General features: G+C 71.2%; 51 protein-coding genes (1 of these 51 only partly in view). 28 read left to right on the plus strand and 23 right to left on the minus strand.

Annotated elements, in window-relative coordinates:
- Positions 1-133: 133 nt before the first annotated feature.
- Positions 134-400 (plus strand): hypothetical protein, encoded by a 267-nt coding sequence (locus tag MFF06_RS20215; protein ID WP_238207408.1) that lies wholly within the window; start codon positions 134-136, stop codon positions 398-400.
- The gene (locus MFF06_RS20220; RefSeq protein WP_238207410.1) at positions 397-1,050 is read left to right on the plus strand and encodes a Fic/DOC family protein; all 654 of its coding nucleotides are present in this window, start codon (positions 397-399) and stop codon (positions 1,048-1,050) included. The genes MFF06_RS20215 and MFF06_RS20220 overlap by 4 nt, the downstream gene beginning before the upstream one ends.
- Positions 1,051-1,054: 4 nt before the next feature.
- Here the strand turns inward: MFF06_RS20220 and MFF06_RS20225 are convergent, their stop codons facing one another.
- A complete protein-coding gene (locus MFF06_RS20225) occupies positions 1,055-2,128 on the minus strand; it encodes a tartrate dehydrogenase (protein WP_238207412.1) in 1,074 nt (357 codons plus the stop codon).
- Positions 2,129-2,231: 103 nt separating this feature from the next.
- On the minus strand, positions 2,232-3,191 hold the full coding sequence (locus MFF06_RS20230) for a LysR family transcriptional regulator (RefSeq protein ID WP_238207573.1): 960 nt from the start codon (positions 3,189-3,191) through the stop codon (positions 2,232-2,234).
- Between the two features lie 119 nt (positions 3,192-3,310).
- Here MFF06_RS20230 and MFF06_RS20235 point away from each other — a divergent pair, with 119 nt between their 5' ends.
- From MFF06_RS20235 to MFF06_RS20250, 4 genes are read left to right on the plus strand one after another with little or no spacing between them, the layout of a single operon-like run.
- Positions 3,311-4,285 carry an ABC transporter substrate-binding protein gene (locus MFF06_RS20235; RefSeq protein ID WP_238207414.1) on the plus strand — a complete coding sequence of 325 codons (975 nt, stop codon included), beginning with the start codon at positions 3,311-3,313 and terminating at the stop codon, positions 4,283-4,285.
- Positions 4,282-5,130, plus strand: coding sequence for an ABC transporter permease (locus MFF06_RS20240; protein ID WP_238207416.1), 849 nt, complete (start codon positions 4,282-4,284; stop codon positions 5,128-5,130). Before MFF06_RS20235 ends, MFF06_RS20240 begins: the two co-directional genes overlap by 4 nt.
- Positions 5,123-5,902 (plus strand): ABC transporter ATP-binding protein, encoded by a 780-nt coding sequence (locus tag MFF06_RS20245; RefSeq protein WP_238207418.1) that lies wholly within the window; start codon positions 5,123-5,125, stop codon positions 5,900-5,902. Before MFF06_RS20240 ends, MFF06_RS20245 begins: the two co-directional genes overlap by 8 nt.
- Before the next feature lie 10 nt (positions 5,903-5,912).
- On the plus strand, positions 5,913-6,830 hold the full coding sequence (locus MFF06_RS20250; RefSeq protein WP_238207420.1) for a polysaccharide deacetylase family protein: 918 nt from the start codon (positions 5,913-5,915) through the stop codon (positions 6,828-6,830).
- Positions 6,831-7,062: 232 nt separating this feature from the next.
- Here MFF06_RS20250 and MFF06_RS20255 read toward each other — a convergent pair whose 3' ends face one another.
- The 4 genes from MFF06_RS20255 to alr form a co-directional block, all read right to left on the minus strand.
- The gene (locus tag MFF06_RS20255; RefSeq protein WP_238207422.1) at positions 7,063-8,922 is read right to left on the minus strand and encodes a chloride channel protein; all 1,860 of its coding nucleotides are present in this window, start codon (positions 8,920-8,922) and stop codon (positions 7,063-7,065) included.
- A complete protein-coding gene (locus MFF06_RS20260; protein ID WP_238207424.1) occupies positions 8,919-9,839 on the minus strand; it encodes a HEPN domain-containing protein in 921 nt (306 codons plus the stop codon). The genes MFF06_RS20255 and MFF06_RS20260 overlap by 4 nt, the downstream gene beginning before the upstream one ends.
- 323 nt (positions 9,840-10,162) lie before the next feature.
- Positions 10,163-11,593: a DNA repair protein RadA gene (gene radA / locus MFF06_RS20265; protein ID WP_238207426.1), complete on the minus strand. Its 1,431-nt coding sequence runs from the start codon at positions 11,591-11,593 to the stop codon at positions 10,163-10,165.
- A gap of 196 nt (positions 11,594-11,789) precedes the next feature.
- Positions 11,790-12,914, minus strand: a complete 1,125-nt coding sequence (gene alr / locus MFF06_RS20270) for an alanine racemase (RefSeq protein ID WP_238207428.1) — start codon at positions 12,912-12,914, stop codon at positions 11,790-11,792.
- A gap of 177 nt (positions 12,915-13,091) precedes the next feature.
- Here alr and MFF06_RS20275 point away from each other — a divergent pair, with 177 nt between their 5' ends.
- The 6 genes from MFF06_RS20275 (at position 13,092) to MFF06_RS20300 (ending at position 18,710) form a co-directional block, all read left to right on the plus strand.
- Positions 13,092-13,910 (plus strand): hypothetical protein, encoded by an 819-nt coding sequence (locus MFF06_RS20275; protein ID WP_238207429.1) that lies wholly within the window; start codon positions 13,092-13,094, stop codon positions 13,908-13,910.
- Between the two features lie 159 nt (positions 13,911-14,069).
- The gene (locus tag MFF06_RS20280) at positions 14,070-14,666 is read left to right on the plus strand and encodes a CvpA family protein (protein WP_238207431.1); all 597 of its coding nucleotides are present in this window, start codon (positions 14,070-14,072) and stop codon (positions 14,664-14,666) included.
- A 120-nt stretch (positions 14,667-14,786) separates the two neighbouring features.
- Complete coding sequence (gene purF / locus MFF06_RS20285; RefSeq protein WP_238207433.1) at positions 14,787-16,280, plus strand: amidophosphoribosyltransferase; 1,494 nt, start codon at positions 14,787-14,789, stop codon at positions 16,278-16,280.
- Between the two features lie 7 nt (positions 16,281-16,287).
- On the plus strand, positions 16,288-17,046 hold the full coding sequence (locus tag MFF06_RS20290; RefSeq protein ID WP_238207435.1) for an SDR family NAD(P)-dependent oxidoreductase: 759 nt from the start codon (positions 16,288-16,290) through the stop codon (positions 17,044-17,046).
- Between the two features lie 7 nt (positions 17,047-17,053).
- Entirely contained in the window at positions 17,054-17,464 is a 411-nt protein-coding gene (locus MFF06_RS20295; RefSeq protein ID WP_238207437.1) for a dihydrofolate reductase family protein, read from the plus strand.
- 130 nt (positions 17,465-17,594) lie between these two features.
- Complete coding sequence (locus MFF06_RS20300; protein ID WP_238207439.1) at positions 17,595-18,710, plus strand: carboxylate-amine ligase; 1,116 nt, start codon at positions 17,595-17,597, stop codon at positions 18,708-18,710.
- A 17-nt stretch (positions 18,711-18,727) separates the two neighbouring features.
- Here MFF06_RS20300 and MFF06_RS20305 read toward each other — a convergent pair whose 3' ends face one another.
- From MFF06_RS20305 to MFF06_RS20345, 9 genes are all read right to left on the minus strand, one after another.
- Positions 18,728-19,132, minus strand: coding sequence for a PilZ domain-containing protein (locus tag MFF06_RS20305; RefSeq protein ID WP_238207441.1), 405 nt, complete (start codon positions 19,130-19,132; stop codon positions 18,728-18,730).
- Positions 19,129-20,196 carry an HD-GYP domain-containing protein gene (locus tag MFF06_RS20310; protein ID WP_238207443.1) on the minus strand — a complete coding sequence of 356 codons (1,068 nt, stop codon included), beginning with the start codon at positions 20,194-20,196 and terminating at the stop codon, positions 19,129-19,131. The genes MFF06_RS20305 and MFF06_RS20310 overlap by 4 nt, the downstream gene beginning before the upstream one ends.
- Positions 20,189-21,487, minus strand: a complete 1,299-nt coding sequence (locus MFF06_RS20315) for a DUF2336 domain-containing protein (RefSeq protein WP_238207445.1) — start codon at positions 21,485-21,487, stop codon at positions 20,189-20,191. Before MFF06_RS20315 ends, MFF06_RS20310 begins: the two co-directional genes overlap by 8 nt.
- A gap of 10 nt (positions 21,488-21,497) precedes the next feature.
- Positions 21,498-22,358, minus strand: coding sequence for a response regulator (locus MFF06_RS20320; protein WP_238207447.1), 861 nt, complete (start codon positions 22,356-22,358; stop codon positions 21,498-21,500).
- A gap of 930 nt (positions 22,359-23,288) precedes the next feature.
- Positions 23,289-24,545, minus strand: coding sequence for a hypothetical protein (locus tag MFF06_RS20325; protein WP_238207449.1), 1,257 nt, complete (start codon positions 24,543-24,545; stop codon positions 23,289-23,291).
- Positions 24,546-25,062: 517 nt separating this feature from the next.
- A complete protein-coding gene (locus tag MFF06_RS20330; RefSeq protein WP_238207451.1) occupies positions 25,063-25,395 on the minus strand; it encodes a PsiF family protein in 333 nt (110 codons plus the stop codon).
- Positions 25,396-25,541: 146 nt separating this feature from the next.
- Positions 25,542-26,891 (minus strand): ribosome biogenesis GTPase Der, encoded by a 1,350-nt coding sequence (gene der / locus MFF06_RS20335; protein WP_238207453.1) that lies wholly within the window; start codon positions 26,889-26,891, stop codon positions 25,542-25,544.
- Positions 26,892-26,934: 43 nt separating this feature from the next.
- A complete protein-coding gene (locus MFF06_RS20340; protein ID WP_238207455.1) occupies positions 26,935-27,645 on the minus strand; it encodes a tetratricopeptide repeat protein in 711 nt (236 codons plus the stop codon).
- Positions 27,646-27,763: 118 nt separating this feature from the next.
- Entirely contained in the window at positions 27,764-28,369 is a 606-nt protein-coding gene (locus tag MFF06_RS20345) for an NnrU family protein (protein ID WP_238207456.1), read from the minus strand.
- 152 nt (positions 28,370-28,521) lie between these two features.
- On the opposite strand from MFF06_RS20345, the gene MFF06_RS20350 reads away from it, so the two are divergent.
- From MFF06_RS20350 to ssb, 3 genes are all read left to right on the plus strand, one after another.
- Entirely contained in the window at positions 28,522-29,154 is a 633-nt protein-coding gene (locus MFF06_RS20350) for an MSMEG_1061 family FMN-dependent PPOX-type flavoprotein (RefSeq protein WP_238207459.1), read from the plus strand.
- 27 nt (positions 29,155-29,181) lie between these two features.
- A complete protein-coding gene (locus MFF06_RS20355) occupies positions 29,182-29,412 on the plus strand; it encodes a hypothetical protein (RefSeq protein ID WP_238207461.1) in 231 nt (76 codons plus the stop codon).
- A 295-nt stretch (positions 29,413-29,707) separates the two neighbouring features.
- Complete coding sequence (gene ssb / locus MFF06_RS20360) at positions 29,708-30,265, plus strand: single-stranded DNA-binding protein (protein WP_238207463.1); 558 nt, start codon at positions 29,708-29,710, stop codon at positions 30,263-30,265.
- 51 nt (positions 30,266-30,316) lie between these two features.
- On the opposite strand, the gene moaA is transcribed toward ssb, so the two are convergent.
- Positions 30,317-31,348, minus strand: coding sequence for a GTP 3',8-cyclase MoaA (gene moaA / locus MFF06_RS20365; protein WP_238207465.1), 1,032 nt, complete (start codon positions 31,346-31,348; stop codon positions 30,317-30,319).
- Between the two features lie 82 nt (positions 31,349-31,430).
- Here moaA and MFF06_RS20370 point away from each other — a divergent pair, with 82 nt between their 5' ends.
- Positions 31,431-31,856 carry a gamma-butyrobetaine hydroxylase family protein gene (locus MFF06_RS20370; RefSeq protein ID WP_238207467.1) on the plus strand — a complete coding sequence of 142 codons (426 nt, stop codon included), beginning with the start codon at positions 31,431-31,433 and terminating at the stop codon, positions 31,854-31,856.
- Positions 31,857-31,988: 132 nt separating this feature from the next.
- Here the strand turns inward: MFF06_RS20370 and addB are convergent, their stop codons facing one another.
- Positions 31,989-35,138 (minus strand): double-strand break repair protein AddB, encoded by a 3,150-nt coding sequence (gene addB / locus MFF06_RS20375; protein ID WP_238207469.1) that lies wholly within the window; start codon positions 35,136-35,138, stop codon positions 31,989-31,991.
- A 222-nt stretch (positions 35,139-35,360) separates the two neighbouring features.
- Here addB and hemF point away from each other — a divergent pair, with 222 nt between their 5' ends.
- Positions 35,361-36,227, plus strand: a complete 867-nt coding sequence (gene hemF / locus MFF06_RS20380; protein ID WP_238207582.1) for an oxygen-dependent coproporphyrinogen oxidase — start codon at positions 35,361-35,363, stop codon at positions 36,225-36,227.
- A 43-nt stretch (positions 36,228-36,270) separates the two neighbouring features.
- Positions 36,271-37,389, plus strand: coding sequence for an ATP-dependent DNA helicase (locus MFF06_RS20385; protein WP_238207471.1), 1,119 nt, complete (start codon positions 36,271-36,273; stop codon positions 37,387-37,389).
- Positions 37,390-37,519: 130 nt separating this feature from the next.
- On the opposite strand, the gene MFF06_RS20390 is transcribed toward MFF06_RS20385, so the two are convergent.
- On the minus strand, positions 37,520-38,524 hold the full coding sequence (locus MFF06_RS20390) for a CobW family GTP-binding protein (protein WP_238207473.1): 1,005 nt from the start codon (positions 38,522-38,524) through the stop codon (positions 37,520-37,522).
- Between the two features lie 309 nt (positions 38,525-38,833).
- On the opposite strand from MFF06_RS20390, the gene MFF06_RS20395 reads away from it, so the two are divergent.
- The 3 genes from MFF06_RS20395 to MFF06_RS20405 all read left to right on the plus strand — a co-directional run bounded on the left by MFF06_RS20395 (position 38,834) and on the right by MFF06_RS20405 (position 45,042).
- On the plus strand, positions 38,834-40,159 hold the full coding sequence (locus MFF06_RS20395) for an efflux RND transporter periplasmic adaptor subunit (protein WP_238207474.1): 1,326 nt from the start codon (positions 38,834-38,836) through the stop codon (positions 40,157-40,159).
- Positions 40,160-40,169: 10 nt separating this feature from the next.
- Positions 40,170-43,319, plus strand: coding sequence for an efflux RND transporter permease subunit (locus MFF06_RS20400; protein WP_238207476.1), 3,150 nt, complete (start codon positions 40,170-40,172; stop codon positions 43,317-43,319).
- 160 nt (positions 43,320-43,479) lie between these two features.
- Positions 43,480-45,042, plus strand: coding sequence for an efflux transporter outer membrane subunit (locus MFF06_RS20405; RefSeq protein WP_238207478.1), 1,563 nt, complete (start codon positions 43,480-43,482; stop codon positions 45,040-45,042).
- 9 nt (positions 45,043-45,051) lie between these two features.
- On the opposite strand, the gene MFF06_RS20410 is transcribed toward MFF06_RS20405, so the two are convergent.
- From MFF06_RS20410 to MFF06_RS20425, 4 genes are all read right to left on the minus strand, one after another.
- Positions 45,052-45,843 carry a flagellar hook basal-body protein gene (locus tag MFF06_RS20410; RefSeq protein WP_238207480.1) on the minus strand — a complete coding sequence of 264 codons (792 nt, stop codon included), beginning with the start codon at positions 45,841-45,843 and terminating at the stop codon, positions 45,052-45,054.
- Positions 45,844-45,914: 71 nt separating this feature from the next.
- A complete protein-coding gene (locus MFF06_RS20415) occupies positions 45,915-46,415 on the minus strand; it encodes a secondary thiamine-phosphate synthase enzyme YjbQ (protein ID WP_238207482.1) in 501 nt (166 codons plus the stop codon).
- Entirely contained in the window at positions 46,412-48,238 is a 1,827-nt protein-coding gene (locus MFF06_RS20420; RefSeq protein WP_238207483.1) for a cisplatin damage response ATP-dependent DNA ligase, read from the minus strand. The genes MFF06_RS20415 and MFF06_RS20420 overlap by 4 nt, the downstream gene beginning before the upstream one ends.
- Complete coding sequence (locus MFF06_RS20425; protein ID WP_238207485.1) at positions 48,235-49,275, minus strand: ligase-associated DNA damage response exonuclease; 1,041 nt, start codon at positions 49,273-49,275, stop codon at positions 48,235-48,237. Before MFF06_RS20425 ends, MFF06_RS20420 begins: the two co-directional genes overlap by 4 nt.
- A 133-nt stretch (positions 49,276-49,408) precedes the next feature.
- On the opposite strand from MFF06_RS20425, the gene MFF06_RS20430 reads away from it, so the two are divergent.
- The 4 genes from MFF06_RS20430 (at position 49,409) to MFF06_RS20445 (ending at position 52,633) form a co-directional block, all read left to right on the plus strand.
- Positions 49,409-50,323 carry a class I SAM-dependent DNA methyltransferase gene (locus tag MFF06_RS20430; RefSeq protein WP_238207499.1) on the plus strand — a complete coding sequence of 305 codons (915 nt, stop codon included), beginning with the start codon at positions 49,409-49,411 and terminating at the stop codon, positions 50,321-50,323.
- 70 nt (positions 50,324-50,393) lie between these two features.
- Entirely contained in the window at positions 50,394-51,170 is a 777-nt protein-coding gene (locus MFF06_RS20435; protein WP_238207501.1) for a YoaK family protein, read from the plus strand.
- A 212-nt stretch (positions 51,171-51,382) separates the two neighbouring features.
- Positions 51,383-52,054, plus strand: a complete 672-nt coding sequence (locus MFF06_RS20440) for a nucleotide-binding protein (protein ID WP_238207503.1) — start codon at positions 51,383-51,385, stop codon at positions 52,052-52,054.
- 264 nt (positions 52,055-52,318) lie between these two features.
- A complete protein-coding gene (locus MFF06_RS20445; protein WP_238207504.1) occupies positions 52,319-52,633 on the plus strand; it encodes a hypothetical protein in 315 nt (104 codons plus the stop codon).
- Between the two features lie 196 nt (positions 52,634-52,829).
- Here the strand turns inward: MFF06_RS20445 and MFF06_RS20450 are convergent, their stop codons facing one another.
- The gene (locus tag MFF06_RS20450; protein ID WP_238207506.1) at positions 52,830-54,221 is read right to left on the minus strand and encodes a M20/M25/M40 family metallo-hydrolase; all 1,392 of its coding nucleotides are present in this window, start codon (positions 54,219-54,221) and stop codon (positions 52,830-52,832) included.
- A gap of 377 nt (positions 54,222-54,598) precedes the next feature.
- Here MFF06_RS20450 and MFF06_RS20455 point away from each other — a divergent pair, with 377 nt between their 5' ends.
- The 3 genes in view from MFF06_RS20455 to MFF06_RS20465 are tightly spaced (at most 7 nt apart) and all read left to right on the plus strand, a layout consistent with a single transcriptional unit that may run on beyond the window.
- Positions 54,599-55,126 carry a (2Fe-2S)-binding protein gene (locus MFF06_RS20455; protein ID WP_238207509.1) on the plus strand — a complete coding sequence of 176 codons (528 nt, stop codon included), beginning with the start codon at positions 54,599-54,601 and terminating at the stop codon, positions 55,124-55,126.
- Complete coding sequence (locus tag MFF06_RS20460) at positions 55,123-56,130, plus strand: FAD binding domain-containing protein (protein ID WP_238207510.1); 1,008 nt, start codon at positions 55,123-55,125, stop codon at positions 56,128-56,130. Before MFF06_RS20455 ends, MFF06_RS20460 begins: the two co-directional genes overlap by 4 nt.
- Positions 56,131-56,137: 7 nt before the next feature.
- Positions 56,138-56,247, plus strand: partial view of a xanthine dehydrogenase family protein molybdopterin-binding subunit gene (locus MFF06_RS20465; protein ID WP_238207511.1) — the 5' end (the start) only. 2,143 nt of this gene lie beyond the right edge of the window; only the first 110 of its 2,253 coding nucleotides appear in the window; the start codon lies at positions 56,138-56,140; its stop codon lies beyond the right edge, outside the window.

The raw sequence follows: 56,247 nt of genomic DNA on the forward strand, positions 1-56,247 counted from the left end.
GTCGTCACAGACGCGATGCCCTCGGAGAAGACCGAGGCCACCGACAACGTCGTCAGCGTCCGCCGCCGGCCGCGCTGAGGGCTATAGGCAGGGCCGGGCGGGATGGGGTACCCTCCCGCCCGAGGAGATCGCCATGAGCGCATCGGCCGCCATCCTGGCCCCTGTCCCCACGGCCAAGGAGATCATCCACGATCTCGCCCGCCGTCACGGCATCCGCTACGAGCGGGCCGACAGCGACGATTGGGCCGAAGCCGTCTCGCGCGTCGCCGGTGACGACGTGGACCTCGACGAGACCGAGTGGCTGCTCGTGGCGCTCGGCCGTGCCGAAATCATGCCCGACATCGACAACACGTTGCTGCATGCTCGCTACCTCGCTGAGCGGGACGGCCGCGCGGCGTGACCTTCGACGTCTTCGGTGATTTCGAGACGCGGGGTTACCTCCGCAACGTCGCCGGTCTGAAGGACCTCGCCCAGGTCAAATTGCTGGAGCACCGGGCGTTCATGATGCGGGTCGACAAGGCCCTCGCCGCCCTGTCCCGCCGCAAGCCGCTGACCTACCCCGACATCCTGCGCACCCACGCGATCCTGTTCGGCTCGGTCTATCCCTGGGCCGGTCGCGACCGGCTGGAAACCGCCCCCCACACGAACATCAGCCGGGGCGGCTTCGATCGCATGTTCGCCTTCCCGCAAGACGTGCGGCGAGCCCTCGAATACGCCCTTCGGCAGGGCAACGATCCTGCCTTCATGCGGGCGAAGCCCGGCGAAGTGTTGGGTTCGCTGGCCCATGCCCATCCGTTCCTCGACGGGAACGGGCGCACCCTCATGACCGTGCACACGGTGCTCGCGAACCGCGCCGGGCTCGCCATCGCGTGGCAGGAGACCGACAAGACCGCCTTCCTGTCGGCCCTGACCCGGGAGATCCACCTGCCGGGCGACGGCATCCTCGATGCCTACCTCGCGCCCTTCATCCGGCCTCCGATGCCACCACGGGAGCAGGCCGAGGGGCTGAGGGTGCTGAGGACCCTCGGCTCCGCCCCCGCCCTGGGCTGACCGGTCAGCCCAGGGCCTCCTCCACCGCCTTGCCGCAGGTCTCGGTGCCGGCATTGCCGCCGAGGTCGCGCGTCCGAAGCGTCCGCTCGGCGAGCACGCGCTCGATGCCGGCGACGATCTCCTTCGCCGCCGCGGATTCCCCGAGATGCTCCAGCATCATCGCGCCGGACCAGATCTGGCCGATGGGGTTGGCGACGCCCTGGCCCGCGATGTCGGGGGCCGAGCCGTGGACCGGCTCGAAGACCGACGGATGCACCCGCTCCGGGTTGATGTTGCCGGACGGCGCGATGCCGATGGTGCCCGTGCAGGCGGGGCCGAGATCCGAGAGGATGTCGCCGAACAGGTTCGAGGCCACGACCACGTCGAACCGGTCCGGGTTCAGCACGAAATGGGCGGTGAGGATGTCGATGTGGTACTGGTCCCAGCGCACGTCGGGATAGGTCTTGGCCATCTCCCGCACCCGCTCGTCCCAGTACGGCATGGTGATGGAGATGCCGTTGGACTTGGTGGCCGAGGTCAGGTGCTTGCGCGGCAGGGTCTCAGCGAGGTCGAAGGCGAATTTCAGGATCCGGTCGACGCCGTGGCGCGTCATGATTGTCTCCTGCAGGGCGAATTCCCGGTCCGTGCCCGCGAACATCCGGCCGCCCGCGTTGGAATACTCCCCCTCGGTGTTCTCGCGGACGACCCAGAAGTCGATGTCGCCGGGCTTCCGGTCGGCCAGCGGGCACTTCACGCCGGGCATCAGGCGCACCGGGCGCAGGTTGACGTACTGGTCGAACTCCCGCCGGAACAGGATCAGCGAACCCCAGAGCGAGATGTGGTCCGGCACCCGGTCGGGCATTCCGACCGCGCCGAAGAAGATGGCGTCGTGCCCCGAGATCTGGGCCTTCCAGTCCTCGGGCATCATCCGCCCGTGCTTCTCGTAGTAGTCGCAGGAGGAGAAATCGAACCAGTCGAGCTGCAGGGCGAAGCCATGGCGCTTGGCGGCCTTCTCCAGCACGCGCACGCCCTCCGGCACCACCTCCTTGCCGATGCCGTCGCCGGGAATCACCGCGATGCGGTAGCTGCGCTCTGCCATGGGTTTCCTCCGTGTGCCCCGTTGCGCCCCAAGGTGCGGGAACCCGCCGCCGGGTCAAGGGACGGGATTCCCGAAGGCGCGAGCCCGCAGCCGGGTGCGGGGCTCAAGCCCCGCGTTGCCCGGGGGCCCCGTTCTCGCTCCCGGGCCGCTCCGCCCGTGAAAGGGATCGGGGCGGCTGCCGGTTGAGGCGGGCCGAGAGTTGGTCGGCGAACTTCGCGGCGGCCACCGGGAGCAGGCGCCCGCGCAACTGCGCGAGGTAGAGCGTCATCGGCGTCAGGTCGCGGCCATCGATCGGGCGGCTGCGCAGGCGGGGATCGTCCGGAATGCCGCTCTGGATCTGGAGGGTGACCAGATCCTCGCGCAGCACGAGGTTGCGCAGGAACTCCAGCGAGCCGGATTCCACCGCCGGGCGCAGCCCGACGCCGCGGCGGGCCAACGCCTGCTCGATGTGGTGGCGGATCGCCAGGGAGCGGTCCGGCAAAGCGAGGGCATGGCCGAGGCAGTCGCGCAGGCGCACCGGTCCCTCCTCCGCCGCCAGCGGATGCCCGGCCCGCATCAGCGCGCAGAGCGGCTGGTCGCCGGTATAGAGCGGGTGCAGATCCGCCGAGGGCGGCGGCTCCAGCACCAGGGCGAGGTCCGCCTCGAAGGCGATCAGGGCCGCCACCGCCTGGGCATGGTCGCGGACCTGCACCGTGAAGCCCACCTGGGGAAACTGCGCCCGATAGGCCTCCACCTCCTCCGGCACCGTCTGCGTGACGAAGGCTTGGCTGCATGCCAGCGCCACGTGGCCGCGCCGTACGCCGGACAGGTCGGCGATCTGCGAGCGCACGCGATCGAGGTCGGCCGCCTGATCGCGGATGTGCCGGGCCAGCAGCTCGCCCGCCGCGTTGAGGCGCATCCCCTGCGGCAACCGCTCGAAGATCGGCGTGCCGAGCTCGTACTCGATGTCCTGGATCTGCCGGGTGAGGGCCGAGGGCGTGAGGTTGAGCCGCTCGGCCGCCCGCCGGATCGAGCCCGCCCGAGCCACCTCGGCGACGTAGGTCAGGGTGCGCTGGTGCCTCACACCCGTCATGCTGTCCCCCCGTTTCGAAAAAGGCAACGGGTGGATCGAAAATGAGCACTCGCCCGCAACAAGACCCCCGGATAGCCTCGGACGTGTCGGGACCCTGAAGGAGCCCTCGGATGATCCGCCGTCGCACCCTCCTCTCCGGCCTCGGGGCCGGTCTCCTCGCCCCCCTCGCCCCCCTGACCAGCCGCGCAGCCTCGGCCCAGGGCGCGCCGTCCGCCGAACCGGTGACGATCCGGATGGGCTCGCTGAAGCTGATCCATTCGATCGCGCCGCACTTCTACGAGCGCTTCACCCCCGCGGGCGTGACGGTGGAGGTCATCCCCTTCGAGAGCCCCACCGAGTGCAAGAACGCCGTCGTCACCAAATCGGTGGATTTCGGCACGTTCGGCATCGCTGCGGCGACCCTCGGGGCGGCGGCGGGCGAGCCCCTGGCGGTCATCGCCTCCACCTGCAACCGCGGCATGGCGGTGATCGCCAAGAAGGATTCCGACATCCGCGCGATCAAGGACCTCAAGGGCCGCCGGGTGGCGATCTGGCCGGGCAGCACCCAGGAGGTCTTCGTTCTGGAGCGGATGCGGATGGAGGGGCTGTCCATCAAGGACATCACCCCGGTGCGCGTCTCCTTCTCGGAGATGCACATCGCCCTCGCCCGCGGCGATGTGGACGCCTATGTCGGCGCCGAGCCCGGCCCCGGCGTGAGTCTCGCCTCCGGCGTCGGGCAGCTCGTGGAATATCCCTACGGCACCGAGATGGGGGCCTTGAACATGGTGTTCGGCGCCCACCGCGACACGGTCGCGGAGCGGCCGGCTCTGGTGCGGACCATGCTGGAGATCCACCGCAAGGCCACGGATTTCGCGGCCAAGGACCGCGAGGCGATGATCGCCATGGCCGTGGCCAAGCTCGGCCAGAAGCGCGAGGCGTTGGAGATCTCCGCCCCGAACGTCGAGCTGACCTGGAAGCTCGGCCCCGACGAGGTGCGGCAGGCCGGGGCTTATGCCCAGCACATGCTGGCGCTCAAGCAGATCCGCCGCCTGCCCGAGCCCGGCTTCATCGACACCCGCTTCGTCGACGCGATGAGGGACGCGTGAGCACCGGGGCCGAAACCGGGATCCTCCCGGCGACGCCCGTGACGCCCCGGGGCGCCCGTCCCTCCCTGGCGCGGCTGCGCGGGCCGGCCCTCGCCCTCGTGGTCCCGCTCGCCCTCGTCGTCGTCTGGCATCTCACCACGGCGGGCCGGCCCTACAGCCTGATTCCGCCCCCCGCCGAGGTCTGGGCGGAGATGCGCGACCTCGCGGTGGGCGGCGTGAACGACGACGCCTTCAGCGGCACCCTGTGGACGCATCTCGCGGCCTCGCTCACCCGGGTCTACGGCGGCTTCGTCCTGGCGGCGGCGGCGGCCCTGCCGCTCGGCCTGCTGATCGGCCGCGTGCCCCTGGCGCGGGCGCTCCTCGATCCCCTGTTGCAGGTGCTGCGGCCGGTGCCCGTGACCGCGTGGCTGCCGCTGGCGATGATCCTCTTCGGCCTCGGCCCGCGCTCGGCCTTCTTCCTCGTCTTCCTGGGGGCGTTCTACCCGATCCTCGTCAACACCGTGTTCGGCGTGCGCTCCGTCGAGCCGCGGCTGTTCGAGGCGGCGTCCATGCTCGGTTGCACCGGCGCGGCGCAGTTCACCCGGGTGGTGTTGCCGGCGGCGCTGCCTTCGATCTTCACCGGCCTGCGCCTCGGGCTCGGCTTCGCGTGGGTGGTGATCGTGGTCGGCGAGATGACCGGCGTCCAGACGGGGCTCGGCGCGATCATCATGGAGGCCCGCCAGCTCTCCCGCACCGAGATCGTGATCTGCGGCATGGCGGTGATCGGCGCCGCCGGCTTCGTCTCCGACTGGCTGGTGATGAGCCTCGGCCGCCGTCTGCTCGCCTGGAGCCCGTCCCATGGCTGATCCCACCATTCCGATCCTCGACATGCGCGGCGTATCGAAGACCTACCTGTCCAAGGGCCGCGCCACCGAGGCCCTGCGCGGCGCGAATCTCACGGTCCGCCGCGGCGAGTTCGTCTGCCTGCTCGGCGCTTCGGGCTGCGGGAAGTCCACGCTCCTGCGGATCGCCGCCGGCTTCGAGGCGCCGACCGGGGGCGAGGCGCTGATGTGGGACAAGCCGATCCCGGGGCCCGGCCCGAGCCGCGGGATGGTCTTCCAGGATTACGGCCTGTTCCCCTGGCTCACCGTCCGCGACAACATCGGCTTCGGGCCGCAATCGCGCGGACGGCCGGCGGCCGAGGTGCGCGAGACGGTGGAGCGCTACATCGCCCTAGTGGGCCTCCAGGCCTTCGCCGACGCCCACCCGCACCAGCTCTCGGGGGGCATGAAGCAGCGGGTCGCCATCGCCCGGGTGCTCGCCAACGAGGCGGAGGTCGTGCTGATGGACGAGCCCTTCGGCGCCCTCGACGCGATGACCCGCGAGCGCCTTCAGGACGAGTTGCTCGACCTGTGGGCGCGCACGGGCCTCACCGTCCTGTTCGTGACTCATGCCATCGAGGAGGCGATCTTCCTCGCCGACCGCGTGGTGATGATGTCGCCGGGCCCCGGTCGGATCGAGGCGGTGCACGGCATCGACCTCCCGCGCCGCAGGGACGTATCGAGCCCGGCCTTCAACGACCTGCGCCGGATGCTGGCCGCGCAGCTCCACAGCCACCACGCCCCGAAGGCCGCCTGAGGCCATCCCGATGACGGAAGCCGCCTCCGCCGATCCCCGCCGCCCCGAGAACCGGCTCGCCTACCGCGCCGCCATCGACCGTCCCCGCCTCACCCTGCCGGGGGGCCGGCACGTCGCGGTGTGGCCGGTGGTGAACGTCGAGCACTGGCTCATCGACCATCCCATGCCGCGCCAGATCCTCGTGCCGCCGACGGGCGCGAGCCTGCTGCCGGACCTGCCGAACTGGGCGTGGCACGAATACGGGATGCGGGTCGGGTTCTGGCGCTTCCTCGACGCCTTCGCCCGCCGCGGCCTGCGCCCGACCCTGTCGATCAACGGCTCGGTCTGCACCGCCTATCCGCGGGTGGCGGCGGCGGCGCGGGATGCCGGCTGGGAGTTCATGGCCCACGGCTTCCATCAGGTGCCCACGCACCGGGTGGCCGACGAGGCGGCGATGATCGCCCGCACCGTCGGCACCATCGCGGACTTCGTGGGCGCGCCTCCGCGCGGCTGGCTGGGGCCGGGCCTGACCGAGACCCTCGACACGCCCGACCACCTGCGCGCCAACGGGCTCGCCTATGTCGGCGACTTCGTGGTGGACGACAGGCCCTGCCGGATCGCCACGCGCGAGGGGCCCCTCGTGGCGCTGCCCTATTCGGTCGAACTGAACGACATCCCCCTCCTCGCCATCCAGCACCATCGGGCCGACGAGTTCGTGGAGCGGGCGCTCGCCTCCCTCGACCGGCTGAGCGCGGAGGCCGCGGGGGACGGTCCCCTCGGCGGGGCGAAGGTGATGGGCTTCGCCATCCACCCCTACATCACCGGCGTGCCCCACCGCATCGGCCTCCTGGAGCGTCTCCTCGATGCCCTCCTGGCCCGCTCCGACGTGGCGATCATGCAGGGGGGCGAGATCCTCGACTGGTACCTCGGCACCGGCGACGACGCCTGACCGGGCGGCGACGGACGCGGCACCGGCCTGTCCGGAAGGGCCGTTCTCAGGGCCCGGCCGGAAGGGAAGCGGTTCTCCCCCTTGCGCCCTCGTCCTGAGGTGCCCGGCTTGCCGGGCCTCGACGGAAGGCTCCACGGATCGCGGAGTCTTTTGGAGCCTTCCTTCGAGGCGGCTTCGCCACACCCCAGGATGAGGGGGTGGAATGAAAGTCAGCGACCTTCCGGCCGGGCCCTCAGGTCGATTCGCCCACCATCGCCCGGCGCTGGCGGTCGAGTTCCTCGCTGTAGCGCTTGAGGGTGTGGCTCTCGGTGAGCAGGCCGATCACCGCGCGGGCGCCGTCGAGGACGGCCAGCGCCTCGCTCTCCGTCCGGTCGAAGACGGCCACCGCGTCCTTGGCATTCATCTCCGGGGTCAGGAAGGCGTCGGCGCAGCGTAGGAGGTCGGCGAGGACCGGCTGCTCGCCTGTGGTCGCCTCCCGGGCCGTGGCGTGGGCCTCCGGCACCGAGACGATGCCGGCGTAGCGCCCCTGCCCGTCCACCACCACCACGCGGGAGGGCGAGCCGAGGGGGTGGGCGCGCAGGAAGGTCGGCAGCGGCGTGTCCAGGAGCACCGTCCCCACCTCCCGCCGCATCAGGCGGCCGACGGTGAGGGAGCGGATCCAGCCGACGTCGTGCGCGCTGCGGATGCTCTCGCCGCGCAGGTGGAAGCGCCAGGTGGCGAAGGAATAGCCGAAGGTCTTTCGCACCGTCAGCGAGGAGGCGATCACCGCCGCGAGCACGAGGCCGGTGATCGGCAGGCTCCCCGTCGCCTCGAGTGCGAGGAACGTCATGGTCAGGGGGCCGCCGATCACGGCCACCGCGAGCGCGCTCATGCCGATCACCGCATAGGCGAGCGGCGTCAGGCCGAAGCCCGCCATGGCCGGCACCACCAGGGGCGCGGCGACGGCGAAGAACGTCCCCGCCACGGCGCCGAGGAACAGGGAGGCGAAGAACAGACCGCCCCGGAACCCCGCGCCGATGGAGATCGCCGAGGCCGTCGCCTTGGCCGCGAACAGTCCCGCCAGGGCGAGGGCGTCCGCGCCCTGGGCGGCGTCGGCGAAGTGCAGGTGCAGGGCGCCGTGGCCGCCGGAGAGCACCTGCGGCGTCCCGGCCAGCGCCAGCGCCCCGACGCAGAGCCCGCCGAGCGCCGGACCGGCGATGCGGGGCAGCCCGGAGGCCTGCACCGCCTGCTCCACCAGGGTGACGCCCCGCATCACCGCGATGCCGAGGCCCGCGCAGAACAGCCCGAGCAGCAGGCTCGGCAGGATCTCCAGGCTGGTGATGTGCGAGGTCGTCGCCGCCGAGACGCTGTCGACGGCGACGAGGGGCTGCGCGCCGAGGATCGCCTGCGAGACGGCGCTGCCGCACAGGGCCGCCGCGACGACCGGCGTGAGCGTCGCGATGGAATAGGTGCCGATGATCAGTTCGAAGGCGTAGAACGCCCCCGTCAGCGGCGCCCCGAAGGCCGCCGCGATGGCCGCCGCCGCGCCGCAGCCGACGAGGGTGCGCAGGTCCGTCCGGCGGACCTCGAAGGCGATGCCGAGCCGCGAGGCGAGCCCGGAGGAGATCTGCGTGTAGCCCGCCTCCAGGCCGACGGAGGCGCCGCAGCCGTTCGAGAGGATGTTCTGGACGCCGAGATAGAGGCTGTCGCGCAGCGACATCCGGCCGCCGTGCAGGGCGTTCGCCTCGATCGGATCGATGGCCGGGCGCTTGCGCGGGCCGCGCAGGTACTGGACGAGGAGGATCAGCAAGCCGAGGGCCAGCCCGCCGAGGCAGGGGCCGGCGAGCAGCAGGATCGGCGTCACGCCGTCGGCGGCGCTCAGGCGGGTGCCGGGGGGCAACCGGTAGAGCGCCTCGCGCAGCCCCTGCGTCAGCCAGGTCATGCCGGAGACGGCGAGGCCCGAGACACCGCCCACGACCATGGCGAGGAGGACGAGGCCGCCCTCGCTCCGCCGCACGAAGGCCCGCAGGCGGCCGGGGGCCTGGACGAACGGGACCCGCCCGCGCCGCCGGCTTGTCTCCGACTCGGTGGGCCGTCCGGGAGCCGCGCTCATTCCGGCCCGTCTGGCCGTCGGCCGAGATGATCGAGGCCTATCTCGCTGACGAGTCGGCTCATGATCTCGATCCGCTCCACCAGCCACGCCAACTCCTCCCGGCTAATGGCGTAATGGGGTGAGTATCGGGCCTTCACGTAGGCATCGTGAAGCAAATTGAAGCAGCGTCGGGCGAACCGGGTGTTGCGCGGCCACGCTTCGACGAGGCGCGGGGCGACGCCCTCGGCGATGGGTCGCAGCCGCCGCAGAGCGTGGAGCTTCGGGCTGTAGAGCGTCAGCGTCAGCAAGGTGCAGTGGAACAGTTCTTCTGTCACCTGATGCAGATCGAAGGCGGCTTGATTGGTGAAGTTCTCGGCGAGGGCGAACTTTGCAATTTTGAATCGCCGTCCGGCTGCCTCGAACCACTTATCGAAATTGTTCCAGGCCTCGATTCTCCGATCTTCCTCGGTGAGCGGTCCGGGCTTGGCGAACGGATGCCCCTCGGCCTCGAAGAGCACGATGCCCTCGCGCACGATGTCCACGAAGAACGGGCGGCCCCGGGCGAGTTGATCGTTCACGTCATGCAGGCTGTGGACGATCAAGCTGACCGTGGCCGTGGAGAATCCCTTGGCCATCTCGTGCTGGATGAAGCGGTCCCTGGCCTTGTCCCAGACGTCGAAATCCCCGGCGAGGCGCTCGTCGTTGACGACGAGCAGCAGGTCGTAATCCGAGAAATAGCCCGATCGCCGGTCCTCGACCCAGCCGCCCCGAGCGTGCGACCCGAACAGGATCACCTTGAGGATGCGCCCGCGCTTGCGCGCCGCGGTGAGCTTGCCCTTCTGCGCCTGGTCGCATTCCTCGAAGAGAATCTGCGCGGCCCGCGCGAGATCGCGGCGCTTGTGGGCGGGCAGGTGGGCGAGGCGATCTTCGAACAACATGACGACGTCCGCGTCCGGTACCCGGACGGAGGCCGGATAAGAGACACAAAAACCGTTACGGCACGAGGGGCTCCGCGTCCCCGTTCCGCCATCGCAGCGCCTGCGCTGCGACGCTAGAGCCGGGGCCGATCGGGCGGACCATCCCTGTCGATGAATTCCTGGTCGTCATTGAGAGCGCAGCGAAGCAATCCAGGGAGCCGCCCCGTCCTGAGAGGTCCCGCTGCCCTGGATCGCTTCGCTGCGCTCGCAATGACGGTGGAGCGGGGGCGATCCAGACATCCCAGCAAGTAACAGCGAGGATGAGGGAACGGCGAGGCACCCCCTCAATACTCGTCCTCCATCTCTCGCGCCTGCGCCCGCCCGCGCCCCCCTCGACGGGCCGAGCCTGCGCCGATGCCGGCCACGAGGTCGGCGATGTGGCGCAGCGTCTCGACGGAGAGCACCTTCTCGCCCTCGCCCCGCCCCTGCGGGATGAGGGCCTTGGCGAAGCCGAGCTTCTGGGCCTCCTTCAGCCGGGCGCCCGCCTGCGCCACCGGGCGGATGGCGCCGGACAGGCCGATCTCGCCGAAATAGACCGTCTCGGCGGGCAGCACCGCGCCCGAGAGCGACGAGACCAGGGCGGCGGCCACCGCGAGGTCCGCCGCCGGCTCCACCACCCTCAGGCCGCCCGCGACGTTGAGGTAGACGTCGTGGGCCCCGAGCCGGATGCCCGCATGGGCCTCCAGCACCGCGAGCACCATGGAGAGGCGGTTCGGGTCCCAGCCCACCACCGCCCGCCGGGGCATCCCGAGGGAGGAGGGGGCCACCAGGGCCTGGATCTCCACCAGCAGCGGCCGCGTGCCCTCCATGCCCGCGAAGACGGCGGTGCCCGCCGCCTGCTGGTCCCGGCCCGCCAGGAACAGGGCGGAGGGGTTGGGCACCTCCGCCAGCCCCGCATCGGTCATCTCGAACACGCCGATCTCGTCGGTGGGGCCGAAGCGGTTCTTCACGGCGCGCAGGATGCGGAAATGGTGTCCCTGGTCGCCCTCGAAGGAGGCCACCGCATCGACCATGTGCTCCACCACGCGCGGACCCGCGATCTGCCCGTCCTTGGTGACGTGGCCGACCAGGATCACCGCCGTGCCGGTGGTCTTGGCGAAGCGGATCAGCGCCTGGGCGGAGGAGCGCACCTGCGTGACCGTGCCGGGGGCCGATTCGACGGTCTCGGTCCACATGGTCTGGATCGAATCGATCACCGCCAGCGCCGGGGGCTTGCCCTGGCTCAGGGTCTCGACGATGTCCTCGACGTTGGTCTGGGCGGCGAGTTGCACGGTGGCCTGGGCGAGGCCGAGGCGTTCCGCCCGCAGGCGCACCTGCCCCACCGCCTCCTCGCCGGAGATGTAGGCGACGCCCGCACCCTGCTGGGCCATCGCGGCGGCGGCCTGCATCAGCAGGGTCGACTTGCCGATGCCGGGATCGCCGCCGAGCAGGATCACCGAGCCGCGCACGAAGCCGCCGCCCGTCACCCGGTCGAGCTCGCCGATGCCGCTCGCCGTGCGGGGCGCCTCCTTGGCCTCGCCGGTCAGCCCCTCCAGCGGGAAGATCCGGCCGCGGGCGCGCGAGGGCCGGGTGGCGGCGGGGCCGGACTGGCCGGGGCCGCCCGCCGTCTCCTCCTGGATCGTGTTCCAGCCGTCGCAGGCCTCGCAGCGCCCGCGCCACCGGTTGTAGACCGCCCCGCAGGACTGGCAGACGAAGGTCTGGTGGATCTTGGCCATTCTCGTGGGACTTTTTCCGCTCGGCCGCCGTCATTCCCTCCAGCCCTCACCCGGCATCCTGACCGTCATTGCGAGCGCAGCGAAGCAATCTAGGAGCGGCGGGCCGCTTGCCGAGGTCGCGAATCCCTGGATTGCTTCGCTGCGCTCGCAATGACGGAGGACTGAGAGGTTTCCGGCTCGCCTCACCGGAAGGGGGTCAGGAGAGTGTGTGTTCGACCTCCCCACCATAATCCCGAACATAACGGGAACCAAGGCCCGTCAGGATCTCGTATCCGATGGTCCCGGCCGAGCGCCCCACCGTGTCGAGGTCGAGGGCGTCGCCGATCAGCACCGCCGACGCACCCCGGCGGGCGGCGGGGGCGTCCGTCACGTCGAGGATGATCAGGTCCATGGAGACGAGGCCGAGGATCGGGCAGGGCACGCCGCCCACGAGGGCGTGGCCGCGCCCGCTGAGCGCCCTCGGCAGGCCGTCGGCATAGCCGAGCGAGAGGGTGGCGAGGCGGCGGGGGCCGGGCGCGGTCCAGAGGCCGTTGTAGCCGGCGGTCATCCCGGCCTCGACCTGCCGGATTTGGACGATGGCCGCCTCCAGCCGCACCACCGGCCGCATCGGGTTCGCCCGGCCGGGCGTCGGGTTGCCGCCGAACAGGGCGTAGCCCGGCCGCAGGAGGTCGTGCCGGGCGCCGTCGAGGAAGATCCCCGAGGAGTTGGCGAGCGAGCCCCGCAGCCCCGGCAGGGCGGCTCGCACCCGGGAAAAGTCGGCGATCTGCCGGGCGTTGACCGGATCGCCGGGCCTCTCGGCGCTGACGAAGTGGCTCATCACGAGGTCGAGGCCCGCCTCCGCGATCCGGGCATCGCCCCCCAGCGCCAGCGCCTCGGGGATGGACAGGCCGAGCCGGTTCATGCCCGTATCGACATGGAGCGCCGCCGGGCGGCGGCCCCGCGAGAGGGCGGCCCATTCGGTGAGTTCGTCCAGGCTGCCGAGGACCGGGCGCAGGTCCGCGGCGGCGAAGGCGGGCCCCGCGCCGGGGAGCAACCCGTTGAGCACGTAGATCGCCGCCTCCGGCAGCACGGCGCGGGCGGCCAGGCCCTCGGACAGGTGCGCCACGAAGAAGGTCCGGCAGCCCGCGGCCCACAGGGCCGGCCCGGCGCCGCCGATGCCGGTGCCGTAGGCGTCGGCCTTGACCACCGCGCCGCATTCCGCGCCCGGAGCCTCCGCCGCGAGGCGCCGCCAGTTCGCGGCGAGCGCCGCGAGATCGACGGTGAGCCGCGCCCCGTGGACGCCCTTCGCGCCGTCCGGTTCCGGAGGTGCCTCACCCGTCACGCCGTCACTCCCGCCCACTCGCCTCACGTCCCCGGTCCGCGCCCCGGTCCCGAACGGATGCACGAGCCGGACCCTCCGCGCCAGTCCGCCCGGCCGGGACCGGCGACGGGGAACCCCGCCGCTCCGCCGCCATTTCCTGCAGTCCACGATCCTCGGCGGAAGCGGGAGATGCGAGCCATGCTGCAAGCCATGCCGCGCGGAGTGCGGACCCTCTGCCTCGCGGCGGTCGCCACGGCGGCGGCGGGCCCGGCCCTCGCCCAGACCGCCGGAGGCACGCCCTCGATCGCGGCGATCAACATTAGTCCCACCGCCCCCGGCTTCGTGGCGCCGGCACTGGTGGTGCCGCAGAGGGCCATCTCCAATCCCGGCGGGCTGAGTTCCAACGGCACCCTCGGCGCGGGATCGTTTCCCACCGTCTCGCCCCTGACCGGCGGCATCGTGAATGCCGGGGGCCTGAGCTTCGGCTCGGGCGTGACCGTGGGGCGAATCGCCACCGGCACCGGGCTGTCCATCGGGGCGAGGGGCAGCGCCGCGTCCTCCGGCCTGTCTTCGGCGGGGCTCGGCAGCGGCGGCACCGCCACGCTCGGCTCCTTCGGCACCTCGGGCGTCCTCGGCACGTCGAGCGGGTTCGGCGGGGCGGCGGGGCTCTCCTCGTCGTCGGCGCGTCTCGGATCCTCGGGACTCGGCGGCGTCGGGCTGGTCGGCTTCGGCAGCGCCGATTTCGCCGTGACGACGCCGGGGCTCGGCAGCGTGACGGCCACGGGCGGGGCGGTGCGGGGCACGAACACCGCGCCCGCCACCGGCGGGGGTGGCGGCGGCAGCGGGGCGGGCATCGCCGGATCCTCGGCCGCCACGCCCCTGCCGCAGGCCGCCCCCACGACGGGAGGCGGCGGCGGATCGCCCGGCGGGGCCGGCATCGCGGGCGCGGCCACGGCCTCCAACGACCCGTGCGCGCAATCCGCCGCCGCGGCCTGCCTGGGTGGCGGCGCCTATTGATCCGTCCGCTCCCGCGGCCTGATGCAACGGTGATACACGCCCTCGGGGCTTGCAGCGGGGCAGGGTGACGGCCGAGGTTCCGCAAGATATACTGAGGCAGTCGTCGGGGGCGCCGCACGGGCCTCGTCGGCCTCTCCCGTGCGTTGTTGAAGTCAGGCGATGCCGTTCACTGTTCTTGATCTCGTCGTCCTCGGCATCGTGGCGGTGTCGGCGCTTCTCGCGGCCGTCCGGGGCGTCACCCGCGAGGTCCTGGCGATCGTCGCGTGGGTCGTGGCGGCGGCGATGGCGTGGTCTTTCTACCCGCTGCTTCTGCCCACGGTGAAGCAGCACGTCAGCAGCGACACGGTCGCCCTCGTCAGCGCCATCGCGGCCATCTTCCTCGTCACGCTCGTCATCGTCTCGATCATCACCGTGAAGGTCTCCGACGTGGTCCTCGATTCGCGCATCGGCGCGGTGGACCGGTCGCTCGGCTTCCTCTTCGGCGCGGCCCGGGGCTTCCTGATCTGCGTGATCGGCTGGGTCTTCCTGGCGTGGCTGGTGCAGGGCAAGGTGCCCGATTGGGCCGCCCAGGCCCGCACGCGGCCGATGCTGGAGAAGTCCGGCGACGCCCTGGTGGCGCAGCTGCCCGAGAACCCCGACGGGTTCCTCAAGCAGTTCAAGAAGCCCAAGCCGCTGACCCCGCCGAACGAGGCGGCGGACGCGCCGGCCGACGACACGGCCGTGCAGAAGCGGACGGAGACGGCGCCCAAGCGCTGAGCGGGACGGGCCGCTGCCCTGCATTGCGCACCGTTGGCCTGCGGGGTCGGAGAGGTTACATCACCGTGGCGCAACGCTACCGGTAGTGTCGGCGCCTCCAGGAAGTGACCGAGCCCGAGCATGTCGCGACCCCACGCCGACTTGTCAGCCGATTCCGATCTGACCTCCTTCGACCTCGACGGCGATACCCTGCGCGAGGAGTGCGGGGTCTTCGGCATCTTCGGCCACCCGGACGCCTCGGCCATCGTGGCGCTGGGGCTCCACGCCCTCCAGCACCGCGGCCAGGAGGCGGCGGGCATCGTCTCCTTCGACGGGGAGGCCCACGTCTTCCACTCGGAGCGGCGGCCGGGCCTCGTGGGCGATTCGTTCTCGGACGCGGCGACCATCGAGCGCCTGAAGGGCCGGGCCGCCATCGGCCACGTCCGCTACTCCACGACGGGCGGGACGATCCTGCGCAACGTCCAGCCCCTCTTCGCCGAACTCGCCGGCGGCGGGCTCGCGGTGGCCCACAACGGCAACCTGACCAACGCCCTCTCCATCCGCCGCGACCTCGTGCGCGACGGGGCCATCACGCAATCGACCTCCGACACGGAGGTGATCCTCCACCTCGCCGCCCGCTCGCGCAAACCCCGGATCATCCAGCGCTTCATCGATGCGCTCCAGGCGATCCAGGGGGCCTACGCCCTCGTGGCGCTCACGAACAAGAAGCTGATCGGCGCCCGCGACCCGCTGGGCATCCGCCCGCTGGTGCTCGGCGAACTCGACGGCCGCTACCTCCTGGCCTCCGAGACCTGCGCGCTGGACATCATCGGCGCCCGCTACGTCCGCGACATCGAGAACGGCGAAATCGTCGTCATCTCCGAGGAGGGGATCGAGTCGATCCGCTTCGCCGACGCCCAGCCGATGCGGCCGTGCATCTTCGAGTACATCTACTTCGCCCGGCCGGATTCGGTGGTGAACGGCAAGAGCGTCTACGGGGTGCGCAAGGCGATCGGCCACGAGCTCGCCCGGGAGGCCCGCGCCGAGGCCGACGTGGTGGTGCCGGTGCCGGATTCTGGCGTGCCGGCGGCGCTCGGCTACAGCCAGGAGACGGGCATCCCCTTCGAGATGGGGATTATCCGCAACCACTATGTCGGGCGCACCTTCATCCAGCCGACCCAGTCGGTACGGGAACTCGGCGTGCGCATGAAGCACTCGGCCAACCGCGCGGCGGTGGCGGGCAAGCGGATCGTGCTCGTCGACGACAGCTTGGTGCGCGGCACCACCTCGGTGAAGATCGTGCGCATGATGCGCGAGGCCGGCGCGGCGGAGGTGCACTTCCGCATCGCCTCGCCGCCGATCACGCACCCCGACTTCTACGGCATCGACACGCCGGAGCGGGAGAAGCTGCTGGCCGCCACCCACGACCTGGAGGGGATGCGCCAGTATATCGGCGCCGATTCCCTGGCCTTCCTCTCGATTCCCGGCCTCTACCGGGCGATGGGCGAGGAGGAGCGCAACGGCGCCTGCCCGCAATACACCGACCATTGCTTCACCGGCGAGTACCCGACGGGCCTGACCGACCTGACGATCGCCAGCCCCCGCCAGATGGCGATGCTCGCCGAGGCCGACTGATCCCCCCATGGCTGGCTCTCCTTCGCCGTCCCGTCCCCTCGACGGCCGCATCAGTGTCGTCACCGGCGCCTCGCGCGGCATCGGCCGGGCCGCGGCCCTGGCGCTCGCCGAGGCCGGGGCGCACGTCGTCGCGGTCGCCCGCACGCAAGGCGCGCTGGAGGAACTCGACGACGAGATCCGCCGGATCGGCGGCAGCACCACCCTGGTGCCCCTCGACCTCAAGGACTTCGACGCCATCGACCGCCTCGGCGCCGCGATCCACGAGCGCTGGGGCAAGCTCGACATCCTGATCGGCAACGCGGGCGTGCTCGGCGTGCTGATGCCGCTCGGCCATGTCGACCCCAAGATCTGGGCGAGCACGCTGGACATCAACGTCACCGCCAACTGGCGGCTGATCCGCTCGCTGGATCCGCTGCTGCGGATGTCCGACGCGGGCCGGGCGATCTTCGTGACGTCGGGGGCGGCCAATTCCTGCCGGGCCTACTGGGGGCCCTACAGCGTCACCAAGGCGGCGCTCGAAGCCCTGGTGCGCACCTACGCCGCCGAGACGGAATCGACCGCCGTGCGGACGATGCTGGTGAGCCCCGGCGCGCTGCGCACCCGGATGCGCCGGTCGGCCATGCCCGGCGAGGACCCGCAGACGTTGCGCACGCCGGAGGACCTCGCCCCGCACTTCGTCCGCCTCGCTTCGCCGGACTGGCGCGAGACCGGGCTGATCTACGACTTCAAGCAGGACCGGCTGCTGACCCCTCGCGCGCCGGAGTGAGACCCGTATGATCGACGTCAGGGCAATGTGCGCCATCGGGCAGCGGGGCCAGCTCGGCCTCCACGGGCGCCTGCCCTGGGAGGGCAACACCGATCCGCTCTTCGTGGAGGACGTGACGCGCTTCTTCGCGGAGACGCAGGGGCATGTGCTGATCGCCGGGCCGAAGACCATCGAGGCGGTGCCCGACTTCGCCTTCAAGGACCGCACCATCGACATCATCCGCTCGCACGAGGACCCGCAGGCGGTGCTCGCCCGCTATCCCGGGCGGCGGATCTTCGTCGGCGGCGGCGTGGCGGTCTGGAACGTCTACGCGCCCTTCATCCAGCAATGGGACATCACCCGCCTGCCCTATGACGGCGAGGCGGACCGCTGGTTCGACCCCGCCTGGCTGGTCGGCGGGGCGCTGCGCCGGGGTTGACGAGCGACGCGGCTCCAGCCGGCTGCCGATCACCGCACGCTCGCAACGACCAGGGCGGCCCGGAGACGCGGGCCGTTCCGATCCGGTCCCTCCCTGGACAGGCATGGCCCCCCGCCCCACTGTCATTCCCATGAGCGAGCACCCCTACTCTTTCGGGATCGAGGAAGAATACTTCCTCGCCGACGCGCAGACCCGCGGCACGCCGCGCGGCGACCTCGCCGCCTTCCACAAAGAGGCGGAGGCGCGCCTGCCCGAGACGGGACGCGAATTGGTAGCGGCGCAGATCGAGCTCTGCACCCCGCCGCTCGCCGTGATGGCGCAAGCGCGCGACAACCTCGGCGGCCAGCGCGCCCTGCTGAAGGAGATCGCCGCCCGGCACGGGCTCACGCTCATGGCCTGCGGCACCCACCCCCTCGCGCGCCGGGAGAGCCAGACGGCGAGCGACGGCGAGCGCTATCGGGACATCCTCTCCGATCTCGGCCTCGCCGCGAGGCGGGCGCTGATCTGCGGCATGCACGTCCATGTCGAGGTGCCGGATCCGGCGGCGCGGGTGGACCTGATGAACCGGCTGCTGCCGTTCCAGCCGATGCTGCTCGCCCTCTCGGCCTCCTCGCCGTTCTGGCAGGGAGAGGCGACGGGGATGGCCGCCTACCGCCTCTGCGTGTTCGGCGAGATGCCCCGCACCGGCCTGCCCGAACTCTTCGCCGACACCGCCGCCTACGAGCGGTTCGTCGCCATCATGACCCGCAGCGGCGCCATCGCGGATGCCAGCTACCTGTGGTGGTCGCTGCGCCCCTCGATCAAGTTCCCGACGCTGGAACTGCGCATCGCCGACGCCTGCACCCGGCTCGAGGATTCGCTCTGCCTCGCGGCGCTGTTCCGCTGCCTCGTGCGGCTCTGCGTGCGCCGGCCCGACCTGAATGCCGGCCTCGACGGGGTTTCGCGGGCGTTGGCGCTGGAGAACCTGTGGCGGGCACAGGCCCACGGTACCCGCGCCGCCTGGATCGACGAGGCGCAGGGCCGGGCCATCCCCTTCGCGGAGGCCCTGGAGGCGGTCCTCGCCCTGGTCGCCGAGGATGCGCGGGCGCTGGGCTGCACGGCGGAGGTCGCCCGTGCCCGCGCCATCGTCGCGGAGGGCACGAGCGCCGACCGCCAGATCGCCGCCTACGAGGCGGCCCGGACGGCGGGCGGAGACGACCGGGCGGCGCTGGCGGCGGCGGTGGACTGGGTCGCCGGGGCGGTGTGACGCCGCCCGCGCCGCGGTCAGAACTGCGAGATGCGGCTGCCGCGCCGGGGCATGGACTCATGGCCCTTGTAGCCGGTCTCGGCGGGGGTGTCCGGCGGCGGGGGCGGAGCCTTCGCCTCGATCTTGCCCACCCGCTCGATCTGCACGCCGACGTTGGTGCCCCGGCGCCACATCATGCGCACGGCGCAGACGAAATCGCGCCCGATCACCCGGAACATGAAGCGCTCGGGCAACTCCATCTCCTCGGGGACCGTCAGCCGTGCGCCGGAGGTCGAGACGTCCTTGACCGTGGTCGGGATCTCCTGCCCGTCGAACAGGCGGATCTTCGCGATCCAGTTGGTGGACTTCCGTTCCTCCCGGCGCGCCGTCCAGTGTCCGGCCGCCACGAAGGTATGCTCGTCCGCTCCGCCGTCGCCCGTCATGCCGCGCCTCCGCCTGCCGCCAGTTCGAAGGCCCCGGCCACGGGTTTGAACGCCCGGATGAGGTCCCCATCGAGCTTGCCGGTCATCGACTCGATGATGGCGAGCGCGGCCGATTCGCTCAGGGCCGCCTTGTAGGGCCGCTTCTCGATCAGGGCGGCGTAGATGTCGCTGATCGTCACCAGCCGCACGAGGTCGGGGATCTCGGCCCCCCGCAACCCGTCCGGGTAGCCCGAGCCGTCCAGCATCTCGTGATGCGCGCGCACCACCATGAGCGTGGCGTCGTCGAAGCCCGATCCGAGGAGCATGGCGTGGCCGATGGCGGGGTGGGTCCGCATGATCGTCAACTCGTTCGGATCGAGGCGCCCCGGCTTGTTGAGGATGGCCGGCGGGATCTTCGTCTTGCCGACGTCGTGCAGGAGCGCGGCCTTGGCGAGGAGCTGCCGGTCCCGTTCGCCGAGCCCGAGGGACACGGCGAAGGCCACCGAGAGCCCCGCCACCAGCAGGATGTGCTGGTGGGTGACGTCGTCGAAGCACTGCACCGCCCGCACCCAATCGCGGATGCCGGCCTCGTGGATCGCCTGCGCCACGAGTTCGGTGCCGGCCTCGGCCAGCGCCGGGGTCATCATCTCCCCGGAGAAGAAGGCGTGGGTGAGATAATCCTTGGCCTTGTCCGCCTGCTTCACTGCGACGAGGCCGAGGGGGGCCGGCTGCGGCACCGGCCGGGGCGGCTGCTTCAGCCGCGTCGCCAGCACGCGGGCGGCCGTGGCGGCCGGAATCGCCTCGGCGCCGATGAGCCGAGCCTGCACCTCGGCCCGGGCGGTGTTGCCGTGCACGAGGAGCAGGTGAGGCACGTCCCGCCCCCGCATCGCGTCGAGACAGCGGCGCAGGCGCACCAGCGCCTCGGAGGTCAGGTCCTTGACGTCGCTGACGATCATCCCCGGCCGGTCGGCGGGGACCGCCTCCTCGTACAGGTCGTGGATCCCGCAGCTGTCGGCCCGGCCCATGTCCCTGGCCAGCCGCTTCGCGTGGGGCAGGTCGTCGGTGATGACGAGGAGATCAAGCATGGCCGGCTCCCTCGGCGTGGCGGCCCCCGGGGCCGCGGCCACGGGCGTCGTCCTGGTCGCCGGCTCGGCCGGCTGCGCGGCCGGCTTCCTGGGTGCCATGGGGTTCTGGCGTCGTCATCGCCGCGACCGCGGTCACGCCGCGGCTCCCTGGTTCGTCCGAAACGGTGGTGAAGGCACTGAGGCCGAGCCGCACCGCCGCATGGCGGGCGACGTGGCGGGCGGTCGGTTCGCCCATGTCGGCGTGGAGGCGGTGGATCGCCGCCAAGGTCTCGGGGGTGGGCTGCGCCGCCCGGGGCAGGTGCATCAGCGCCTTCAGCAACCCCCAGGAATGGCCGAGGCCCCGCAGCACGACGGCAAGCGCCGAGCGGTCGGCGGTCTCGGCGCAGGCGATCACGACATCGACGGGCAGGCCCGCATCCCGGCCGAGCACCGCCACGACGTCCTCCACCCGGCGCAGGGCCATCCAGTGCAGGAGCCTCGCGCTCCCGACGGAGGCCCGCCCGAACCCGTCCGGCCTGCCGGCGATCGCCGCCGCCGACGCATAGGCCGCCGCGCGCTCCGGCGGGACCGGCGCGGCGAAGGTCGCCGCCACCCGGTCGAGCAGCGCGTCCGCCTCCGCCTCGCCGCAGCCGAGATCGGCCACGAGTCCCGCGAGGGCCTCGCGCCGGGTCAGCGACACGAGGACGGCCCGGTCGGTCCCGGAAAGATCCGCCCGGCACGCCAGGGCCGCGGCGACGCCCGGCGCCTCCGCCGCGCGCGCCGTCAGGGTCGAGAGCAGGGCGGCCGGGACATCGGCGCCGGGATTGCCGAGGAGGAGCGCGGCCACGGCGAGCGACCCGTGCCGGACGAGGGCGTCGCAGATCATCGGGCTCACCGCCCGGCGACGGGCCAACGCCTGCAGGTGGATCTCGCCGAGGACGGGAATCAGCTCGCCCAGCCACGCGTCGTCGAAGCTCGGGCAATCCTCCAGAAGGGGCCGCGCGACATCGAACAGGGGATCCGTGGCGAGCCGGGTCGCCGCCCGCCGGGGCGCCCGTCGCAGGGGCGCCAGATGCCGGGCGAAGGCGGCGCGGGCCACGTCGTCCACCTGATCGAGGAGGTTGGAGAGGAGCAGGTCGAAGGCCGGCTTGTCGGAGACGGGCAGCCGGGACCATCGCCGGGTCAGCACATCGGCGGAATGCAGGAGCAGTTCCGACTGGCGCCCCCGATCGCCGCTGAGGATCGCCTCCTCGATGTCGCGGATGAGGCCGTCGAGGCGGGGGAGCGGCTTGCGTCCCAACACGGCGCTCATGGGCCGACGCTCATAGGAGGGTGATCCGCTTCGGCACGGCGGTGGCCAGCCTCTCAGCGTCGAGGCGCAGGCTCTCCGAGCGCAGGGCCTCGAGGACGTAGGGCCGCCACAAGCCGAAGGTCTCGTAGACGAGCCTGTCGAGGTCGGTGGCGTCGAAGGGCATCCGCAGGAACGCCTTGGCGCCGAACAGGGCGAGTTGCGCCGCGCTCGGCTCCTCGGCCGCGCCCCCGGCGATGACGATGCGCGTTCCCGCCCCGAGGGCATCGAGGCGGCAGGCGGCCTCGCTGACGGGCATGTCCGGGATCGAGGAGCCGAGGATCGCGAGGTCGAAGCCTGCCGCCCCGCCATCCGCGGCCTGCTGCTTGGTCTGCTCCTTGGCGAGGCGCACCGCCGTCTTGCCGTCCATGGCCTCGCTCACGCGGAAGCGGAAGGTGGTCGTCTCCAGCATCTGGCGGGCGAGCACCCGCGTCCGGTGCCCCGGCTCGACGAGGAGGAGGGTGAGTTCCCGGCAGAGGACGGCGGCCGCCTGCAGGACGTGGCCGACGTTGCGGGGCGAGAGCGGCTTGAGGAGCACGTCGTAGGCGTCGAGGACGCGGGCCACGCCGGACCAGCGTGCGCTCAGGAGATCCGCCACGAGGACGACGACGCTTCTTGCGCCCTTGCCCTCGCGCCACGCGGTGATCGTCCGCCCGTCCGTGTCGGGCAGGATCGTGTCGATGAACAGGATGTCGGGCGCCTCACCCGCCAGGGCGGCCCGCAACTCGGCCCCGTTGCTCGCCTCGACCATGCGGGCCGTCGGTGCGGCCCCGGCGATGGCCTCGACGAGGGCCAGCCGCGTCTCCTCGTCGGCATCGGCGATCAGGATTTTCATCGCGCGCGCCGAATCGTCACGGGTGTCGTCATGGGGCGGAGACCTGTCCGCGGCCGGGCCCGGGCGCGGCCGGGGCGCCGGCAGACCGGGCCCCTCACCGCCACCTCGAAGCTCGCGACCGCCTCACCTCAAGATTGTTTCCAGACCGTAACCCGGAAACAGCAGAAATCTTGCCCCAAAAGTCCTAAAGCAATCCCTACAACCTCCAAAACTAGGTTGCTTTGAATTCGCTGAATTGAAAGCAGAAGATCTCAGATATGCAATCAGAAGTTGCATAAACTGGAACGTCACGCGGCATTTCTCTGGACGCCCCGCCGCCGCCCGCCGCCATGGGACGCGGGAGAATCACCACATCCGCCTCGGTGAGGGCGTTGCCCGACCGGACCGTGCCCGTCCCGCCCTCGGGCGGTAACCTGTGACGGTTGGCCACCGGGCGCCGGGAGAATCGGCCGGGACGTCGGCGATGGGCGGAGAGGGATGCGATCGGCCCCACCAGCCGTGAACGGGGGGATGCCAAAGCCGGCGGGGCCTGCCGGATTGGATCCGACCATCCGAGGGTATCCCTGGACCCCACAGTCACAATCACATGGATTAACGCCCCGCGAGATCAGTGATCACAGTCGGCCGCACCCCTCGTGCAGCGATACGCTCACTCCGTTCATGGCTGCCTGCACGGGAGCCGTCGTCGATCGGGCCGAGCCACCCCCGTCGTCGATGCGAACGCAGTGAAGCATTCCAGGGATGCTGACCGTTCGGGAGCGTTCCGCCAACCCTGGATTGCTGCGCTGTCGCTCGCAAAGACGGAGATGCGTGAGCCACCTCGGTGGGATCCGGCTTTCGCTCATTATTCTTGCATCGATTTTCCGGTCCCGGCCGACGCCGCCGTCTGGCGCGATGCACGAGATCGGCGGCCGGTGGCGCGGGGCGCCGTCATTGCTCGATGAACGGCCTGTCCGACAGGAACCAGATGCTCTTGCAGAGCTGGCCCCCGAGGCCGGTCGCGGTGAGCGTCACCGGCGCCCCCTCGGGCAGGGAATAGCGGTAATGGGCCATGAGGTCGCAATGGCTCGGGGCCTCGGATCCCAGGCAGGTCACGCTGCGCCGGATCGGCGAGGGGAACCCGGACGGGTGGGTCATGTAGACGTTGAAGTCGGAGGTCTCGCCGACGGTCTCCAGGGTGATCGCGACGGTGCCCTCGCAGGTGAGGGTCACCCCCGTCGCCGTCGATTGCGCGGTGACGGCGACGCCGGCGGCCGCCTCGAGCCGGAGACCCGTGAGGCGCAACCCATGGCGGGCGACGATGGCGCGGAGGGAGTCCCACTGCGCGTCGGCGGCGACATCCGGGCCGAGGCCGCCGGGCGAGAGGGCGAAGGCGGCCCCCTCGGACAGGGCCGTGGCGCCGTGGTTGCCGTAGTAGCGCCAGCGGTCGAGGAAGCGGACGTTGCCCGCCATGTGCAGCGCCCGGATCGGCGTGCCGGTCCGGCCGTCGGCGAAATGGGAGAGGCCGTTCTCCGAGACTTCCGCCACGCCCCAGCGGGTGATGAAGTTCTGGGTGCTCGGCAGGAGCACGAGGTCCCCCGTGGCGGCCCAGAGATGCAGGATCGTGGTGTCGATCCCGAAGCAGTTCTGGAGATCGGTGCCGATCGCCTCCGTCTGCCGCAGCACGTGTTGGCCGAACTGCGCCCAGGCGGCCGCCGTGCCGGCCACGAGCCCCGCCTGGAGGGCATAACCGTGCCGCTGCAGGACCTCCGTGACGACGCGGTGCCAGTTCTCGTCCTTCCGGGGGCCGATCAGCGGGGAGATGACGAACTGGCAGAAGAGCGGATCGGGGCAGGCGTACAGGCTCTCCCCGTCGATGAGCGAGAACAGGTCGAAATGCGGCGAAGCGAACCAGAGGTCGGCATCGTAGAGCGCCGCCTTGCGGATCTCGGGATGCGCGGCGCAGAACTCGGCCACCTCCACGTACCGCCCGAGCGGCAGGCCGCGCTCGGGCCGGGCCGCCACGACCTCGATTCCCTGATCGCGCAGGCGGGCGGATTTCGCGGGCGACAGGCCGTAGCCGAGCACGACGAGCCGCCCCGCGAAATCCGTCCGCCGCAGGGACAGGACGAAGGGAATCAGCATCTCGTACCAAGCGCTGTGATTGTCGTTGATCGCGACGAGGATCGCGCAGTCGTTTCCGGCCACGAAATAGACCTGTAGTTGTATATAGAAATATCGGTTGTATTTCTCCCAAATATCACGCCGGTTTGGCAGAAGAATGCAATCGAAATCTGAGGAAGGGACGGACGAAGCCTATCGATGGCCCTCCCCGGCCGCCGGAGTGACCGCGCTGACGCAACGCTGCTCAGGGCCGGTCTGGAAAGACCCTTGCTCCCACGCTCGCCCTCGCCCCGCGTGTCCGGCCGTCAAGATCCTGGCGGCCCCTGAAGCCCGCCTCGTCCTTGCGAGCGCGAGCCGAAGCAATCCAGGGATGCGCCATGGTCGGACACGGCCCGTTGCCCTGGATCGCTTCGCTGTCGCTCGCGATGACGGAGGGGGCGACGACCTGCGCGGCCGGACGCCGAGGTGCGGCGAAGCCGCCGCGAAGGAGGCTTTCGGGGATCGCAGATCACCCCCGAGGTCTCCTTCCAAGCCTCCGCTGCGCTCCGCGCCTCGGGATGAGGGCGAGCGCAGGAGAACCGCGGACTGTCCGGACAGCCTCTCAGGGGTTCTTGGCGACGGTCCCGTGCATGCACTGGTGCATGAAGGCCTTGCGGTCCGGCCCCTTGGCGAGGCCCTTGGCGACGGCCTCCTGCCGGCAGGCATCGTGCTGGGGCCGCATGCAATCGCGCATCGCCGCCCGGCGCTCCGGGCCGGTGAGGCTGCGGCCGTCGATCTGCGCCCGGCATTGGGCGCGGGCCGAGACGACCGCGGAGGCCGCGACGGGAGACTCCGTCGGGGCGGGGGCGGGCGCCGCCGCGCCCTGCGCCAGGGCGGCGGAGGCCGCGCCGAGCAGGGCGGCCGCCACGAGCGAGGTGCGGAGGAGGGATGTCATGAGAGGGCTCCTGTGCCGGCGTCTCCGACCGGGAGACCGCCACGGACACCAGAGACATCCCGCCGGTCTCCCGGCGATGGCGGACGGGTTTCCCATCCGTAACGTTTCGTGACGCCGCGCGACGGGCGCGCCGCCGCCGCCCCGGATCAGGACTTGTCGAAGGGGTTCTGCGAGGTCCGCAGGGACAGGCGGATCGGCGTGCCCGGCAGATCGAAGGCCTCGCGCAGGGCGTTCACGAGGTAGCGGGTGTAGGATTTCGGCAGGGCGTCGAGCTGGTTGCCGAACAAGGCGAAGTGCGGCGGGCGGCTCTTCACCTGCGTCGCGTACCGGATCTTGATCCGGCGGCCCGACACCGCCGGGGGCGGGTTGCGGGAGAGGGCGTCGCCCAGCCAGTCGTTGATGCGCGAGGTCGAGACGCGCCGGTCCCAGACGTCGGCGGCGCTCATCACCGCCTGCATCAGCTTGTCCACGCCCTGCCCGGCGAGGCCGGACAGCGGCACCACCGCCACGCCCCGCACCTGCGGCAGGAGGCGGGTGCAATCCTCGCGCAACTGCTTCAGCAGGCCCGGCTGGTCGGCCACGAGATCCCACTTGTTGAGACCGATCACCAGGGCCCGGCCCTCGCTCTCCACGAGGTCAACGATGGTGAGATCCTGCTTCTCGAAGGGGATGGTGGCATCGAGCAGCATCACCACCACCTCGGCGAAGCGCACGGCGCGCAACCCGTCCGAGACGGCGAGCTTTTCGAGCTTGTCGTCGATCCGGGCGCGGCGGCGCATCCCGGCGGTGTCGTGCAGCTTGATCCGGCGTCCCCGCCACTCCCAGTCGAGGGAGATCGAATCGCGGGTGATGCCCGCCTCGGGGCCGACCAGGAGCCGCTCCTCGCCGAGCATGGTGTTGATCAGCGTCGACTTGCCGGCATTGGGCCGCCCGACGATGGCGACGCGCAGCGCCCGGCCGCCGGGGGCGTCCTCGTCGTCCTCCTCGTCGGAATCCGGCTTCGGCAGGGCCTCGATCAGGGCGTTGTGCAACTCGCCCAGACCCTCGCCGTGCTCGGCGGAGAAGGGGATCGGGTCGCCGAGGCCCAGCGAGAACGCCTCGTAGGCGCCGCTCATCCCGGCCCCGCCCTCGGCCTTGTTGGCGATGAGGATGACCGGGCAGCCCGCCCGGCGGGTCAACTCGGCGAAGGACTGGTCGGCCGGCAGCACCCCGGCGCGGGCGTCGATCACGAACAGCACCACGTCGGCGGCGAGGATCGCCGCCTCGGTCTGCATCCGCATCCGTCCGGTGAGGGTGTCGTCGTCGGCCTCCTCCAGGCCGGCGGTGTCGATGACCCGGAAATGCAGGCCGCCGAAGGCGACGTCGCCCTCGCGCCGGTCGCGGGTCACGCCGGGGCGGTCGTCCACCAGGGCGAGCTTCTTGCCCACGAGGCGGTTGAACAGCGTCGACTTGCCGACATTCGGCCGGCCGACGATCGCGACGGTCGGCATATCCATCGTCAGTCTCGAAGTCTGGGGGGCAGGGGTGACACGGGGCGCCTCAGCGGACGGTCGGCGGGGGCGGGGCGGCGGCCTCGGGCTTGGCTTCCGTCACGGTGACGGGGCCGCCCGCGACGATGGCCGCGTAGACCTCGATGCGCTCGCGCAGGGAGCGGGGCGTGTCCGGGTCGGCGACGATCTGGTCGAACCACCGGCTCGCCTCGTCGTAGTCGCCCTTGCGCAGGGAGGCGAGGCCCAGCATCTCCCGCGCCGTATGCCGGTAGGGGCTGGCGGCGGCGAGGCCCTGGAGGTTGGTGAGCGCCGCGTCGGGGGTCTTGCCGTCCATGCGGATCAGCGCGGCCCGGAGCCGCGCGAGGTCGCGCAGGCCGTCGCCCAGGGCGGTGTCGCCGGCGAGCGCATCGAACTCCGTCGCGCCCTTGGCGGGGTCGGCCTTGGCGGTCTCGGCCGCCGAGCGGAAGCGCGAGAGCACGCGGTAGCCCGCCGGGCCCTGGGTTTCGAGGTCGGTGAAGACCTTGTCGGCCTCCGTCACCTTGCCGTCGCGGGCGAGGTGGTTGGCCTCGTCGTAGCGGACGGAGGCCGCCTCGGCGGCGGCGAGCTGCTGCGCCTGCCAGTAGCGCCACCCGGCGACGCCCGCGACCACGAGCACCACCACGGCGATGATCACGCTGCTGTAGCGGCGCCAGACCTGCAGGATCCGCTCGCGGCGGTATTCCTCGTCGACCTCGCGGATGAATTCGTTGTTCTCGGCCATCGTATCCCGGCCGGCGGCACGCGCCGGACCACCTTCGCGATCCTTGAAGGCCGTGCGCCTAACACAGGGGCGCGGACTTGGCGACCTGTCTGGCGCGGGGGAGGGGGGTGACGACCTCTCACATGCTCCCCGGCCAGACCGACACGCCGATCAGCGCGTAGTGCAGGTAGCGGGCGAAGAGGAACCACGCGACGACGCCGATCAGCACCACGAGCGCGTCGTTGCGCCAGCCCGCGGGCACGGCCACGGCGGCGCGGCCGCCTGCGGGCACGCCCGCCGCCCGCTCCCGGCGCTTCAGGCTGATGCGGGCCGAGACCGCCCAGGCCAGGAAGCCGCCGAACAGCAGGATCGAGCCGAGGTCGCCGTTGGCGAGGAGGTGGGCGGTGGCCCAGATCTTCACGGCGAGCAGCATCGGGTGCTTCGCCTTGGCGCGGATATGGCTCGGGATGTAGGTCGCCGCGAAGCTGATGAAGGCCAGGAGCACCAGGGTGAGCGCAAGGTGGCGCGTCCAGACCGGCGGGTCCCAGACCGGGATCATGCCGCTCAACCGGTAATCGTGATAGCCGACACCGATGAGGATCAGCCCGAGCAGCGACAGGGCGGTGTAGCCGAGCTTGTAGCGATTCTCGCCGATCTGTCCGACGATCGCCGCCCGGCGCGCGCGGAGCTGCGTGAAGGCGTGGGTGCCGAGGAACAGCACGAGGCCGAGGATCAGAAGGAACATGGCGGCCTCGCGGAGGAGCGAACGGTCAGGCTTCTCAATCGAACTTCGCCGCCCTTGTCCAGGCGCCGCCCGGACGCAGCCCGGCCATGATGGGGGAAACGCTTGACCGGGGGAGCTGGGAATGCGCGCCTCTGCGCCGGGAGGGCCCTTCGATGACAAGCGAGACCCCGGACGATTCGGTCATCCGTGACGAGGCGACCTTGCGCGCCGGCTTCGGCCCGGTACGGCCGCTGGCCGGTGAGAAGGTCTTGGACCATCTCGATGCCTACGCGCTGCGCTTCATCGCCCTCTCGCCCTTCCTCGTGCTCGCGAGCGCCGGGGCGGACGGCACCGTCGATGCGAGCCCCCGGGGCGACGCCCCCGGCTTCGTCGCGACGCCGGATGCGCACACGCTCGTGATCCCCGACCGGCGCGGCAACAACCGGCTCGATTCCTTCACCAACATCCTCACCCGGCCGGAGGTGGGGCTGATCTTCTTCGTGCCCGGCCTGCCCGAGACCCTGCGGGTCAACGGTCCGGCCACGATCACCCGTGACCCGGCCCTGCTGGCCCCCCTCGCCGCCCAGGACACGGTGCCGACCACGGGGCTCGTGGTGCTGGTGCGGGAGTCGCTGTTCCATTGCGGCAAGGCGCTGATCCGCTCCCATCTCTGGGACCCGGCGCGGCATGTGGCGCGGGACGGCTTCCCGAGCCTCGGCCGCATCCTCGCCGATCAGACCAAGGCGATCTCCGTCGAAGAGGCGGAAGCCTCCCTCGTTGAAGCCTACCGGTCGAGGCTCTACTGAGAGCCGATGCCGGAGCGAGGAACCCCCATGGACGAGTCACGACCGCCCGCCCCCCGCGCCCGCACCAGTGCCGCCACGGGGGCCTTCTCCCTCGGGGCGGGCGCGGCCGGGGCCTTCGCGCTGGGTGCCCTGGCGCTGGGCACCGTGGCGCTCGGCGCCTTCGCCGTGGGGCGCCTCTCCGTCGCCCGGGCGAAGGTCGGCTCCCTGGAGATCGATGAACTCACCGTGCGCACGCTGCGGGTGCTCCGGGAGGAGTAGGGCGGTCTCCGTTTGCCTCGCATCAGGGTTGCGATGGGAGGCGTGGGCTCCCTCCCCACAAGGGGGGGAGCGCGCGTCGCGCTACCCGATCCCCGTTCGATGGAAAAACGCGGAGCGCCGCTGCCGCCGCGCCCACCCGGGCGGGTTGGCATTTGCCTGGAACAAAAGTAGAACTCTCGCAACGCGACAGGTGCCTGTGGGTGCCCGGACCGGCGGCATTGCCGACGGGCGGCGGCGGGCGCATGTGTAGGCGGCGACGGCAGCCCCGTGAGATGCGGAACGCAAGGAGAGATCGATGGCGGGCAGCGTGAACAAGGTGATTCTGGTCGGCAATCTCGGGCGCGACCCCGAGATCCGGCGCCTCGGCTCGGGCGATCCGGTCTGCAACCTGCGGATCGCGACCTCGGAGTCGTGGAAGGACAAGAGCTCCGGCGAGCGCAAGGAGAAGACCGAGTGGCACTCGGTCGTCATCTACAACGAGAACCTCTCGCGGGTGGCCGAGCAGTACCTGCGCAAGGGCTCGAAGGTCTATGTCGAGGGCCAACTCCAGACCCGGAAGTGGACCGACCAGTCCGGTGTCGAGAAGTACACGACCGAGGTGGTGCTCCAGCGCTTCCGGGGTGAATTGACGATCCTCGACGGGCGCGGCGGTGGCGGCGGGGAGTTCGCCTCCGAGGAGGAGGGCGGCGGCCAGATCAGCCGGGGCGGCGACTTCGAAGGCGGCGGCAGCCGCGGGGGCGGGTTCGGTGGCGGTCGCGCACAGGGCGGCGAGCGCCGCCCGGCTCCGGCTCCCTCCAGCGGTGGCGGCGGTGGCCGGGGTGGCTACGACCTCGACGACGATATTCCGTTCTAGGGGCCACGCTTGTTTCCCCTCTCCCCGCCTGCGGGGAGAGGGAATGCGCGTCTACCCCCCCGTCACGCTCATATGCCGTGGCACGGCGGCCGGGCGCTGGCGCTCGATGACGAAGTCGTGGCCTTTCGGCTTGCGGGTGATCGCCTCCTCCACCGCCTGCGCCAGCACGGCGTCGTCGGGGGTGGCGCGGAGCACCGCACGGAGATCGGCCGAATCCTCCTGCCCGAGGCAGAGGTAGAGCTGGCCGGTGCAGGTCAGGCGTACCCGGTTGCAGCTCTCGCAGAAATTGTGCGTCAGCGGCGTGATGAAGCCCAGCCGCCCGCCGGTCTCCTCCACGCGGACGTAGCGGGCCGGGCCGCCCGTGCGGTCGGGGAGCGGGGTGAGCGTGTAGCGGCTCTCCAGGCGCTGGCGGGCCACGGAGAGGGGCAGGAACTGGTCGGTCCGGTCGGCCTCGATCTCGCCGAGCGGCATCACCTCGATCAGCGTCATGTCCATGCCGAGCCCGTGCGCCCAGGCGATCATGTCGGGGATCTCGTCGCCGTTGACGTCGCGCAGGGCCACGGCGTTGATCTTCACCTGCATCCCGGCCTTGCGGGCGGCCTCGATCCCGGCGAGCACCACCGGCAACTCGCCCCGGCGGGTGACTTCGTGGAACTTGGCCGCGTCGAGTGTATCGAGGGAGACGTTGACGCGCTTCACGCCCAAGGCCGCCAGCTCCGGCGCGAAGCGGGCGAGCTGCGTGCCGTTGGTGGTGAGTGTCAGCTCCTGCAACGCACCCGAATCAAGGTGGCGCGAAAGCCGCCGGAACAGGTGCATGATGTCGCGGCGCACCAGGGGCTCGCCGCCGGTGATGCGCAGCTTCCTCACGCCCCGGGCGATAAACACGCCGCAGAGCCGGTCCAGCTCTTCCAGGCTCAGGAGGTCGCGCTTGGGCAGGAACTGCATGTGCTCCGACATGCAGTAGGCGCAACGCAGGTCGCACCGGTCCGTCACGGAGATGCGGAGATAGGTGATCGCCCGCTGGAACGGATCGATCAGCGGCGCCGGCCCGGCTTTCGCCGGAAGGGAGATGGCATCGGGCATCAGGCGGGATATGATGGGAGGACGGCTCCGGGGCAAGCGCGCCCTGTGGGCGCAACCCCCGATTGGCCTGAAGGTGTGACCGTTGAACCCATCACCGGACCAAGAGTTCTGGCCGACCGAGCTTCGCCTGTCGCCGGACAAGCGAATCTTGCACGTCGCCTTCGAGGATGGAACCCGTTTCGCGCTCCCGGCGGAATACCTGCGGGTGTCGAGCCCCTCGGCGGAGGTGCAGGGCCATTCCCCGGCGGAGCGCAAGGTGCTCGGCGGCAAGCGCAACGTGGCGATCCTCGCGGTGGAGCCCGTGGGCAACTACGCGGTGAAGCTCGGCTTCGACGATCTGCATGATACCGGCCTCTACGGCTGGGGCTACCTGCACGAACTCGGCCGCAACTACGTCCGCCGCTGGGAGACCTATCTCGGCGAACTCGCCGAGCGCGGGCTCGACCGGGACACGGCGGCACCGGCGAAGTCGGGCGGGTGCGGCTCGGGGTCGTGCGGCTGCGGGTGAGGCACGGGATCCCCTCTCCCCGCTTGCGGTGAGGGGGGACTTGCGCGGGAGCCGACCGGGTTGGCTCGCAAAGACGACCAGGGATCCATGGACGGGTGTGGCTCGACGCGATCGGCGGCGACGCCCCCGCCCCTACTCCTCCTCGCCGGCCTCACCGCCGAGCGACCATTCCTTCACCCGGGCGAGGTGGTCGTAGGCGCCGATCTCGCCCCTGCGCTGCGGGTAGATCCGGGACGCATAGGCGGCCTTCCCCGTCATGTAGCGGGCGATCAGCTCGCGGAGCTCGCCGAGATGCTCGGCCACGATGGTCTCGACGCTGCGGGAATCGCCCTTGGGCGGCTTCACCGGCATGGGCACGAAGGGTTTCCGGCCGCCCGAGGCGTGGACGTAGAGCAGGTCGGGCGTCTGCGCGGTGCGCGGCAGGTCCTTGAAGGCGCCCTGCATCAGCATCGCCGCCTCCAGCGTGAGCTGGGGTGAGAAGCCCGCATAGATCGTCTTGGCCGTGGGCACGGTGCCGGTCTTGAAATCGACGATGCAGGCGGTGCCGTCGGGGCGCAGCTCGATCCGGTCGGCGCGGGCGCGCAGGGTGAAGGAATCCCGGCCCATGGGGATGACCCAGCGCCCCGAAACCTCGGCATGGATGCGGGTCAGGCCGGTCCGGCGGGCGGCCTCCCAGGGCAGGTAGGCCCGGGCCATGCGGTCGTAGCGCGGCCACCACTCGGCATAGAGGCTCGGATAGGTGTCGTTGATCGGCGCGAAGATATTCTGGGCGATCTGGAAGAGGCGCTGGTCGGCCTGCGCGGGCAGGGCCTGCGGGTGGGCGACGGTGAACTCCGAAAACACCCGGTGGACCAGGGAGCCGCGTTCCCCGGCCCCCGGCAGGGCGGCCAGCGGCTCCAGCGGATCGAGGCCCAGCACGTGGCGGGCGAAGATCGCGTAGGGGTCGCGCACCAGGGTCTCGATCTCAGTGACGCTCAGCGCCCTCGGGAACAGGGCCGGGTCGGGGCGCGGGGCCGGGCGCTTCAGGCGGGGCTGCGGCGGGGCGGTGTCGAGGGCGGCGGCGAGCGCCGCAAGGCGTCGACCGGCCGTGAGCGCGCCGTCCCAGGCCGCCTCGCCCGCGAAGGCGCGCATCCGCTGGATCAGCCGGGAGGGCACCGTCGGCGCGCCGTCGCGCTTGAGGGCACGGGTGATCACCGCGTCCTTGCAGCCCAGGGCCTCCACGAAGTCGTGGGCCATCTGGCCGATGCGCCGCTCGGGCGGATCGAGGCCGACGCGCTCGCGCATGGGGCGGTTGAGGAAGGCGTCCGTCACGGTGCGCACCGGCCAGACGCCCTCGTCGAGGCCGCCGACCACGATCCGGTCGGCCCGCAACAGCCGGGCCTCGATCAGGCCGAGGATGCGCAGGCGCGGATGCGGCGAAGGGCCCGAGCAGGCGACCTTCCGCTCCCGGGCGAGGGCCGTGAAGAAGCTCGGATACTCGTTGAACAGCCCCGTCATGCCGCCGGGCTCGGCCATCGCCAGGTCGTCGAACAGGGTGTCGAGGCAGGCGAGCGACCCCTCCGCCTCGGGCTCGGGCGCCTCCTCCGGCCCCGCCAGCAGGGCGTCGCAGGCTTGGCGGTGCCCGGCGGCGGTGGCCACGAGGTCGCAGCGCGCCTCGCACGCGGGACCGGGAAAGGCCGCGAAGGCGTCGTCCAGCCGGTCGAGGATCAGGGCGGCGAGATCCCAGTCGATATCCTTCAGGCGCTTCTCGGCGCGGGGAATCCGGCGGTCCGGATCCTCCTTGGACCGCCGGGCCGTGAGCGCCCGGCGCAGGCCGGCGAGGCCCGGCGCCGGGGCGGGGCCGCGCAACAGGCCGATTTCCAGGGCGGCGGCGCCGCGCACCAGATCCCCGCGGCTCATCCCCAGGCGCACCATCGGGTGGGACAACAGGGCGACGAGCCGGGCGGGGATCGCGTCGGCCTGGGCGCGGGCGAGGTCGGCGGCGAACTCCGCCGCCAGCCGGGCGAGGCGGCCGGCGGGGGCGGCGGCGAGCGCGAGCCCCGCCGAGTCCTCCGCGACGATGCCCCAGCGCAGCAGCTCCACGGCCACACGCCCGGCCAAGCCCCGGTCGGGGGTGACGAGGAAGGCCGTGGCGCCCGGCGTTTCCAGGGTCTCGCGGAGCGCGATGGCCGCGATCAACGCCTCCTCGCGCTCGTCGGCGGCCTCGACCAGGGCGAGCCCGTCGAGGCCGAGGCGGGCGGTGGCCCCGCGCTCGTGCGGATCGAGGGCCGACCACGCGTCGGTGGTGTCGGCCGGCCGCAGGGCCTGCGAGAGCAGGCGGGCGCGGGCGGCCTGGGCCGCGTCGGCCGTGCCGAGGGGCACGATGGCGGCGCGCTCCATCGCGAGGCCGTCCGGCCCGAGCAGCCGGTGCAGGATCGCCTGCGGATGGCCGTGGGCGATGGCGCGGTGGACTCCCACGCCGGTCTCGATCCCGTCCCAGCCGGCGGCGTCGAGGTCGAGGTCGAGCCCCGGCAGCACCACCGCGCCGCGGGGTAGCCTCGCCACGGCGGCGATCAGCTTGGCGGTGGCCGGCACGGAGCCCAGCGACCCGGCCACGATCACCGGATCGCCGGCCCCCTTGGCGAGGCGCTCGCCCTCCGCCAGCACGAGGGCGCGGGCGCGGGCCACCGGATCGGCGAGGCCGCGCTCGGCGAGCAGCTTCGGCCAGTTCTCGGCGGCGATCTTCATGAAATCGAGGGTCAGGCCGAAATAGCGCGAATACTCGGCCTCCACGGCGCCCGCGATCTCCGACCAGGGCAGGCCCTCGACGGTGAGGGCGTCCATCAGCCCTTCGAGATCGCCCGCGAGCCCCACCGCGTCGGCCGGGGAGGAGGGGACGAGGAAGGGCACCTCCTCCTGCAGCGGCAGGAGGGAGCGGTCCACGGTCTCGGCCCAGGCCCGGACGAGGCGCGCCAGGATCAGCCGCCGCTCCAGGGGCGGGATCGGCGGGCGCGTCGGCGCGGCGCCGGCGAGCGACTCGGCCGCGAGGTCGAGTTCCGCCTCGTCGGCCTCGCCCAGCGGCACCGTGCGCGGCAGGAGGGCCGCCTCGCCCAGCCGCTCGGCCAGGATCGCGGAGAGCGCCCGCGCCGCCCTGCGGGTCGGCAGGTAGATCGAGACGGAGGCGAGCGCCAGCGGGTCCCGCGCCACGGGGCCGACGAGGTCCCCGGCGAGCAGCGCCTCGGCCAGGGTCGGCAGGAAGGGAGCGCCGCGGGTGACGGTGAAGACGGCCTGTCGGGCGGTCATGGGGGGCTGGTGTTTCATCAAAACGGGACGGGTGGGCATCCCCTCTCCCTGCAGACGGGGAGAGGGGATGCCCCGACCGCCATGGGAACAATCCCTATACGCCACCCCGGCGAGGCGGTCAGCCCGATTGACGCCCGTCCGGCAGGGTGGGAAAGCCAGGGCATGAGCGCCGATCCCCGCACCGCCCTCATTCAGCCGGCCAGCGAGGCCGACGTCGCCGCCATGAAGGCGGAAGCCGCCGCGTGGTTCACCACCCTGCGCGACAGGATCACCGCCGCCTTCGAGGCCCTGGAGGACGAGGCGGACCTGCCCCTCCACCCGGACGCCCCGCGCGAGCCCGGCCGCTTCGTCCGCACCCCCTGGGAGCGCACCGACCACGGCGGCGCGCCGGGCGGCGGCGGGACCATGGCGATGCTCAAGGGCCGGGTCTTCGAGAAGGCCGGCGTCCATGTCTCGACGGTGTTCGGTGAGTTCGCCCCGGAGTTCCGCGGGCAGATCCCCGGCGCGTCCGAGGATCCCCGCTTCTTCGCCACGGGCATCTCGCTGATCGCCCACCCGTGGAACCCGCACGCGCCGACCGTGCACATGAACACCCGCTTCGTGGCGACCACGAAGGCGTGGTTCGGCGGCGGCGCCGACCTCACCCCCGTCCTCGACCGGCGGCGCACCCAGGAGGACCCGGACAGCGTGCATTTCCACGCCTGCCTGCAGCGGGCCTGCGAGGCGCACGGCGTGGATTACCCCGCCTACAAGGCGTGGTGCGAGGAGTACTTCCACCTCAAGCACCGCAACGAGCCCCGCGGCATCGGCGGCATCTTCTACGACTACCGCTGGACCGGAGCGCCGCAGGCCGACCTCGCCTTCACCAAATCGGTGGGGGAAGCCTTCCTCGAAGCCTACCCGCCGATCATGCGCGGGAACATCGCCACGCCGTGGACGGAGGCGGACCGGCACGAGCAGCAGGTCCGGCGCGGGCGCTACGTGGAGTTCAACCTCCTCTACGACCGGGGCACGATCTTCGGCCTCAGGACCGGCGGCAACGTCGCCTCCATCCTGTCCTCCATGCCGCCGACCGTGCGGTGGCCGTGATCCTCTCCGTCATCGCGAACGCCCGCAAAGACGGGGGCTGGGCATGAGCGCCGCCACGCCCCACTCCTTCGCCCCGCAGCAGGACGCGGCGCTGAAGGCCATCGACGCGTGGCGCCGGGACGGCGGCTCCCAGGTCTTCCGCCTGTTCGGCTATGCCGGCACCGGCAAGACGACGCTCGCCCGGCGCATCGCGGAGGACGTGGACGGCACGGTGGTGTTCGGCGCCTTCACCGGCAAGGCCGCCTCGGTGATGCGCCAGAAGGGCTGCTTCGACGCGGCGACGATCCACTCGCTGATCTACCGCACCAAGGAGGCGGAGGAGGGCGGGCCGACCTTCACCCTCAACCGCACCGGCCCCGTGGCCAAGGCCGACCTCGTCGTCATCGACGAGTGCTCGATGGTGGATGCCGACCTCGGCAACGACCTCCTGTCCTTCGACGTGCCGGTGCTTGTGCTGGGCGATCCGGCGCAGCTGCCCCCCGTGCGCGGCGGCGGCTTCTTCACCGAGGCCGAGCCCGACGTGATGCTCACCGAGGTCCACCGGCAGGCCAAGGACGACCCGATCGTGCGCATGGCCATGACCGTCCGCGAGGGCGGGCGGCTGGAGCGGGGCGAGTTCGGGGAGAGCCGCGTGGTCTCCCGCCGGGACCTCGACCCGGCGCAGGTGCTCGATTGCGACCAAGTGCTGGTCGGCCTCAACAAGACCCGGCGCCTCTACAACGGCCGCCTGCGGGAACTCGCGGGCCATACCGACCCGATGCCCGCCATCGGCGAGAAGCTGGTCTGCCTGCGCAACGACCGGGTGAAGGGCCTGCTCAACGGCTCGACCTGGACGGTCCATGCGCTGCGCGCGCCCCCGCGCCCCGACATGATCCGCCTCGACATCGTGCCTGAGGACGACCCGGCGCTCCGCCGCAAGCCGACGGACATCAAGGTGCTGCGGGCGATGATCGCCGGCTCGGACGAGGAGATCCCCCTGTTCCAGCGCCGGGAGACCGACGAGTTCACCTACGGCTACGCGCTCACCGTCCACAAGGCGCAGGGGTCGCAGTGGGACAAGGTGACGTTGTTCGACGAATCCTACGCCTTCCGCGAGCACCGGGCGCGGTGGCTCTATACGGGCCTCACGCGGGCGGCGCGGGCGATCACGGTGGTGGTGTAGGGCAACGGGCTCTCCTCCCCCTTGTGGGGAGGAGTGGGAGGTGGGGTGGTGCCGAACGAAGCGCGGCGGTGCCTCCTGCACTAACCCCCACCCCTGACCCCTCCCCACAAGGGGGAGGGGAAGAACCTTGCTACACCCGGCACCCCTCGAACCCCTCGCGGATCGCCTCCTCGTCGAGCTTGCGGCCGATGAAGACCACGCGGCTGACGCGCTTTTCGTCCTTCCCCCAATCGCCCTGCACGTCCCCGTCGAGGATCATGTGCACGCCCTGGAAGACGAAGCGCTTCGGCTCGTTGGGGAAGGCGACGATGCCCTTGCAGCGCAGGATGTCCGGGCCCTGCACCTGGGTGAGGTTCGAGATCCACGGCATGAACTTCTCCGGGTCCACCTCGCCCTCGATGCGGGCCGAGATCGAGCGGATGTCCGTGTCGTGGTGATGGTGGTGGCCCTCCTCCAGGAACTCGGGCTCCACCTCCAGGATGCGGTCGAGATCGAAGGCGTTGCGCTCCAGCACCGCATCGAGGGGCACGGCGCAGTTCGTGGTGCGGTGGAGCTGGGCCAGCGGGTTGATGGCGCGGATCTGGCCCTCCACCCGGTCGAGGTCGGCGGGTGAGACGAGGTCCGCCTTGTTGAGCAGGATCACGTCCGCGAAGGCGATCTGGTTCCTGGCCTCGGGGGCGTCCTTCAGCCGGTCGGTGAGCCACTTGGCGTCGGCCACCGTCACCACGGCGTCGAGGCGGGCGGCCTCGCCGACATCCTGGTCCATGAAGAAGGTCTGGGCCACGGGGGCCGGGTCGGCGAGGCCGGTGGTCTCCACGATGATCGCGTCGAACTTGCCCCGGCGCTTCACCAGCCCGTCCATGATGCGGATCAGGTCGCCGCGCACGGTGCAGCAGATGCAGCCGTTGTTCATCTCGAACACTTCCTCGTCGGCGCCGACGACGAGGTCGTTGTCGATGCCGATCTCGCCGAACTCGTTCACGATCACCGCGTAGCGGCGCCCGTGATTCTCGGTGAGGATGCGGTTGAGGAGGGTGGTCTTGCCCGCGCCGAGATAGCCGGTCAGCACCGTGACCGGAATCTTGCCGTCCGTCTGCGGAAGGGTCGCCGGGGAAGTCGCCGAAGAAGCTGCCATGTCGGCCTGCCAGGGTTGAAAAGGGGGAAGGGGCGGTCGCGCTGGCCGCGCCTGTAACATTGTAGCGAAAGCCCGCCAACGGAAGGCCCCGCCTGCCCCGGATTCGTCACGAGCCGGTCATACCACTCGACCAGAGACAGGCGGGTCTCCGCGACGGATTGCAGAGTGTGGCCGCCACGACGCAGGCAGAAGACCCTTTCGCGCTTCACGAAACCGTCGTTTGCCCGGCGGTCGCAGAGGCTCTAACCGCCATGCCAAGGGGACGCCAGCGACCCGGTTCCGTCCTCCCCCCACGCTGAATCGACGCCCATGGACGCCCGCAACCCGCTCGAACAGGACACGGCCTACGCCCGGCCCGCCCGTGCCCGCGGTCGGCGGGGCCTGTGGCTCGTGGTCCTCCTCATCCTCGGTGGGCTCGGCGCCGCCGTCGCCCTGCGCCCCGAGGAGGCGCGGACCTACGCCCTGCGCCTCGTGGAGGCGGCCGAGGGCCTCCTGTCCTCCGGCAACCAGGATCCGGGGATCGACGTGGAGAAGGCCGCCCCGGCGGACCGGGTGTTCCGCCCCTCCAAGGAGCAGCGCGCCTCCTTCGAGATCCTGCCCGTGGCGACCCAGGTGTTCCGGCCGGAGGGCGCCGCCGAGGGCCGCATCGCCCTCAACGACGACGACAACGTGCCGGTGGTCTCGCCCTATGCCGGCCGCGTCACCAAGGTGCTGGTCCGGGCGGGCGACACCGTGAAGGCCGGCGACGTGCTGCTGACGCTGGAGGCCACCGACATGGTCCAGGCGCAGAACGACTATCAGGCGGCGCTGAACAACCTCCAGAAGCAGCAGGCCCTGCTCAAGCTTGACCAGACCATCGCCCAGCGCCAGCAGGAGTTGTTCCAGGCCAAGGCGGTGGCCCTCAAGGACTACCAGTCCGCCCAGAACGACGTCATCGCCGCCCAGGCCGACCTGAAGACCGCCGAGGCGACCCTCGACGCGGTGAAGAACCGCCTCCGCCTGCTCGGCAAGACCGACGCCGAGATCGCCGCCTACGAGAAGAACGGCACCCTCAGCCCGGAGACGCAGATCCGGGCGCCGATCCCCGGCACCATCGTCCAGCGCAAGGTCGGCATCGGCCAGTACATCAGCGCCTCCGCCGACCCGCAATTCGTGATCGGCGACCTCTCGACCGTGTGGCTCATCGCCAACGTGCGCGAGAGCGAGATCCCGAAGATCCGCATCGGCCAGGAGGTCGAGGCGAAGGTGGCGGGCTTCGGCAACCGCGTGTTCAAGGCGCGGGTGAACTACATGGCCGCGAGCCTCGATCCGGCGACCCGGCGGCTCGCCGTGCGCAGCGAGGTCGACAACCCGGACCGGGTGCTGCGGCCCGAGATGTTCGCCACCTACACGATCATCACCGGCAAGGGCGAGCCGTCCCCGAGCGTGCCCCTCTCGGCCGTGGTCTACGAGGGCGGGCGCACCCATGTCTGGGTCGCCCGGCCCGACGGGGCGATGGAGGCCCGGGACCTGCAGCTCGGGCTGATCAACGGCGACAACGCGCAGGTCGTCTCCGGCCTGCAGGCCGGCGAGCAGATCGCCACCCGCGGTGCCCTGTTCATCGACAGGGCGGCCACCGGCGACAAGGCCTCGTGAGGCGAGCGCGATGAACGCCCTCATCGTCTTCGCCCTCAAACAGCGCGTCCTCGTCTGCCTGCTCTTCGTGCTGATGCTCGGCATCGGCTACGCCGCCTACACGAAGCTCAACATCGAGGCCTACCCGGACCCGGTGCCGCCGCTCGTCGACGTCATCACCCAGAACCCCGGCCAGTCGGCGGACGAGATCGAGCGCTACATCACCATCCCCCTGGAGGTGGCGCTCGCGGGCATCCCCAACGCGCAGGTGGTGCGCACCATCTCCCTCTTCGGCCTGTCCGACGTGAAGGTGCAGTTCAACTACGAGTACACTTACGAGCAGGCGCTCCAGCGGGTGCTCAACCGCCTCTCGCAGGCGCCGACGCTGCCCAACGGCGCCCAGCCCGCCATCTCGCCCACGAGCCCCGTGGGCGAGATCATGCGCTACAAGCTCGTCGGCCCGAAGGGCTACTCGCCCACCGACATGAAGACCCTGCAGGACTGGGTGCTCCAGCGCCGGTTCAAGGCGATTCCCGGCGTGGTGGACGTGACCGCCTTCGGCGGCAAGGCCAAGGAATACGAGGTCGCCGTCGACCTGAACCGGCTCCAGGCCCAGGGCCTGACCCTGGTGCAACTGACGAACGCGCTCAACAACGCCTCGATCAACGTGGGCGGGCAGACGCTCAATGTCGGCCAGCAATCGGCGGTGGTGCGCGGCGTCGGCCTGATCCGCGACATGGACGACATCCGGGACACGCTGATCAGCCTCGTCAACGGCGTGCCGGTGCTGGTGCGGGACGTGGCGGACGTGCGCGTCTCGAACGCGCCGCGGCTGGGCATCGTCGGCCACGACAACCAGCCGGACGTGGTCGAGGGCATCGTGCTCATGACCCGCGGCGGCGAGAGCCTGCCGACGCTCGAGCGGGTCGAGGCCGAGATCGACCGCATCAACACCTCGAACGTCCTGCCGCCGGACGTGAAGATCGAGCGGATCTACGATCGCTCGGGCCTGATCCACACCACCACGCACACGGTGATGCACAATCTCGTCTTCGGCGTGGTGCTGGTCTTCGTGGTGCAGTGGCTGTTCCTCGGCTCGCTGACGAGCGCGATCATCGTGGCGGCGACGATCCCCTTCGCTCTCGGCTTCGCCATCCTGATCCTCGTGGTGCGGGGCGATTCGGCGAACCTCCTGTCGCTCGGCGCCATCGATTTCGGCCTCATCGTCGATGCGACGGTGATCATGGTCGAGAACGTGTTCCGCCATCTCGCCGAGCCGGAGCACTCGGAGGGGCAGCGGGCGCCCGGCGGGCTGAAGGGGCGCCTCGGCACCATCGCCATCGCCGGGGCCGAGGTGAACCGGGCGATCTTCTTCTCGGCCACCATCATCATCGTCGGCTTCCTGCCGCTCTTCACGATGACCGGCGTCGAGGGCCACATCTTCGGGCCGATGGCCAAGACCTACGCCTACGCCCTCGTCGGCGGGCTGATCGCCACCTTCACCGTCTCGCCCGCCCTCTCGGCGCTGATGCTGCCCAAGAAGGTGGAGGAGCGCGACACGCTGATCGTCCGGGTGCTGCGGGTCGCCCACGAGACGGCGCTCCGCTTCGGCCTGCGCAACCGGGTGCTGGCGGTCGGCGTGATGCTGGCGGTGCTGCTCGTCTCGGGCCTGACCGCCCGGCAGCTCGGCCTGGAATTCCTGCCGAAGCTGGAGGAGGGCAACCTCTACGTGCGCGGCACCATGCCGGCCTCGATCTCCCTGGAAGCGGGCAACGCCTACGTGCAGCGCCTGCGCAAGATCTTCCAGGAGGTGCCGGAGGTCACGACGGTCCTGTCGCACCAGGGCCGCCCGAACGACGGCACCGATGCCACGGGCTTCTTCAACGTCGAGATCCTGGCGCCCCTGAAGCCCATCGATCAGTGGCGCAAGGGCCTCGACAAGGAGACCCTGATCGCCACCCTGAGCAAGCAGCTGGGGGAGGAATTTCCCGGCATCGAGTTCAACTTCTCCCAGTATATCGAGGACAACGTCCAGGAGGCAGCCTCGGGCGTGAAGGGCGAGAACTCGGTCAAGATCTACGGTACCGACCTCGCGCAGCTGACGAAGACGGCGAACCAAGTGAAGGCCGTGCTCTCGACGGTGCCCGGCATCACCGACCTCTCGGTGTTCGAGAGCCTCGGCCAGCCGACGGTGCGCATCGACGTCGACCGCCACAAGGCCGCCCGCTACGGTCTCTCGATCAGCGACGTGAACACCACGATCCAGGCGGCCGTGGGCGGCCAGACGGTGGGCGACCTCTACGAGTACGGCTCGGACCGGCACTTCCCCATGCGGGTGCGCCTCGCCAAGGAGTTCCGCTCCTCGCTGGCGACCATCCGCAACATCTCGGTGGGCGCCCAGAACCCGAACGGCGGGGTGATCCCGGTGCCGCTCTCCGAGATCGCCGACGTGGACCTCGTCTCGGGCGCCTCCTTCATCTACCGGGAGGACCAGGAGCGCTACATCCCGGTGAAGTTCTCCGTGCGCGGGCGCGACCTCGGCTCGGCGGTGCTGGAGGCCCAGCGCCGGGTGCAGCAGGAGGTCGATCTGCCCTCCGGCTACCACATGGAATGGGTCGGCCAGTTCACGAACCTCACCGAGGCGGCGGCGCGCCTGAGCCTCGTCGTGCCGCTCACCCTCCTGCTGATCGCCTTCCTGCTGTTCGTGAACTTCTCCTCCGTCACCGACATGCTGCTCACCCTCTCGGTGATCCCGATGGCGATGATCGGCGGCATCTTCGCCCTGTTCCTCACGGGCACGCCGTTCTCGATCTCGGCGGCGATCGGGTTCATCGCCCTGTTCGGCATCTCGACGATGGAGGGCGTGATCCTGCTCGCCTACTACAACCAGCTCCTCGAGGAGGGCTGGGAGCGGTCGGAGGCGATCTGGAACGCCGCAGTGGTGCGGATGCGGCCGGTGATGATGACCTGCGTCGCCGCCTGCGTCGGCCTGCTGCCGGCGGCGATCTCCACCGGCATCGGCTCGCAGGTGCAGAAGCCGCTGGCCCTGGTGGTGGTGGGCGGCATCATCCTGGCGCCGAACCTGATCCTCGTGGTGGTCCCAATCCTGATCTCGCTGTTCTCCCGGCGGAAGACCAACCCCGAGGCGCGGGCGCTGCGCGAACACCGGATGGCCGCGTGAGCGCCGGGCAGTGCCGGAGGCTCCCGTGCACCGCCGTGGCGCACCCGCCACAGGAGGAGCGTGGTCTGGTCCCTCAACAGGGGCGTGCATTGACTCCGGCGCCCCGCCCGGCCCTGCTTCCGCTGGGCCGGCACGCGGATCCGGCCACGGCGGGGATATGATGACGAGGACGGCCCGGACAGGCGCCGCGTGGGCCGCGGCGGCGCGGACGATGCTCGGCGCGAGCGCGGGGTCGCTCGCGGCCCTCGCGCTGTCGGCCTGCGCCGTGGGGCCGAACTTCGTGCCCCCGGAGGCGCCGCCCGTCTCGCGCTACACCAAGGAGCCGCTGAAGAATCCCTCGGCGGCGGACACGGTGCGCACCCGCCAGGGCGGCTCGGCCGACCAGAGCTTCGTCTCGGGGGCGGACATCCCCGCCGAATGGTGGAAGCTCTTCCACTCGAAGGCGCTGAACCGCCTCGTGGAGCAGGCGCTCGCCAACAACCCGACCCTGGAGGCGGCCCAGGCCGGCCTGCGCGTCGCCCAGCAGAACGTGCTGGCGCAGAAGGGCACCCTCTACCCGACGCTCAACGCCACGCCGCAGATCCAGGGCGCCCGCGCGCCCGGCCTCGACCTGCAATCGCCCCTGCAGAACCAGAACCAGTTCCTCTATTCGCTCTACACGCCGCAGGCGGTGGTGGCCTACAACCCCGACGTGTTCGGCGCGGACCGGCGGCAGATCGAATCCCTGGAGGCGACCACCGAGAACCAGCGCTTCCAGCTGGAGGCCGCCTACCTCACCCTTACGGCCAACGTGGTGGCCGCCGCGATCCAGGAGGCGTCCCTCCGGGCGCAGATCGACGCGACCAAGCGGGTGATCCAGGCCCAGACCGAGGTGCTCGGCCTCTACAACAAGCAATTGTCCCTCGGGCAGATCGCCGGGGCCGACGTGGTGCAGCAGCAGGCGGCGCTCGCCCTGTCGCAGCAATTGCTGCCGCCGCTGGAGAAGCAGCTCGCGATCCAGCGCGACCTGCTCACCGCGCTGGCCGGGCGCCTGCCTTCGGACGAAGTCTCCGAGACCTTCACCCTTTCGGCCCTGCGCCTGCCGACCCGCCTGCCGGTGAGCATCCCCTCGCGCCTCGTGCAGCAGCGGCCGGACGTGAAGGCCGCCGAGGCGCTGGTGCAGCAGGCGTCCGCCAATGTCGGCGTGGCGGTGGCCAACCGCCTGCCGCAGTTCAACATCTCCGTCACCGGCGGATCGAGCGCGGTGCGCCTCGCCCAGGTGGTGAACCCCGGCGCGGCCTTCTTCACCATCATCGGGCAGGCGACGGCGCCGATCTTCGACGCGGGCACCCTGTTCCGGCGCCAGCGGGCGGAGGAGGAGGGGCTGACCCAGGCCCAGGCGCAGTACAAGGCGGTGGTGATCTCCGCCTTCCAGAACGTCGCCGACGCGCTGCGCGCCCTCCAGGCCGACGCCAAGGCGGTCGCCGCCGCGGAAGCCGCCGAGCGGGCCACCGGCCAGAGCCTGGAGCTGATCCGCAAGCAGTACACGGCCGGTGCCGTGAACTCGACGCAGGTGCTGCTGGCCCAGCAGGGCTACCTCTCGGCCCTCGTCACCTCCGCTTCCGCGCGGGCGACGCAATACGCCGACACGGCGGCCCTGTTCGTGGCGCTGGGCGGCGGCTGGTGGAACCGCAACGACGTCGCGCCCCCGCCGCCGGAAAAAGACCCGCTGAAGTTCTTGTGAGGGCCCGCCTCACACGTACATCGTGAGCGCGTCCTGCAGCATCTCGTTGGCGGCGTTCAGCACCTTGGTGTTGGCGCTGTAGGCCTGCTGCGTCTCGATCATCTTCGAGAACTGGTCGGCGATGTCGGAGGTCGATTGCTCGACGGTGCCGCCGGTGACCGTCGCCCCGAGGAGGCCGTAGAAGGCCGAGCCCGAGCGGTCGGTGGCGAGGTAGGTGCCGCCGTCCAGCGGCGCGAGGTTGCCCGGGCCGTCGAACTGCGCCAGCGTCAGGGTGCCGAGGCTGCGGCTGCTGCCGTCGGCGCCCGTCGCCGTGAGGGCGCCCGCCGCCGAGACGGACAGGCCCACGGGCGCGGAGGTGCCGGTCGAGACCTGCACGGGGCTCGCGGTGGAGGGGTTCGCGAACAGGTAGAAGCCCGCGCCGTTCACGAGGTAGCCGTTGGCATCGGGCGCGAAATCGCCCCGCCGCGTGTAGCCGGTCTGGCCGCTGAAACTCGGGGAGGCGGCGGACCCGGCATTCGCCTTCACGATGAAGTAGCCATCCCCGGTGATGGCGAGGTTCGTCGGCACCTGGGTGGTCGTGAGGGTGCCCTGCACCTCCAGGCTCGTGCGGGTGCTGAGCGAGACGCCGCCCGCCGGCTGGTAGCCCGCCTCGGTCTGCGCCAGCATGTCGGCGAAGTGCGTCTCGGTGGGCTTGAACCCCGCCGTCGAGGCGTTGGCGATGTTGCCCGAGATGTTGTTGAGGGCGAAGGCTTGGGCGGACAGGCCGCTGGTCGAGTTCGAGACCGCGTCGAGGAGGCTCATGGCGACGTCCCTCCGGACGGCCCCGAGGAAGGGGGCGACGATCCGGCCCGGAGGTTATGGTTTCGGAGGCGTTAAGGGCGGGTGTGTTCCTGTTTGTTTCGGACGTCCGCTCCCACCACCCCCAAGAGAATCTCCCGCCGGTGCGGCCGGTCGCGGTGCTCGATCAGGTAGATGCCCTGCCATGTCCCGAGCCCGAGCCGCCCTCCGGCCACCGGAATCACGAGGCCGGAATCGGAGAGCATCGTGCGGATATGGGCGGGCATGTCGTCCGGCCCCTCCGAGCCGTGGACGTAGGCCCCATGGCGGGGGGCGAGGCTGTCGAGTGCCGTCAGCAGGTCCCTCTGCACGTCGGGGTCGGCGTTCTCCTGGATGGTGAGGGACGCCGAGGTGTGGCGGCAGAACACGGTGGCGAGGCCGTGCGTGACGCCGCTGTCGCGCACGAACCCGGCGACCGCCTCGGTGAAATCCGTAAAACCCTGGCCGGGCGTGGCGATGGTGAGCCGCCCGCCGGCGTGGCGCGTCACCGGGCCGGAGGCCAGGGTCTCGACGCGCCCGATCTGCCCCTGTCTCATGCGGTGTCCTCCAGGGTCCCGCCCGGGGCGATTGCCTTCTCGCCCCGGGCGAGGATGCGCTCCAGCACATCGATCCGGTCGGCCTCCGCCGGGGGCTTGTCCCAGCGGATGCGGCTCACCCGCGGGAAGCGCATGGCCACCCCGGACTTGTGCCGGGTCGAGCGTTGCACGCCTTCGAAAGCGATTTCCAGCACGAGGCCCGCCTCGCGCCCGTAGGCCACCTCCCGCACCGGGCCGAAGCGCTTCGTGGTGTGGTTGCGGACGTAGCGGTCGAGCTTGGCGAGTTCCGCGTCGGTGAAGCCGTGATACGCCTTGCCCACCGGCACCAGCTCGTCGCCGCCCTCCGGCGCCTCCCGCCACACGCCGAACGTGTAGTCCGAGTAGAAGGACGAGCGCTTCCCGTGCCCGCGCTGGGCGTACATCATCACGGCATCGACGATGTGCGGTTCGCGCTTCCACTTCCACCACGGGCCCTTGGGGCGGCCGGGGAGGTAGGGGCTGTTCCGCCGCTTGAGCATCACGCCCTCGATGGCGTCGGCATCCTCGCCCGCCCCCACCGAGGCCGGGTCGGCCCGCGCCGCGGCGAGCGCGTCCCAGTCGGCGAAGGGCACCAGCGGCGAGATGTCGACCCGCGCGTGGTCGAGTTTTTTTATGACTTGCTCCAGCCTGGTCCGGCGGGTCGAGAAGGGCTCCTGCCGCAGGTCCTCGCCCTCGCTCGTCAGCAGGTCGTAGGCGCGGACATGGGCGGGGAACTCTTCCAGCAGCTTCCCCGTCACCGCCTTCCGGTTGAGCCGTTGCTGGAGCACGTTGAAGCTCTGCACCCGGCCCTCGCGCAGGATCAGCAACTCGCCGTCGAGCGCGCCCTCGAAGGTGATCGCCTCGGCCAAGTCGGGGAAGGCGCCCGTGATGTCCTCCCCCGTGCGGGAATAGACCTTGCCCACCTGCTGGCCCGCCCGGTCGCGCCCGCCGACGAGCTGGACGCGGATGCCGTCCCACTTCCACTCGGCGGAGAAGGCCTCCGGCTCCAGCTTGTCGAGGTCGTCCCGCTCCTCGATCGGGTGCGAGAGCATCGGCGGGCGGAACGGGGCGGGGTTCAGGGTCTCGGGGCGCTCGGCCCGGCCCTCCACCCAGGCGAACAGCGTCTCGAAGGGCGGTTCCAGCCCGTGCCAGACCTCCTCCACCTCGTCCGCCCCATGGCCGCCGAGCGCGCCCACGGCGGTCTTGGCGAGACGGGCCGAGACGCCGACCCGGAGGTTGCCGGTGACGAGCTTCAGGAGCGCCCAGCGTCCGGTCTCGTCGAGGGCGTCCAGCCATTGGGTCAGGTGCTGCGGCAACTCCCGTTTGGGGATGGTGGCGAGCGTGTTCACCACCTCCGCGAGGGAGGGGACGTGGGGGGGCGGGTTGTTGTGGCCGATGGGGGCCGCATGATCCTCACCCTCGGTGCGGGTGTCCCTCTCCCTTGCGGGGAGGGGGAGGGGTGGGGGTGGTGCCGGAGAGGTCGCGGCGGTGCCTTCTGCACCACCCCCACCCCGCAAGGGGGAGGGGGAGTGGGGAGCGGGCCAGATGAGCGCGGTCGTCTCGGCCAGATCCCCCACGTAGTTGTGCGACAGCCGGAACAGCAGCGGGTCGATCCGCTCCTCCACCAGCCCCCGGATCAGGGCCGGCTTGGCCTCCCGGAAGCTCAAGGTGCCCGTCATGGCGCCGAGCGCGAAGCCGCGCTCCGGGTCGGGCGTGCGCGAGAAGTAATCCTGCAGCAGCCGCAGCTTGGCGTTGCGGCGGGGCTCGTAGCCGAGGCGGTCGAGGAGGTGGGCGAACTCGTTCACGCCGCCGCCTCCGCCGGGGTGGGCTCGGCCTCGCCGTCGTCGCCGTAGCCGAGCATGTGGAGGGGCTTGGCCCGGATGCCCTGCGTGCCGCACCAGTGGACCAGGGCGTCCTCCTGCCCGTGGGTGACCCAGACCTCGCCCGCCCCCGTGTCGCGGATGGTGCGGCAGAGGTCCGGCCAGTCGGCATGGTCGGAGATCACGAGGGGCAGTTCCACGCCCTTCTGCCGGGCGCGGGCGCGCACCCGCATCCAGCCCGAGGCGAAGCAGGTCACCGGATCGGGGAACTTGCGCGACCACAGATCCTGGATGGAGGAGGGCGGGCAGATCACGATGGCGCCGGCCAGATCCTTGCGCTCGGCGGCCACCACCTTCGGCGTCTCCCCGAGGGGGATGCCCTCGCGCTTGTACAACTCGGTGAGCTTTTCCATGGCGCCGTGCAGGTGGATCGGGCGCTCCCAGCCCTCCTCCCGCAGCAGGGCCATCACCCGCTGTGCCTTGCCGAGCGCGTAGGCGCCGACGATGTGCGTCCGCTCCGGGAAGAGCCGCTGCGACTCGATCAGCTTGCGGACCTCGCCCCGCGTGTCGGGATGGGTGAAGACCGGCAGGCCGAAGGTCGCCTCCGTGATGAACACGTCGCAGGGCACCACCTCGAAGGGCAGGCAGGTCGGGTCGGGGGCGCGCTTGTAGTCGCCGGAGACGACGACCCGCACGCCCTCCCGCTCGATCACGATCTGCGCCGAGCCGAGCACATGCCCGGCAGGGACGAAGCGCACGCTCACGTCGCCGACGCGCAGCGTCTCGCCGAGCTTGGCCTCCTGCGACGACCCGCAGAATGCCTCGCCGTAGCGCACGGCCATGATCCGCAGGGTCTCGGGCGTCGCCATCACGTGGGCGTGTCCGGCGCGGGCGTGGTCGGCATGGCCGTGGGTGATCAGCGCCCGCGCCACCGGCCAGGTCGGATCGACGTGGAACTGCCCCAACGGGCAATAGAGCCCCTCACGGGTGAGGGTCAGCAGGTCGCTCGCGCGTGTGGACATCGACCCTCGGCTTCGGTGGAGATTCCAAAGGGCTGCGCCCTTTGGCGGGTCGTCGGGGCAGCGCCCCGACGGTATGCAGAGTTCCGCCCTGCACCCGCGAAGGGGCTTGCCCTTTCGAAACCCTGATCGACGCATGGACAGCCACCGCAGTTCCGGCGATCTCCTCGCCGACCGTCGCTATCGCTACGCCGAGGCCTGCCTCGCCGAGGGGGATGCCGCCGCCTGCGCCGACTTGGCAGGGCAGGCGATCGAGATCGCGCCCCGCTTCGCGGCCGCGTGGCTGCTCCTCGGCCGGGCGCGGGAGGCCCTGTCCGCCACCGCCGACGCCCGCGCCGCCTACGAGGCCGCCCGGCGCCTCGATCCGGCCGACACGCTCGGCGCCGGGCTCCACCTCGCCCGGCTGGGGGACGATGGGCGGGGCGCGCTCACGCCCGCCTACATCCGCGCCCTGTTCGACGGCTACGCGCCCCGGTTCGAGCACCACCTCGTGGAGGGCCTGCACTATGTCGGGCCGGCCCTGGTGGCGGGCGTGTTGCCGGAGGAGCCAGCCATCTTCCCCGCCGTCCTCGACCTCGGCTGCGGCACCGGCCTCGCCGGGGCGGCACTGCGCGGGCGGGCGGGCCACCTCACGGGGGTCGATCTCTCCCCGGCCATGCTCGCCCGCGCCCGGACGAAGGGATGCTACCACAGGTTGGTCGAGGCCGAACTCGGCGCCTTCCTCGCCGGGGAGCCGCCGGGCTCGGCGGACCTGTGCGTGGCGGCCGACGTCTTCATCTACTGCGCCGACCTGCGCCCCGTGTTGGCCGGCATCGCCCGCGTGCTGCGGCCCGGCGGCTGGGCGGCCTTCACCGTGCAATCGCCGTCCTCCGAGGGGGAAGACCCCCTCCTCGGCGCGGACGGGCGCCATGCCCATCCGGATGCCCATCTGCGCGCGGCGGCGGCCGGCGCGGACCTCGCCCTGCGGGTGACGAAGGAGGCCGCCGTCCGCACCGAGAAGGGGGTTCCGGTGCCGGGCCGCGTTCTTGCATTGCAACGAAGCCCTGGATGAAACCTCTGCGAGCGCCGTCCATTATGGGTTGGCCGCAATCGATGCGGCCGCGCTCGCAAGGGGATGCCGCATGGTGAACGAACGCGTGGACAAGGCTAAGTCCGGAGCTCCGGAAGACAAATCGTTTCCGGCGGATTCGCGGTCCAGGCTGTTCTTCGCCATCGCGCTGGCGATGCTCGCCGGCACGGCCGACTCGATCGGCTTCCTCGAATTCTCGCAGCTCTTCATGTCCTTCATGTCGGGCAACACCACGCGCTTCGGCGTGGCCGTGTCGGCGGGCGACTGGGAGAACGTGACCCGCGTGGCCAGCACCATCGCGGTGTTCTGCTTCGGCGCCTTCCTCGGTACCCTCATCGCGGCCGCCGTCGGGCGGTGGCGCCTCTCCGTGCTGCTGACGCTCCAGGCGCTCCTGCTCTCCGCCGGCCTGCTGATGCCCTGGGGCACCTTCGCCTACCCGCTGCACGCCTACCCGATCGTGCTGGCCCTCGGGCTGCAGAACGCCACGCTCCAGGACGAGGGTGGCCGGTCCCTCGCCCTGACCTACGTGACGGGCGCGGTGGTGCGCTTCGGCACGGGCTGCGCCAACCTGCTGCTCGGCACGGTGGCGCCCTCCTTCTGGATCCAGGCGCCCCTCTGGGCGGGCCTGAGCACCGGCGCGGTGCTGGGCGGCCTGCTCGATTACCGCTTCGGCGAACTGGCCTTCCTGTTCCCGGCCGGCCTCGCCGCGATCCTCGCCCTCATCGCCATCGGCCTCACCGTCGCCTTCCCCGGCAGCACCCTGGTCGCCGGCTCGTCGCCCGCCCCCGACGCCAGCCCCAAGGCGGAGGCCATCGACGCGATCCACTGAGACGCTCCGTCATCCCACCTGTGGGCGGGGAGGGGCGGGGGAGTAGCCCCCGCCCCCTCTCTCCGCTACGCCGTCGCTGCCCGGGCGGGAGGCCGTCCATCTTCTCCCCCCGGCCACGGAGCCGCGCGATGGATCACCGCCGCCTCACGGGAGCTCGACCGAGCGACAGCGGGCGCCCTCCGGCCCCGCCCCCGGTGGCCTGAGGCGCGGCGATGCCGGATCCCGCTCCCCGCCGCCCCCGTGTCATCGCCGTCGCGGTCCAGAAGGGCGGCACCGGCAAGACGACCCTGGTCGCCTCCCTCGCCGTCGCCGCCGCGCAGGCCGGCGAGCGCGTCACCGCCTTCGACACGGACCCCCAGGGCTCCCTGTCCGCCTGGGGCACCCTGCGCACCGCCCCGGAGCCGGCCACCGACCGCCTCCGCCCGTGGGAATTCGCGCAGTTCGCGCCCATTCTGGAGCAACTCGGCGAACGCGGCCGAACCCTCGTCGTGGTCGATACGCCCGGTTCGTCGATCGGCGGCGTCGCGGCCATCCTGCGGCTGGCCGACCTCGTCCTCGTGCCGATCCGCCCCTCGCGCCTCGACCTGATGGCGGCGCTCCCGACCATCGAGGTGCTGGCCGACCAGGGCATGCGCGACCGCCTCGCCCTGGTGCTCAACCAGTGCCCGCCCGCGCCCTCGCCCCGCACCACCCTATACGCGGCGCAGCTCGACGGCCTCGGCGTGATGGCCGAGCCCGCGATCCTCCAGCGCGTCGATCACCAGGATGCCATCGCCCTGGGCCGGGGCGTCACCGAGCACGCGCCCCTCGGGCTCGCCGCCCAGGAGATCCGGTCGCTCTGGAGCTGGATCGACCGCCGCATCCCGCCGACCGGCCGCGGCTGAGGCCGCCCGGACTCTCCCCACGACCCGCGTCCCTCGCACGGCCCTCCGGCCCGGCACGTCCGGGCCGGCGACTTCATCCCGCGCCCGTTCCGCCGTCCCCATTGGATGTGCGTCGGCGCACGCTACATACAAAGTATTTGGATTAAAAAATACGCCGTTATACTGTGCGGCGGCGCACGTATTACCGAAAAGATCTGCACTACATTCCTCTCATCGGCGCCGGACAGAACGTTCCGCGCAGCCATCATCGAGAGGGGAATGATCATGAAGCGTTTTGCGACCCTGAGCCTCGCCGCCGTGGCCCTCGCTCTCCCGGGCCTCGCCCACGCGGAAGGCGGCGACGGCAGCCGCCAGGCGGCGGGCGGCGGCCACATGAGCAGCTACGTCAACGACCCGTACCACAACCCGAAGTCGCTGCACTCGCAGCGCCTGGGCACGGGCCAGATCGCCGGCTCGCCGATGTTCCACGACGGCCCCGGCTCCGTCGTCACCCGGCGCGAGGTCGTCTCGCCGAACTGGGCGGCGGGTGGCGCGCCGCACTGGGCCTCGGGCACCGCGCCGCGCCGCGCCAAGCGCTGACCGCGTGCATCGATCCAGTCGGAGGCGTCAGCCGAGACTGGAACAATGATGCAAAAACAATGGGCGAGTGCAGACACGCATGAACGAAGTGAGTGCGTCACTGCACTAGCGCCCTCGGCGCAAGACCGAGACCGAGAGGAGACCTGCCCGGGTGACCGGTGCAGGTCGCTCTCGTTTGCGGGCGGCGCGGGCCGCCTTACCGGCCGCGCGCGCCGAGCGCCGCGAGGATCCGCGCCCAGGAGCGGGTGCCCTTGTGGAAGCTCGTGAGATCGTACTTCTCGTTGGGCGAGTGGATGCGGTCGTCGTCGAGGCCGAAGCCGATCAGCAAGGTGTTCTTGTCGAGCAGGCGCTTGAAGTCGCCGACGATCGGGATCGACCCGCCCGCGCCCACCGTCACCGCCGGCACGCCCCATTCCTCCTGCAGCGCCGCCTTGGCGGTGGCGAGTTCCGGCATGTCGAAAGGCAGGCTGATCGCCCGCGAGCCCTTGTAGGTGACGACCTCGACCTGACAGTCGGCGGGCACCCGCTCGCGCACGAAGGCCTCGAAGTTCCGGGCCAAGGCCGCCGGGTCCTGGTCGTCCACGAGGCGGAAGGAAACCTTGGCCGAGGCGGTGGAGGCGATCACCGTCTTGGTGCCCTCGCCCGTGTAGCCGCCCCAGATGCCGTTCACGTCGCAGGCCGGGCGCGACTGGACGAGTTCCAGCGGCAACCGGCCCTTCTCCCCCGCCGGCTCCTTGAGGCCGATGGGGCCCAGAAGCGTTTCGGCGGTCATGCCGAGGCCCTTCCATTGCTCGATGACGTCGGCCGGGCGCTCGTGCACGCCCTCGTAGAAGCCGGGCACCATCACCTTGCCCTCGGAATCGTGCAGGTCGGCGACGATCCGCGAGAGGACGTGGATGGGGTTGCGCGCCGCGCCGCCGAAGAAGCCCGAATGCAGGTCGCGGTCGGCGCAGGTGACCTTCACCTCGAAATAGCACAGGCCGCGCAGCGACGAGGTGATCTGCGGGGTTTTGGGGTCCCACATCCCCGTGTCGCAGACCAGCACCACGTCGCAGCCAAGCCGGTCGCGGTTGGCCTCGACCCATTCGGGCAGGCCCTGCGAACCGCTCTCCTCGGCGCCCTCCACGAGGATGGTGACGCCGCAGGGGAGTTCGCCGCTCATGGCGAGATGCGCCCGGCAGGCCTCCACGAAGGTCATCACCTGGCCCTTGTCGTCCGAGGCCCCCCGGGCGACGATTCTCTTGCCACCCTGCCCGTCCTCCGAGATCCGCGGCTCGAAGGGCGGATGCGTCCAGAGGTCCAGCGGGTCGACGGGCTGCACGTCGTAGTGGCCGTAGAACAGAACGTGCGGCGCCCCCGGCTTCGGCTTGTGGGCCAGCACCACCGGGTGGAGCGAGGTCTCCTCCACCGAGGTCTCGAAGCCGAGCGCGGTGAGGTCCGTGGCGAGCCACCGGGCGGCCTCGCGGCACTGGCCGGCATAGGCCGGATCCGTCGAGATCGAGGGAATGCGCAGGAAGGCGAAGAGCCGTTCGAGGGCGTTGTCGAGATCCGCGTCGATGTCGTTCAGGATCGCGTCGAGGGCGGACATGGGGGCCTCCGGGGGTATCGGGCTGGGCCAGGGTTAGCCGAGGCGGGAGCCGGGCGGCAATGGGGGCAGGAACGCGCCTCCCCCGCGTGCTCTCCGTCTTTGCGAGCATCAGCGAAGCAATCCAGGGAAGCGGGACGCCTCCGAACGATGCGTATCCCTGGATTGCTTCGCTTCGCTCGCAAAGACGAAGGCGGACTCCTCCCCGCAGAAGGGGAAGGGAGGAGGCCCAGTGCCCCTGAGACCATCCATCCCCGGAACAGCCTCAGTTTGGAATGGTTATCGAAGCGCCCGGCCGCGGGCCGGCCCTTGCGAGGCCGCCCCGCCGGAACCCGTTCCCCTCCCGCCGGCCTTGGCCGGCCCTTCGCGCGGACGACGCCATGCAGCTTGAAACGACGCCGCCGGTCTCGGCGGATACGCCCATCGGCATCACGCTCACCATCAACGGCCAGCGCCGGGAGTTGCAGGTCGCGCCCTGGACGACGCTCCTCGATCTGCTCCGCGAGCGCCTCGACCTCACCGGCACGAAGAAGGGCTGCGACCACGGCCAGTGCGGCGCCTGCACCGTTCTGGTGAACGGCACCCGCGTGAATGCCTGCCTCACCCTGGCGGTGATGAAGGACGGGGCCGAGATCACCACCGTCGAGGGGCTGGCGAGCCTCGGCGAGCGCAAGGGCAGCAACGCCCTGCACCCGATCCAGGAGGCCTTCATCGAGCACGACGCCTTCCAGTGCGGCTACTGCACGCCCGGGCAGCTCTGCTCCGCCGTCGGCATGATGAACGAAGGTCACGCCCAGTCTCGCGAAGACATCCGCGAGGCCATGAGCGGCAACATCTGCCGCTGCGGCGCCTACACCAACATCGTGGACGCCATCGAGGACGTGATGCACCAGGGAGGGGCCCGATGAACCGCTTCGAATACGTCCGCGCCGGCACGGTGGCGGAGGCGGTCAGCGCCTTCGGAGCCGGGGCCCGCTTCATCGCCGGCGGCACCAACCTCATCGATCTGATGAAGTACGAGGTCGAGAAGCCCGGCCGCCTCATCGACATCACCCAGTTGCCGCTCAAGGGCATCGAGGAGAAGGACGGCGGCCTGCGCCTCGGGGCGCTCGCGACCAATGCCGCCGTCGCCTACGATTCCCGCGTGGCCGAGCGCTACCCGCTCCTGCGCAACGCGATCCTGGCCGGAGCCTCGGCCCAGCTGCGCAACGCGGCGACCACCGGCGGCAACCTGCTCCAGCGCACCCGGTGCTACTATTTCTATGACGCGGGCACGCCCTGCAACAAGCGCGAGCCCGGCTCCGGCTGCCCGGCGATCGGCGGGGTGAATCGCATCCACGCCATCTTCGGCACCAGCGACCAGTGCATCGCCACCCACCCCTCCGACATGTGCATCGCGCTCGCCGCCCTGGAGGCCACCGTGCAGGTGAGCGGGCCGGAGGGAGACCGATCGATCCCCTTCGCCGAGTTCCACCGCCTGCCGGGGAACGAGCCGGAGAAGGACACGACGCTGAAGCCCGGCGAGATCGTCGTCGCGGTGGACCTGCCGGAGCAGGGCTTTGCGCAGAACTTCACCTACCTGAAGCTGCGCGACCGGCTCTCCTACGCCTTCGCCTTGGTCTCGGTGGCGGCCGCCCTCGACCTCGACGGCGACACCATCAAGACTGCCCGGCTGGCCCTCGGCGGCGTCGCACACAAGCCCTGGCGCAACACGCAGGCCGAGGCCGAACTCGCCGGCAAGCCGGCGACGCGGGAGACCTTCGACAAGGTCGCCGCGATGATCGTGGCCGAGGCCAAGCCCCAGTCCGAGAACGGCTTCAAGATCGAACTCGCCCGGCGCGCCATCGTGCGCGGCCTCGAACAGGCCGCCGCGGGCACGCCCCAGTCGCTCAGCGACAAGCGCATCCAGTGAGGTCCCGATGACCATTCAGATCAGCCCCGCCTCCGGCACCGACCGTCACGTCGGCAGCCCCCGCAGCCGCGTCGACGGCCCCGCCAAGGTCACCGGCCTCGCAAAGTACGCGGCCGA

Origin of the sequence: Methylobacterium aerolatum, from assembly GCF_022179085.1 — a bacterium.
Taxonomy (GTDB): Bacteria; Pseudomonadota; Alphaproteobacteria; order Rhizobiales; family Beijerinckiaceae; genus Methylobacterium; species Methylobacterium aerolatum.

Coding starts and splice junctions, on each gene's coding strand:
- MFF06_RS20215 (WP_238207408.1), top strand. CDS start 134: ATGAGCGCATCGGCCGCCATCCTGGCCCCTGTCCCCACGGCCAAGGAG.
- MFF06_RS20225 (WP_238207412.1), bottom strand. CDS start 2,128: ATGGCAGAGCGCAGCTACCGCATCGCGGTGATTCCCGGCGACGGCATC.
- MFF06_RS20235 (WP_238207414.1), top strand. CDS start 3,311: ATGATCCGCCGTCGCACCCTCCTCTCCGGCCTCGGGGCCGGTCTCCTC.
- MFF06_RS20245 (WP_238207418.1), top strand. CDS start 5,123: ATGGCTGATCCCACCATTCCGATCCTCGACATGCGCGGCGTATCGAAG.
- MFF06_RS20250 (WP_238207420.1), top strand. CDS start 5,913: ATGACGGAAGCCGCCTCCGCCGATCCCCGCCGCCCCGAGAACCGGCTC.
- MFF06_RS20255 (WP_238207422.1), bottom strand. CDS start 8,922: ATGAGCGCGGCTCCCGGACGGCCCACCGAGTCGGAGACAAGCCGGCGG.
- MFF06_RS20260 (WP_238207424.1), bottom strand. CDS start 9,839: ATGTTGTTCGAAGATCGCCTCGCCCACCTGCCCGCCCACAAGCGCCGC.
- radA (WP_238207426.1), bottom strand. CDS start 11,593: ATGGCCAAGATCCACCAGACCTTCGTCTGCCAGTCCTGCGGGGCGGTC.
- MFF06_RS20275 (WP_238207429.1), top strand. CDS start 13,092: ATGCTGCAAGCCATGCCGCGCGGAGTGCGGACCCTCTGCCTCGCGGCG.
- MFF06_RS20280 (WP_238207431.1), top strand. CDS start 14,070: ATGCCGTTCACTGTTCTTGATCTCGTCGTCCTCGGCATCGTGGCGGTG.
- purF (WP_238207433.1), top strand. CDS start 14,787: ATGTCGCGACCCCACGCCGACTTGTCAGCCGATTCCGATCTGACCTCC.
- MFF06_RS20290 (WP_238207435.1), top strand. CDS start 16,288: ATGGCTGGCTCTCCTTCGCCGTCCCGTCCCCTCGACGGCCGCATCAGT.
- MFF06_RS20295 (WP_238207437.1), top strand. CDS start 17,054: ATGATCGACGTCAGGGCAATGTGCGCCATCGGGCAGCGGGGCCAGCTC.
- MFF06_RS20300 (WP_238207439.1), top strand. CDS start 17,595: ATGAGCGAGCACCCCTACTCTTTCGGGATCGAGGAAGAATACTTCCTC.
- MFF06_RS20305 (WP_238207441.1), bottom strand. CDS start 19,132: ATGACGGGCGACGGCGGAGCGGACGAGCATACCTTCGTGGCGGCCGGA.
- MFF06_RS20310 (WP_238207443.1), bottom strand. CDS start 20,196: ATGCTTGATCTCCTCGTCATCACCGACGACCTGCCCCACGCGAAGCGG.
- MFF06_RS20315 (WP_238207445.1), bottom strand. CDS start 21,487: ATGAGCGCCGTGTTGGGACGCAAGCCGCTCCCCCGCCTCGACGGCCTC.
- MFF06_RS20320 (WP_238207447.1), bottom strand. CDS start 22,358: ATGAAAATCCTGATCGCCGATGCCGACGAGGAGACGCGGCTGGCCCTC.
- MFF06_RS20330 (WP_238207451.1), bottom strand. CDS start 25,395: ATGACATCCCTCCTCCGCACCTCGCTCGTGGCGGCCGCCCTGCTCGGC.
- der (WP_238207453.1), bottom strand. CDS start 26,891: ATGGATATGCCGACCGTCGCGATCGTCGGCCGGCCGAATGTCGGCAAG.
- MFF06_RS20340 (WP_238207455.1), bottom strand. CDS start 27,645: ATGGCCGAGAACAACGAATTCATCCGCGAGGTCGACGAGGAATACCGC.
- MFF06_RS20345 (WP_238207456.1), bottom strand. CDS start 28,369: ATGTTCCTTCTGATCCTCGGCCTCGTGCTGTTCCTCGGCACCCACGCC.
- MFF06_RS20350 (WP_238207459.1), top strand. CDS start 28,522: ATGACAAGCGAGACCCCGGACGATTCGGTCATCCGTGACGAGGCGACC.
- MFF06_RS20355 (WP_238207461.1), top strand. CDS start 29,182: ATGGACGAGTCACGACCGCCCGCCCCCCGCGCCCGCACCAGTGCCGCC.
- ssb (WP_238207463.1), top strand. CDS start 29,708: ATGGCGGGCAGCGTGAACAAGGTGATTCTGGTCGGCAATCTCGGGCGC.
- moaA (WP_238207465.1), bottom strand. CDS start 31,348: ATGCCCGATGCCATCTCCCTTCCGGCGAAAGCCGGGCCGGCGCCGCTG.
- addB (WP_238207469.1), bottom strand. CDS start 35,138: ATGACCGCCCGACAGGCCGTCTTCACCGTCACCCGCGGCGCTCCCTTC.
- hemF (WP_238207582.1), top strand. CDS start 35,361: ATGAAGGCGGAAGCCGCCGCGTGGTTCACCACCCTGCGCGACAGGATC.
- MFF06_RS20385 (WP_238207471.1), top strand. CDS start 36,271: ATGAGCGCCGCCACGCCCCACTCCTTCGCCCCGCAGCAGGACGCGGCG.
- MFF06_RS20390 (WP_238207473.1), bottom strand. CDS start 38,524: ATGGCAGCTTCTTCGGCGACTTCCCCGGCGACCCTTCCGCAGACGGAC.
- MFF06_RS20395 (WP_238207474.1), top strand. CDS start 38,834: ATGGACGCCCGCAACCCGCTCGAACAGGACACGGCCTACGCCCGGCCC.
- MFF06_RS20400 (WP_238207476.1), top strand. CDS start 40,170: ATGAACGCCCTCATCGTCTTCGCCCTCAAACAGCGCGTCCTCGTCTGC.
- MFF06_RS20405 (WP_238207478.1), top strand. CDS start 43,480: ATGACGAGGACGGCCCGGACAGGCGCCGCGTGGGCCGCGGCGGCGCGG.
- MFF06_RS20410 (WP_238207480.1), bottom strand. CDS start 45,843: ATGAGCCTCCTCGACGCGGTCTCGAACTCGACCAGCGGCCTGTCCGCC.
- MFF06_RS20415 (WP_238207482.1), bottom strand. CDS start 46,415: ATGAGACAGGGGCAGATCGGGCGCGTCGAGACCCTGGCCTCCGGCCCG.
- MFF06_RS20425 (WP_238207485.1), bottom strand. CDS start 49,275: ATGTCCACACGCGCGAGCGACCTGCTGACCCTCACCCGTGAGGGGCTC.
- MFF06_RS20430 (WP_238207499.1), top strand. CDS start 49,409: ATGGACAGCCACCGCAGTTCCGGCGATCTCCTCGCCGACCGTCGCTAT.
- MFF06_RS20435 (WP_238207501.1), top strand. CDS start 50,394: ATGGTGAACGAACGCGTGGACAAGGCTAAGTCCGGAGCTCCGGAAGAC.
- MFF06_RS20440 (WP_238207503.1), top strand. CDS start 51,383: ATGCCGGATCCCGCTCCCCGCCGCCCCCGTGTCATCGCCGTCGCGGTC.
- MFF06_RS20445 (WP_238207504.1), top strand. CDS start 52,319: ATGAAGCGTTTTGCGACCCTGAGCCTCGCCGCCGTGGCCCTCGCTCTC.
- MFF06_RS20450 (WP_238207506.1), bottom strand. CDS start 54,221: ATGTCCGCCCTCGACGCGATCCTGAACGACATCGACGCGGATCTCGAC.
- MFF06_RS20455 (WP_238207509.1), top strand. CDS start 54,599: ATGCAGCTTGAAACGACGCCGCCGGTCTCGGCGGATACGCCCATCGGC.
- MFF06_RS20460 (WP_238207510.1), top strand. CDS start 55,123: ATGAACCGCTTCGAATACGTCCGCGCCGGCACGGTGGCGGAGGCGGTC.